This window comes from Sellimonas catena, from assembly GCF_027924685.1.
GTDB lineage: Bacteria > Bacillota > Clostridia > Lachnospirales > Lachnospiraceae > Sellimonas > Sellimonas catena.
The window spans coordinates 1-43,633 of the sequence record NZ_BSBO01000034.1 but is presented as its reverse complement, the minus strand read 5'-3'; the positions used below and the strand labels follow the sequence as shown (position 1 = coordinate 43,633).

At 44.1% G+C, this 43,633-nt stretch carries 41 protein-coding genes and 1 pseudogene; 16 read left to right on the top strand and 26 right to left on the bottom strand.

Translation table 11 applies throughout. The annotated features are described in order from the left end of the window. The first annotated feature begins 317 nt into the window (after positions 1–317). Positions 318–1,244, top strand: coding sequence for an RNA-binding protein (locus Selli1_RS14575; RefSeq protein ID WP_281873652.1), 927 nt, complete (start codon positions 318–320; stop codon positions 1,242–1,244). Between the two features lie 75 nt (positions 1,245–1,319). Here Selli1_RS14575 and Selli1_RS14570 read toward each other — a convergent pair whose 3' ends face one another. From Selli1_RS14570 to Selli1_RS14560, 3 genes are read right to left on the bottom strand one after another with little or no spacing between them, the layout of a single operon-like run. Continuing rightward, positions 1,320–2,027 (bottom strand): hypothetical protein, encoded by a 708-nt coding sequence (locus tag Selli1_RS14570; RefSeq protein ID WP_281873650.1) that lies wholly within the window; start codon positions 2,025–2,027, stop codon positions 1,320–1,322. Positions 2,028–2,037: 10 nt separating this feature from the next. After that, on the bottom strand, positions 2,038–2,478 hold the full coding sequence (locus Selli1_RS14565) for a hypothetical protein (RefSeq protein ID WP_240577825.1): 441 nt from the start codon (positions 2,476–2,478) through the stop codon (positions 2,038–2,040). Position 2,479: 1 nt separating this feature from the next. Next, on the bottom strand, positions 2,480–3,346 hold the full coding sequence (locus Selli1_RS14560; protein ID WP_240577826.1) for an MBL fold metallo-hydrolase: 867 nt from the start codon (positions 3,344–3,346) through the stop codon (positions 2,480–2,482). A 280-nt stretch (positions 3,347–3,626) separates the two neighbouring features. Here Selli1_RS14560 and Selli1_RS14555 point away from each other — a divergent pair, with 280 nt between their 5' ends. Further along, positions 3,627–5,003 carry an AAA family ATPase gene (locus tag Selli1_RS14555; protein WP_281873646.1) on the top strand — a complete coding sequence of 459 codons (1,377 nt, stop codon included), beginning with the start codon at positions 3,627–3,629 and terminating at the stop codon, positions 5,001–5,003. A 215-nt stretch (positions 5,004–5,218) separates the two neighbouring features. Here the strand turns inward: Selli1_RS14555 and Selli1_RS14550 are convergent, their stop codons facing one another. From Selli1_RS14550 to Selli1_RS14535, 4 genes are all read right to left on the bottom strand, one after another. After that, the gene (locus Selli1_RS14550) at positions 5,219–5,926 is read right to left on the bottom strand and encodes a hypothetical protein (RefSeq protein WP_281873644.1); all 708 of its coding nucleotides are present in this window, start codon (positions 5,924–5,926) and stop codon (positions 5,219–5,221) included. Then, positions 5,919–7,307: an AAA family ATPase gene (locus Selli1_RS14545; RefSeq protein WP_281873642.1), complete on the bottom strand. Its 1,389-nt coding sequence runs from the start codon at positions 7,305–7,307 to the stop codon at positions 5,919–5,921. Before Selli1_RS14545 ends, Selli1_RS14550 begins: the two co-directional genes overlap by 8 nt. A gap of 328 nt (positions 7,308–7,635) precedes the next feature. Next, entirely contained in the window at positions 7,636–8,283 is a 648-nt protein-coding gene (locus tag Selli1_RS14540; protein WP_281873641.1) for a flavin reductase family protein, read from the bottom strand. Continuing rightward, complete coding sequence (locus tag Selli1_RS14535; RefSeq protein ID WP_281873639.1) at positions 8,243–8,908, bottom strand: alpha/beta hydrolase; 666 nt, start codon at positions 8,906–8,908, stop codon at positions 8,243–8,245. The genes Selli1_RS14540 and Selli1_RS14535 overlap by 41 nt, the downstream gene beginning before the upstream one ends. Before the next feature lie 306 nt (positions 8,909–9,214). On the opposite strand from Selli1_RS14535, the gene Selli1_RS14530 reads away from it, so the two are divergent. Further along, positions 9,215–10,399, top strand: a complete 1,185-nt coding sequence (locus Selli1_RS14530) for an IS110 family RNA-guided transposase (protein WP_281873599.1) — start codon at positions 9,215–9,217, stop codon at positions 10,397–10,399. Between the two features lie 185 nt (positions 10,400–10,584). Here Selli1_RS14530 and Selli1_RS14525 read toward each other — a convergent pair whose 3' ends face one another. The 6 genes from Selli1_RS14525 to Selli1_RS14500 are packed head-to-tail and all read right to left on the bottom strand — an operon-like array spanning position 10,585 to position 13,861. Next, the gene (locus Selli1_RS14525) at positions 10,585–11,208 is read right to left on the bottom strand and encodes a CatA-like O-acetyltransferase, family 2 (RefSeq protein ID WP_281873637.1); all 624 of its coding nucleotides are present in this window, start codon (positions 11,206–11,208) and stop codon (positions 10,585–10,587) included. 12 nt (positions 11,209–11,220) lie between these two features. Next, on the bottom strand, positions 11,221–11,856 hold the full coding sequence (locus Selli1_RS14520; RefSeq protein WP_281873635.1) for a GyrI-like domain-containing protein: 636 nt from the start codon (positions 11,854–11,856) through the stop codon (positions 11,221–11,223). 32 nt (positions 11,857–11,888) lie between these two features. Beyond that, positions 11,889–12,668 (bottom strand): alpha/beta fold hydrolase, encoded by a 780-nt coding sequence (locus Selli1_RS14515; RefSeq protein WP_281873633.1) that lies wholly within the window; start codon positions 12,666–12,668, stop codon positions 11,889–11,891. Between the two features lie 59 nt (positions 12,669–12,727). Then, a complete protein-coding gene (locus Selli1_RS14510; RefSeq protein WP_281873631.1) occupies positions 12,728–12,982 on the bottom strand; it encodes a YgiT-type zinc finger protein in 255 nt (84 codons plus the stop codon). Between the two features lie 49 nt (positions 12,983–13,031). Then, positions 13,032–13,562, bottom strand: coding sequence for an SMI1/KNR4 family protein (locus Selli1_RS14505; RefSeq protein WP_281873629.1), 531 nt, complete (start codon positions 13,560–13,562; stop codon positions 13,032–13,034). A gap of 41 nt (positions 13,563–13,603) precedes the next feature. Continuing rightward, positions 13,604–13,861: a helix-turn-helix domain-containing protein gene (locus Selli1_RS14500; protein WP_281873627.1), complete on the bottom strand. Its 258-nt coding sequence runs from the start codon at positions 13,859–13,861 to the stop codon at positions 13,604–13,606. Between the two features lie 248 nt (positions 13,862–14,109). On the opposite strand from Selli1_RS14500, the gene Selli1_RS14495 reads away from it, so the two are divergent. Genes Selli1_RS14495 through Selli1_RS14485 form a run of 3 tightly spaced genes read left to right on the top strand, consistent with a single transcriptional unit; the run spans position 14,110 to position 15,655 of the window. Next, complete coding sequence (locus Selli1_RS14495) at positions 14,110–14,475, top strand: helix-turn-helix domain-containing protein (protein WP_087272740.1); 366 nt, start codon at positions 14,110–14,112, stop codon at positions 14,473–14,475. Between the two features lie 29 nt (positions 14,476–14,504). Continuing rightward, positions 14,505–15,386: an ABC transporter ATP-binding protein gene (locus Selli1_RS14490; RefSeq protein WP_281873620.1), complete on the top strand. Its 882-nt coding sequence runs from the start codon at positions 14,505–14,507 to the stop codon at positions 15,384–15,386. Between the two features lie 2 nt (positions 15,387–15,388). After that, positions 15,389–15,655: a hypothetical protein gene (locus Selli1_RS14485; protein ID WP_281873618.1), complete on the top strand. Its 267-nt coding sequence runs from the start codon at positions 15,389–15,391 to the stop codon at positions 15,653–15,655. A 188-nt stretch (positions 15,656–15,843) separates the two neighbouring features. Here Selli1_RS14485 and Selli1_RS14480 read toward each other — a convergent pair whose 3' ends face one another. From Selli1_RS14480 to Selli1_RS14445, 8 genes and pseudogenes are all read right to left on the bottom strand, one after another. Continuing rightward, on the bottom strand, positions 15,844–17,094 hold the full coding sequence (locus Selli1_RS14480) for a site-specific integrase (RefSeq protein ID WP_281873613.1): 1,251 nt from the start codon (positions 17,092–17,094) through the stop codon (positions 15,844–15,846). 174 nt (positions 17,095–17,268) lie between these two features. Next, entirely contained in the window at positions 17,269–17,739 is a 471-nt protein-coding gene (locus tag Selli1_RS14475) for an RNA polymerase sigma factor (protein WP_281873611.1), read from the bottom strand. Positions 17,740–18,215: 476 nt separating this feature from the next. Then, positions 18,216–18,536: a winged helix-turn-helix domain-containing protein gene (locus Selli1_RS18720; RefSeq protein WP_281873609.1), complete on the bottom strand. Its 321-nt coding sequence runs from the start codon at positions 18,534–18,536 to the stop codon at positions 18,216–18,218. Positions 18,537–18,662: 126 nt separating this feature from the next. After that, entirely contained in the window at positions 18,663–21,248 is a 2,586-nt protein-coding gene (locus Selli1_RS14465) for an ABC transporter permease (RefSeq protein WP_281873607.1), read from the bottom strand. Beyond that, the gene (locus Selli1_RS14460) at positions 21,245–21,925 is read right to left on the bottom strand and encodes an ABC transporter ATP-binding protein (protein ID WP_072525250.1); all 681 of its coding nucleotides are present in this window, start codon (positions 21,923–21,925) and stop codon (positions 21,245–21,247) included. Before Selli1_RS14460 ends, Selli1_RS14465 begins: the two co-directional genes overlap by 4 nt. A gap of 71 nt (positions 21,926–21,996) precedes the next feature. Beyond that, positions 21,997–22,992: a sensor histidine kinase gene (locus tag Selli1_RS14455; RefSeq protein WP_281873605.1), complete on the bottom strand. Its 996-nt coding sequence runs from the start codon at positions 22,990–22,992 to the stop codon at positions 21,997–21,999. A 10-nt stretch (positions 22,993–23,002) separates the two neighbouring features. After that, positions 23,003–23,665, bottom strand: coding sequence for a response regulator transcription factor (locus tag Selli1_RS14450; RefSeq protein WP_281873603.1), 663 nt, complete (start codon positions 23,663–23,665; stop codon positions 23,003–23,005). Positions 23,666–23,896: 231 nt separating this feature from the next. Further along, a pseudogene (locus tag Selli1_RS14445) lies at positions 23,897–24,460 on the bottom strand (CHAP domain-containing protein); the annotation flags it as partial. A 286-nt stretch (positions 24,461–24,746) separates the two neighbouring features. Here Selli1_RS14445 and Selli1_RS14440 point away from each other — a divergent pair. Then, positions 24,747–25,931 carry an IS110 family RNA-guided transposase gene (locus Selli1_RS14440; protein WP_281873599.1) on the top strand — a complete coding sequence of 395 codons (1,185 nt, stop codon included), beginning with the start codon at positions 24,747–24,749 and terminating at the stop codon, positions 25,929–25,931. A gap of 132 nt (positions 25,932–26,063) precedes the next feature. Here Selli1_RS14440 and Selli1_RS14435 read toward each other — a convergent pair whose 3' ends face one another. The 5 genes from Selli1_RS14435 to Selli1_RS14415 all read right to left on the bottom strand — a co-directional run bounded on the left by Selli1_RS14435 (position 26,064) and on the right by Selli1_RS14415 (position 30,653). Further along, positions 26,064–27,335: a lysozyme family protein gene (locus Selli1_RS14435; protein ID WP_281873597.1), complete on the bottom strand. Its 1,272-nt coding sequence runs from the start codon at positions 27,333–27,335 to the stop codon at positions 26,064–26,066. A 29-nt stretch (positions 27,336–27,364) separates the two neighbouring features. Further along, complete coding sequence (locus Selli1_RS14430; protein WP_330677607.1) at positions 27,365–27,943, bottom strand: class B sortase; 579 nt, start codon at positions 27,941–27,943, stop codon at positions 27,365–27,367. Next, positions 27,940–28,212, bottom strand: a complete 273-nt coding sequence (locus tag Selli1_RS14425) for a hypothetical protein (protein ID WP_281873595.1) — start codon at positions 28,210–28,212, stop codon at positions 27,940–27,942. Before Selli1_RS14425 ends, Selli1_RS14430 begins: the two co-directional genes overlap by 4 nt. A 47-nt stretch (positions 28,213–28,259) precedes the next feature. Further along, entirely contained in the window at positions 28,260–28,562 is a 303-nt protein-coding gene (locus Selli1_RS14420; protein ID WP_281873593.1) for a hypothetical protein, read from the bottom strand. Between the two features lie 1,386 nt (positions 28,563–29,948). Further along, on the bottom strand, positions 29,949–30,653 hold the full coding sequence (locus Selli1_RS14415; RefSeq protein WP_281873590.1) for a hypothetical protein: 705 nt from the start codon (positions 30,651–30,653) through the stop codon (positions 29,949–29,951). Between the two features lie 132 nt (positions 30,654–30,785). On the opposite strand from Selli1_RS14415, the gene Selli1_RS14410 reads away from it, so the two are divergent. The 9 genes from Selli1_RS14410 (at position 30,786) to Selli1_RS14370 (ending at position 43,509) form a co-directional block, all read left to right on the top strand. Beyond that, complete coding sequence (locus Selli1_RS14410; RefSeq protein ID WP_087202377.1) at positions 30,786–31,127, top strand: helix-turn-helix domain-containing protein; 342 nt, start codon at positions 30,786–30,788, stop codon at positions 31,125–31,127. Positions 31,128–31,281: 154 nt separating this feature from the next. Further along, positions 31,282–31,536 (top strand): helix-turn-helix domain-containing protein, encoded by a 255-nt coding sequence (locus tag Selli1_RS14405; RefSeq protein ID WP_087283865.1) that lies wholly within the window; start codon positions 31,282–31,284, stop codon positions 31,534–31,536. A gap of 360 nt (positions 31,537–31,896) precedes the next feature. Continuing rightward, positions 31,897–32,274, top strand: a complete 378-nt coding sequence (locus Selli1_RS14400) for a hypothetical protein (RefSeq protein WP_015574505.1) — start codon at positions 31,897–31,899, stop codon at positions 32,272–32,274. A 21-nt stretch (positions 32,275–32,295) separates the two neighbouring features. Beyond that, positions 32,296–33,006 carry a hypothetical protein gene (locus Selli1_RS14395; RefSeq protein ID WP_087162270.1) on the top strand — a complete coding sequence of 237 codons (711 nt, stop codon included), beginning with the start codon at positions 32,296–32,298 and terminating at the stop codon, positions 33,004–33,006. A gap of 15 nt (positions 33,007–33,021) precedes the next feature. Beyond that, complete coding sequence (locus Selli1_RS14390; protein ID WP_087162271.1) at positions 33,022–33,939, top strand: hypothetical protein; 918 nt, start codon at positions 33,022–33,024, stop codon at positions 33,937–33,939. Continuing rightward, positions 33,940–35,736, top strand: coding sequence for a lysozyme family protein (locus tag Selli1_RS14385; protein WP_281873588.1), 1,797 nt, complete (start codon positions 33,940–33,942; stop codon positions 35,734–35,736). It begins immediately after the preceding gene. Between the two features lie 10 nt (positions 35,737–35,746). Further along, the gene (locus Selli1_RS14380) at positions 35,747–36,403 is read left to right on the top strand and encodes a DUF5038 domain-containing protein (protein ID WP_281873587.1); all 657 of its coding nucleotides are present in this window, start codon (positions 35,747–35,749) and stop codon (positions 36,401–36,403) included. Next, a complete protein-coding gene (locus tag Selli1_RS14375; protein ID WP_281873586.1) occupies positions 36,400–39,708 on the top strand; it encodes a TraG/VirB4 family ATPase in 3,309 nt (1,102 codons plus the stop codon). The genes Selli1_RS14380 and Selli1_RS14375 overlap by 4 nt, the downstream gene beginning before the upstream one ends. Before the next feature lie 90 nt (positions 39,709–39,798). Further along, on the top strand, positions 39,799–43,509 hold the full coding sequence (locus tag Selli1_RS14370) for a VaFE repeat-containing surface-anchored protein (protein ID WP_281873584.1): 3,711 nt from the start codon (positions 39,799–39,801) through the stop codon (positions 43,507–43,509). Positions 43,510–43,633: the final 124 nt, after the last annotated feature.

Genomic DNA, 43,633 nt, shown 5'->3' with positions numbered 1-43,633 from the left:
CGTGTTTTATTTTGCAACTAACATCATAAAGAAAAACTGTATGATTGGGAAGTAGGGATTTTCTCTGCTTCCCTTTTTATTTAGGAAAAATTCCTATTTTTGCCAATAATAATTATACACTAACGCCGCAGCGGCAGACGCCCTGCCTTTCCCTCGCAGGAGAAACCGCTTCGCCGTGAACCGGACAAGCACGCTTACCCTTCCGGACATCCGGAAGAATTTAGTGACCTGCCGGAAGAATTTCCGGATTTTCCAGAGGAGATTGTTCCGCTGGATAAAGATTCCATTATGTCTTGATTTTTGAAAGGAGGCAGCTTATGCCAAACGAACTGAACCATGTAACTTCTATCCTTACCCTGGACGCCGATGCGCAGCTGGAAACGCCGCAGTCCAAAGCGGATCTCATCTGGCACGAGATCCAGAACGCCTACCGCACCCGGAAAATCCTCACCGGGAAGCTGGGCGGCATTGAGAAAACGGAGGCCGGCAGTCTGATCGCCATTATCTATTACAAGGACTTCCGTACCGTCATCCCCATCTCGGAAATGATGCTGAATCTTGTCCAGGATAACGCCCACGATTACGGGGAGCTTTCCCTGCGGCAGAATAAAATCCTCAATAATATGCTGGGCTGTGAGATTGATTTCCTGGTAAAAGGGCTGGATACGAAGACACGCAGTATTGTGGCCAGCCGCAAAGAAGCCATGTTAAAGAAACGTCAGATTTTTTATCTGGATACAGACGCCTCCGGGAAACCCAAGATCTATGAAGACCGGATCGTACAGGCCAGAGTGATCGCTGTGGCAGAAAAGGTTGTCCGTGCTGAAATTTTTGGCGTGGAGACTTCCATCCTGGCAAGGGATCTGTCCTTTGACTGGCTGGGAGACGCCAGGGAGCGGTTCCGTGTGGGGGATCACATCCTGGTCCGGATCCTGGATGTAAAGGCAGAGTCCCCGGAGCAGATCACCGTCCATGCGGATGTGAAAAGCGTGGAAGGCAATACCAGCAAGGAAAATATGAAGAAATGCAAGGTGCAGGGCAAATATGCCGGTGTGGTGGAAGATATCCATAAGGGAACCGTATTCATCCGGCTCTCCATCGGCGTCAATGCCATCGCCCATTCCTGCTATGATCCCCGCACTGTGGGGAAAAAGGATGAGGTATCCTTTGTGGTTACGCACATAGACGAAGAGCGCAATGTGGCGGTCGGGCTGATCACCCGGATCATCCGGCAGAACCTGTAAGGCAATAAAAATGGCAGCGCTATCAACCGATTAAGTCTGATAGTGCTGCCAAATAATATTATTTGTATTTAGCTCTTATAACTTATTTTCATTAATTCTATCTGGGAGTGTATCCAAGGTTTCCAGTAATGCATATGCATATTTTTCGCATAAAACAGAATGTATTTTTTCGTTAACTCCCAATCTCCAAAATAATAGCACTCCTATATCTACAAAAATTAAAATTATATTTCTTTTCGATTGAACGAACGAGAGAGGTGTTGTGGGAACTGAAGAGATTATCAGAATGAGAATTGCTACAATCGTAAACGCAATTCCGACGGATTTAAGGCTAATCAAATTTTTATAAAATCCACACAGCATATTTTCTTCTTGTACAAGTTTATTATTGCGTGTATTACTTCGTAGCCATTGTATGGCGCTGTAACACGTTTGTCTGAACTCTTCAGAATCTACTGGTTGGTTCATGGCTTCAAAACTTTTATCAATTTCACTTAATTTTCTGTAATAACGTTGCTTGGTTTTTCCGTCAATATGTGCATCATCTATATATAAAAATTCTGCGGCAGTATTTCTACGTTTTCCCCCTCTTTGCTTATATCTCTGCAAAGCGAAAAGATAATTCGAAAATGATGTCATAATAGCTACCAATACAACAGAGAAAGTGAAACTCCGAACAGGTTTATAAACGACATATAGTGTTAAAATGATAGGTGCTATTATAATGATATAAACAGATACCCTTGCACGAATGTTATAAGAATCAAAAATTTTTATATCCATTTGCACCTCCTCATAATGCTTTAAAATTCTCTTTAATCCGTTTCAAAATGTCTGTTTCTTTTGAATTATAGAAATTCAACTCAGATTCTGTTATCTCAAATCCAAAGCCGTAATTATCACCTGCATAACAGTATGATATTTCATTTTTCGAAAAAGACGTAAACCACTTTACTTTATTTTTCTTGTATATTTTTAAGTAATTGGCATAACAGGTAATGAAAACTATCGTTTTTTCCTCTATCTGGTCAGCATTGTGAGCCAAATACTTTGCAATTTGATCATAATGCCCAACCAAAAACAAAATAGATGGTTCCGCTACGCCTAATGGCGTAAGCGGAATGAATCCATCTATTGTGTTTTGAGGGATAAAGAAAAGATGAAATATATCATAAAGATACTCCTGTCGTCCAGGGATTTCATATGCCTGAGTTTCTGCAACCAAGTATTTCAAATCAGAGCCCTCTAAAATACGAACGAACCGGTATGTTTGTTAAGCTTGAATTCCATCCTGTGCAAATCTGATCTCCAGTCTTCGTGTTTTTGATAACATAACCTCGTTTGGGTAAATCTTTAGATCCTCCATTGGTGTTGCCTGTATTATCGGATACATAATATGTAATCCCAAGAGATCCTTTCTGCTCAAAAATACTATCTGCCTGTTCTTTTTTCCCATGGTGTGGTAGCTGTATCAGTGAGTATTCCTCTAATTTATCCTTGATGGCTTCATAACTACTGTCCCCACATAACAATAGATTATTAGTTCCCACCTTAACTTTCACTTGAGTGCTCACGGCATTTACAACCGTTTCTTTATCAATGGTATCGCCTTGTCTATTGTCGATACGTTTTGCAACAGCGTCCAATGCATATTCCTGATCCGGTCCTACTATCGTAACTCCCGGACATACTTGCGTATCAGTAAATATATCTCTCAATTTAACTAATCCGGAAAGAGAATATATGTTTTCAAAAATTTCAGAAATCCTTCTTGTCAAAGAATCTCTAGTTATTCTTTTATCATTTATCCTCTTCAACAACTCATCTTTATATTTGAGCAACAAAAGCGTGTATATGTCTGAAATTTTATCTTGCTCTATTAAATAAGGAATCCCATCAAAATGATCTCCATCGTTGTGTGAAAGAACCAATTTCGCTTTTGAGTAACCGCTTTTCTTCATATAATCGAGTACTCTGTCAGCATGTTCTTCACAACCGCAATCAAAAATCACAAGTTCGCTTCCGGTGTCAATAAGTATACAATCTCCATTATTTGCTCCTGGATCCGTATATCCTTTTGATGATAAAAATTTAACTGTCAATAAATATTGCTCCTTTCAGTTTCAAAAAACTACACTTGTTAATTAGTTACTACGGGTAGCTAGCCCACTTCATCTCCGGAGTAGCACTCATCTCGTGCATCTGCTAGTAACAAGATATCATCACTTCCCAAGAAAGTCAAGTATATTTTTGGAGATTAAACGGTTTTTTCGTTTTTACTCCGCATTATCATCATGTTAACCTCGTTTTATAAAACATTTATATTGATAAATTCGTTTTTATGTGTTACAATAAAGCAACAAAACATGAGGTGCTAAAAATATGCTAATCAAATTTTCGATAACAAATTTCCTTTCCTTTAATGACAAACAATGCTTTTCAATGGAAGCTGGAAAAGCACGCAAAAACTCCAAAAGGATTTATCGGAACAAAAACATAAAGCTGACTAAATGTGAAGTTATTTTCGGAGCCAATGCTTCGGGAAAATCTAACCTGGTAGAAGCATTTCAATTTGTTCAAGATATGGTCGTTGATGGACTGCCGCGAGGCTTCACAAATAAGTATTTCCGACAAATTCCGGCTAATCAATCTATTCCTTCTTCCTTCAAAATAGAACTTTTATTGGATAATAAACATATCGTTTATGAGTTTTCTGTCCTATTAAAGAACGGTTCTATTGAAGAGGAACATCTTTATGAATTAACTACTTCAAATCAGGAAAAGAGTATTTTTTACCGCAATTTGAAAAGTAGTATTTTCGAAGCTGGAGATTATTTCAAGAATAAAAATGCTGTTGAGAAATTAAATATGTATGGCGAAGACAGTATCGCAGATAGCGAGTTACTTTTTCTTTCCATAATTAATCACGGGAAAGAAAAAATGTACGAAGACAATCCAGAGTTAAAAATTCTTCGTAAAGTATATATTTGGTTTAACAATTTACTAACTGTAAGCAATCCAGACAGCATACTAACAGGATATCCTTATTTTTCGAGTTCCAACCTGAATGAAATTGCTAATCTCTTAAATGCATTAGGCACAGGGATAAGTGACTTAAAAATTGTTGAAGTTCCTGTAGACATTATAAAGAGCAAAGTGCCTGAAGAACTTTTTAATAAAGTAGTGGCTGATCTCGAAAAAAAATCAGCCAAAAAAGGAAGGCACCATAGTCCTTCCATCATGCTTCGTTCATATAAAGAATTTTATACTTTTGAATTAAATGATAATGACGACTTAATCATAAAGACTATAGAATTTAGCCATGAGAGTAAATCTGTTTACTTTAATTTGAAGGAAGAATCGGATGGTACTGCACGGCTTTTGGATTTGATAGAGATTCTTTTAAAAGTTTCTGATAATCGGGTGTTTGTTATTGATGAAATAGATCGCTGCTTACACCCTGCAATGACTACACGAATGATAGAATTATTCCTTAAAATGGCAGAGCAACGAAATACTCAACTTATTATTACCAGCCATGAATCAAGATTATTAGCGACAGAGATTCTCCGAAATGATGAGGTTTGCTTTGTGATAAAAAATGAAAAGGGCGAATCTATACTCAATCCTCTAGAAAAATACCAACTTCGTGCAGACAAAAAGGTTTATTCTGCAATGTTTGATGGTACTTTGAGTGACGTACTTCCTAATTATAATGAAGAAAAAATGGAATTTATTCTAAAAAAAGATAGAAGCTAAATCATCCTGTTCCCCATTCTTTATTATAGAAAAAGAACTTCGATAAACGTTTGTTCAAATTAACCGTTATGAAAAGTAACCGTATTCCCGATTCACATTGATCAGGAATACGGTTACTTTTTGCATAATCTATATTCAATCAATATCATAGGCATAATATCGGCAACCAGCCATTCATCGGACTGTTTTACTATGATCTCCTATGTAATTTACAACTATTCCGTTTCTTCCACTGCAATCCCCAGTCTCTCAAAAAATACCGCCATGTTGGAGTATCTTCCCAGAGATTTTCCATCGTCCATAATGAACTCCCAGGTTTCCCCATAGGTTCCCGGCACATGGAAGGCGTCATCATACAAAAACTGAAGAAATTCTTCCGGCTGGTCCTTATACCGCATCGCAATCTCGTATGCCAGATCCTCCTTTGCATCATCATCCAGATCTTCTGAGATATCATGGAGTACGTGCTCCAGGTTCCTGGAAAAGTAATAGATTTCATAGGGGAACCCTGCCACTTCTTCCGATTTCATCAGGTGATAGACAATCCTCCGCTTACTGATATTGCGCCGAATTAGCCGATCCTTATTCTTCGCCGCAATATACGTATCAAAATATTCAGTTTTCCCGGTATCCGACTGACGGATCTGGGAGGTCGGGATAAAAGCGCCGTCAGTATCAATGATCTGGACTACCTTCAGGATATCTTCCTTTACGATATACGGATGCTTTCGCAAATATTCCGCCACTTCCGCCTGGATCCGATCTGCAATGTATTTCACCGTCATGTCCTCCCCGGCGGTAATGTCCGTATGGAGGACATCAAATTCCAGGTCATGCTCCCTGACCAGTTTGGAGTACACAAGAGCCAGCGCATCTTCATCTGTGGGCCCTTCTACCAGAAGCAGGATAATCTTTTTAGTCATGGGCGCCTACCTTTCCGGCCCGGCGCATCGCCAGTTCCATCTCATAGATATTTGTCTCATTATAAAGTTTCTCCTTCTGTCCGCCCAGCTTGATGCTCCGCAAGTAGGAGAGCCTTGTATTCTGCGTATTCTTAATATAGGCAGATTTGATGTAGCGGTTGTTCGGATTGACGGTGGTATAGATTAGGAACTCATTTTGCAGGACTTCCAGCGGGCGCAGGTTGTGGGAAGTAAAAATAAGCTGCCCTTTTGCTTTTTCCTGCATGACCTCCAGGCACTCTCCCAGCAAATATTCATAGATCCCGGAATCCAGTTCATCCACGACCAGGCAGTAGGACTCCCGGTTATAGCAGGCTACCAGATTACTGCATATGGAGATCAGCTTCTTAATGCCCGCCGACTCATACAGCAGCGGTATCCTCGCCTCCCCCCGGATTGTGATAGCTTCAAACTGGATACCGTCTTTTCCCTTCTCCGTCAGCTTCTCAAACGCATTGTAGATCTCAATCCGGATATCCGGAACCAGGGAGCGCATGACAATATTGATCTGTTCAATGGTGCTTTTCACATACGGAAAGATCTCTTTTGGCACCACATTGATGTCCGTGAGCTTGAGCATGATCCCCGTAATCTTCGGCTTCATGGCATCTGGCCAGTCCACATTTACAGGGATAGTATCCAGGTTCAGCGCCAGAAGCCCGTAATGGGCGTTCTCGATCACTGCCAGGTCATACAGGCCATAATTCTGCAATGGTTTTGTCAGAGCATAGATTTTCCCGGCTTCCCCCTGCGCTTTTTCAAACACTTCCTGTGCTTTTTTGGAGAACAGGAAGGATCCGATCTCAGAGACCTGTTTCTCCTCATTGAAATTCTCTGCAGTCTGCTGCGCCACGCCCAGCGCTACCATGCTCTCCATGTCCCGCTCAAAAGCAGAATAGTATTTTAACGGGCGGAAAAGCTCCTTCTCCCCTTTCTGATAATCGAAAACCGGCGTCAGGCGTGTCTTTTCTCCCTCTTTTAATTTCTTCGTGCTGAGTTTTTCTCCGCTCAGGTAGAAGTTGTTCTCCCCGTTTTTGGTCAGTTCCACTTCATATTGTACGAACATGGCATCTTCACCTGTCCGGATCTCAAACTCGTACGTAACATGACCGCTCTTGCTGAGCGCATTGATATAATGATAGAAATGAGAGGGTATCCGCTTTCCGGACAGCAGACACTTCAGGAGTACCATGCAGTCCACAACTACCGTTTTCCCGGAACCGTTCTGTCCGTAAATGCCCAGGATGCTCCCGCTCTTTCCCTGGGAAAACTCCAGCCTGCCATACCCGACATTCTTAATATTCTTTATTTCCATCGCTGTCAGACGAATCATATGGTGCATTACAATGTACCCCCTTTGCTTTTTCTTTTATTATATGTTAGGATTCCCGTTAAGTCAATTCTTATTCTGTTTTTGTTAATTATTTTAACGTAATGAGTTTTACTGTTTGCAAATAATAGAAAAATAGCATCCTCTACCGCCCAAAGTTTAGGATGCTATCTCTGTATTACTTATAAAATTAACTGAGGGCATCAGATCTTGCATCTGATTACCTTTCTGAGTTCATTATACACTGGGGGGATGCGAGAAATCAAGTCCCCCAATTTTATATTTATCTATCACGCCCTTGAAGAACCTGGCAATTTTCTGCTAGACAACTTAGGATTTATCAATCATATTTTTCGATATTTATAGTAGCAATAGCTGATTGATTTGGTTCACCAGTAACAAGGTCTTGCGGTGCAGGTACTAACATCATAAAACCATCTTTTCCATACCGTCTTTCATAGCCTTGTGCGTATTCCTTATCAACAGAAATATGTTGTACCTGTCCGATTACCATAGCCGTAATCCCCGCACCACTTAAATCCTGTATTTCTTTCAGGGTACATTCCATCGTGAGAAACGCATCGCTGATCGCTGGTGCGTGAATGGTTTTGCCTTTGGAAACAGTAAAGCCTCCTGCGGCAAATTCGTCATCGTCCCATTCATTCTGATGAATGGTATTTACCAGCTTATCATAGCAGCTTATCGGGAGAAAGTTAATACAAAAGTATTTTTCCCTTTGGATATTGGCATAGGTGTGGGTATGCTGATACAGGTTGCCCATCACGGCAAAGAAAGCGGTCTTGTCTCCGTGGAAACAACTCCAGGAATGAAAGCACACATTCGGTTTCCCGTTTTCTTTCCAGGTCGTGACAGCAAAGAGAACAGTCGGTATTCCCGCCGTTACTTCAAAGTGGGAGAACAAATCAAATTCTTCCGGATAAGCCGGCTTAAAATACTGGGGGAAATCCTTCCCGATTTCTATTTTCATCGTCACACATCCTTCCAACTTCCAATTGTCTGCTCTTGTTTATCCATTCATCAAGAAATTTCATTTGTTCTTCCGTATGAAACCAATGTTCCCCGTTTCTCATCACAGTAAGTGTTGATTTAGTTTGTTTTGCAAATTCAGATATAGTCGCATAAGAGGTTAAGTTATCTTTCTCGCCAAATAAAACATCTGTGGGTATTTCCCATGTAATCGGATTTTTTCTTACATAACAGAGATATTCCCATGAAAGGGTTTCTCCAAAAGTTGTTTCAATCTCTTTTCTATCCTGGAGTTCATCTTCTGTAACATTCGCCCAAAACATCATATCTACAATCAGTTGTTCCATATTTACAATAGGAGAAATAAAATATGCTTTCTCTATTTGCTTCCCCGATAAGGCGTTCATAGCAAAATAAGCACCTATGCTATTCGCAACTATTTGAACTGATTTGTAATTCTTGCAAATTAGATCGAAAAGCGGTGGAAATTCTTTTTTGGCTTCCCATGGATATTGTGCGGTATAATTAAGTCCGACTACATCACAATCACTAAATAAAGACTTGTAATGTACTGATTCTTCTGCATTACCACCTTTACCATGTATATAAATAACTACTTTATCCATAATAGTTATCCTGGTATATTGTAATTGACTCATCTAACGGTCACTTACAAATATACCTTCTCCTTTCTATCAACCTTTTCATCCGTGGCTGATTACGGTATTCTATATTTGTATGATGTAAATATGTGATGTGGATTTGTATTTTTTATCCTGTGGCTTTGACTACTTTATGGAGGTTCTTACCACACCTTATTTCTAAATAATGATTAGTTAGATGAGTCTTGAATTCCTATCTTGTACCAGGTTTTACGAAGTAAGTGCTGTGGATAACACATTACATATTTTTTACGAAAGGAATGTATTATCATGATTTTAGTCGGAATTGACATTGGCAAACACCAACACATCTTCTCCATCATTGACAAACAAACCGGTGAAATACTTTCAAATCCTTCTGTTTTTCATAACAATCAAGAAGGTTTCTTGTCACTCATCGGAAAACTAAGCAGCTATGACAAATCACAGCTTCTTATTGGCATGGAAGATACCGGGCATTATCACTTTGCCTTACTCAAATATCTTCTTGACAGACACTATACGGTTGCTCTGATCAACCCAACCACTACTGACCTTACCAGAAAACTTCAGGGCGGCATTACCAAAAACGATCCCCTGGATTCTCTTACCATTTGTGATGTCATCGGCTCGAATCAGCGTAAAAAGCCTTATCGCATTACAAAAGTAAACCGTTTCGACCTTTATGAACAAAAGCAGCTGACACGCCATCACCACAACCTGAAAGAGGAATTAAACATCTACAAAAACCGGCTTCAGAAATGCATTGATATCGTATTCCCCGAATTGAATTCCTTATTCCGTTCAAAGTATGGCATTGTTTACATGAATGTTTTAAAAACATTTGCTTCTGCTGAAAAGATTGCAAACTCCGATATCCGGATCATCCGGAAATGTTTTGAATATGAGGGACGCGGAAAACGAATCCAACTGTCTGCCGAACAGCTGAAAACAACAGCCAAGGCTTCTGTCGGCATCTCTTCTGTTGCTGAAGAAATTCAGATCAGACATCTTGTCTGTCAGATTGAAATGATAGAAGAACAACTTTCTGAAATAGACAAAAAGATAGAAGAGTTCTCCCTGCAAAACAACTCTCCTATCCTCTCCATACCAGGAATTTCACACTTCTCTGCTACTTCTATTTTAGCGGAATTGGGAGATATTTGCAACTATACGAAAGCATCTCAAATCATTAAATTTGCCGGTGTCGCCCCATATCACTATGAATCCAGTCAGTTTCTCGCCCGGCATACCGCAATCACCAAGAAAGGTTCCCGGTATCTGAGAAAAACACTGTATCAGATTATCTTGCCGGTTATCAATCACAACAGGGTCTTCACTGCTTATTACAACAAAAAGCTAGCCGAAGGCAAAGGTCACAGATGTGCTCAGGGGCACTGTATCAGAAAACTTTTAAGAATCATCTATCATCTTTTAAGTACCGGACAGACCTTTGATCCTGCGTTACTGATATAGCTATCCTTACAACCCAGCTTATTACAATGAGCCTTCTTTGGAAGGTCTGTTTGTTGTGCCACAAAATCCATAATGATTCACATATTTTCAAAGTACATACTTTTACTAACTAAAATTCAATATTTAAAAAAACTACTTGATTTTTATATAGTTAGCTCCATAAGTGTGCTCCTTTCATCCCGCCGTTATTTCAACAGGTTAATCTCATTCTGCAAGTTTTTCAAAAATGTTCCTGCGTGTGCGCCATCCATCTGCGTGTGATGGAACTGGAACGAGAGCGGCAGATAATACCGGAACCATTTCTTTTTGTACCTGCCCCAGATAATAAAGGGATTATTGAAAATACCGCTGTTCATACCAACAGCTCCATCAATTTCCGTATCTATGATAGCGGACGTGCCGATGACCATACTGTTTTCGGATAAATCCCTGTCCTGACAGCTTGCGGCGACCTGTGCCGTATACTTCAGATACTCCTTGTTGAATTGATTTAACTCGGCTTTATAGGAAAGGTCGCAGGAGCTAACTTCGCCCTCTTTGTTTTTCACGATGGTATTGACTGCTATGGTGTCATACTGTATGAGTTTATCGCCCACTGGAAGAATGTAAAATTCCTTTACCTTTACGGCTGCTCTGCCGATACAGTAATCGAGCAACATATTAAACTTCAGCTTTCTTTTCCTGCTGACCCTGATCAGATTGGTCACATCAAAGGTTTTGAAAAAAGTTACCATTGGATTGGGTGCTTTCATCCAAAGTTCATAGGCCGCAGCCCTTGTCGTATCTTTGGGATCAATTTCTTTTGGCATACTGACCTCCGCTTACTCCGCTTTCCGGATTGGATGGCGCACGACTGTTTTCAGCCGGCTTACATCGCATTTTCTCGGATCGCTCAGATAAATTTCGTGATGGTATCTTGTATCCGTAATATCCAGCTCATATCCGTTTGCTTTCATATAGTCGTGCATGAGATCAACGGTGGTAGGCTCATCATCGTAAGAGCCGATGTGCATACACTGAACGCACAGCCCCTCATCATAAGGGAAGAACTCTACTTTGGAGAAATCCTGTTTCTTCTTTTTCGTTGCTTCCTGAACTGCCCACTCAAAATCTTCCTTCGTTACGAAGTCCGGCAGCCGGATCATAGAAATAAAGTGCATATCTTCTTTTCTTGCATAATCAAGCCCCTGTGTGTTTTCCTGCCACCAGAGTCCTTCAAGGGGCGGCACAACATACTCAAAGAAACCCTCGATCTTATGCGTTCCCTTGTAGCTCATCTTTATGGTAAAGGCAATGCCATACAGCAAGCCGATTGAATTTTTGTATTCTCCGTTTTCCTCATTGGGATTGCATTTTCCCCGGACTGCTATGTAATTCATTTGAGGAATCTCTATAATTCCGGGCTTGTTCTTCGGCATATAAAATTCCTTGTATTCTTTCTTGTAGTCAAAAGCCATTTTATTCGCCTCCCTATCAACCAAATATGTTATCACATACATCTTCCAGCTTGATAACTTAGGATTTGTCTTTGTTCTATTATTTCTAATAGTCTTCTTACATAATCATCTGCATGGTTTATTGAAAACTCTCCATGGTACATATTAGGAAGAACTTGTATAGAACTATTCTGTAGTTTTTTATGAATTAGTTCTGCTGACTTTTTCATTGAGTGATTTTCTTTTTCTCCGACAAAAATATGAACTATTGCTTCGCTCTCTTCAATCCCATCTTTTAAGGAATATAATGAGTTTTCCTGTAAAAAAGCAATCATATCGCCTTTTGTTATTGCACAAGTATCTTTGTAATAATTATCAAACAAATGCTGTTTTATTCGTAATGATTTGAATTGTAATTTTGAAAACCACTTATACTTTATCAAACCATAACAACTCCCAAACGCAGGCTTAATCATAAAATATGTGAATTTTGAAGGTATTACAAGTGCGCTTTCCACTATTGCATACTTACATATATCCTTACGTTGAGATAAAATTTCAAGTAAAATCTGTCCTCCAAGTGATAGTCCTCCAATCAATAAAACGGAACCATCCAGTTTATCATTTATAAATTTTATAATCTCTAAAGCGTTATTTTCTATCGTTGTAAATCGTTTATCACTTCCTGCATGACCGTCTAATATAGGTATAATTATATGATAATTCGTTTGTAGCATTTCAGCAATTTCTTTGTAATTCCACCATGACAAACCACCTCCATGTAGGAGGATAATTACATTACCATTTCCTTTCCCATATTCAACATAGTTCAACCTTTTTCACCTCGCTGTAAAATTCCAATTTCTGTTCTACAACTTAGGATTTATCGTCATCATAAAAGTAAATTCATTACTGACATCACCGTTCCAGCTTCACATTCTGCGTAATCAAGAGTATTATCTGGATATAAATACACTTCTGAAAATTCTTTTGCCTTTTCTTTTACTTCATCGCTAATAATTACCGATTTGCAGGTCTTGCAATGTAATACAGGCGCATTTATGACTTTTATAGTTTTTCCGTTAATGGTCATAGAAAAATCTCCGGTTTCCGTGTGCAGTGTGTTATGACATTTTATACACTTCATTGTAAATCCTCCTTGAAAAATTCCAATCTTCTGCTCTATAACTTAGGATTTATCTGTCTACTTCAACAATAGAAGTGCTTAATAAATTAAGAAATTCCTCAAAGTTATTTGCAATCCAATACATATTTGTTTCATCATTCGATTGCTCATAAACATAAGAATCATCCCAATAATAAACACCTGTGTTCTCTCCACCACATATCAGAACAATAAATCCTTGCTGTATTGTATCAGCAATTAAGATACTTTCTGGAAGCATATCATCAGACAACATATTTATATACGTCATCATATCATTGTTTTTATAATTTCCTTCTAGGTTTATGCCATAAAAACAGTCTAATATAATAGTATCATCTATACCTTTTACATATAAACCTATTTTATCAACAGTACAATTCCCACCATTTATAGCTAATAAAAATCTCCTATAACTATCGGGAAATTTAAAGCCTAATTTATTTTCAATATTTTGTATATTTTCAAGTGTTGTTATTCCAAAAGAAGTTATCTTTTCAATCATGTTAAATATTGCTTCACCTACACTATCGTTCCTTTGTAGATTATTATTTTTACTCATATCAACACCTCTTTTCAACTAAACAAATTCCAATTCCCTTCTCATTCCTCCACAGCCTGTTTCTTCGCTTCCTCCAGCGGAAACTTCGGGATCTCTTCCAGCAGCTTCAGCCCGATCTGTTGTTTCAGGTCCTCATCCACGATCTTTTTCACGCTTCCATCCGGCTGTCCGATTTCCACCGTCGCCAGTTCTTCCATGTAATCCGCATAATACTCCAGCACCTTCCCAAGAGCCCATGTTTCCCCGGCCACTGCCGCTTCGATTGTATGCAGATTCAGCGTACATTCCTGTTCTTTCACAAAATCACGCTCCTTTGCTTCCGATAGTCTTATCATAACATAGCCTAGCTGGTTAGAACAGCGTATTTCGTCATCCCGCTATGTTCAACGCCCGCATTATTATTCAGAGTGGAGAATTTTTTTCGGAACCGGCGTTCTTTTATCAAATGTTATTATCAGTTGACAGATTTCCACCCCTTATTGGTGGAATACTAAAGGTAGCTTTTGTTATAATTAATCCACCATAAAAGCAAAAGGGAGTGCAGAATATGAATTTTAATGAAAAATTGATTTCTTTGAGAAAAAGCAAAGGGTTATCCCAAGAAGAACTGGGAGCAGAATTGAATGTGACAAGGCAGACGATTTCAAAGTGGGAAAGCTGCCAGTCCTATCCTGATTTTCAACGGTTGGTATTGTTGAGTGACTTCTTTGGCTTGACGTTAGATGAACTCGTCAAGGACATTGATGTGCAGGAAGTGCGGGAAAAAAACTTAAATAGCGAAAGGCTAAATTCCATATACAGTGATGTGGAAAACGCCAAGAAAATCATAAAATGGGGAGCTATCATCGGAGGCGGTATTGCCGCTGTTCTTCTGATTGTCGTGGTTGTTTTAATTTTTAGCTTTGTATATTGATAGCCATATTTTAAGAAAGGGTATGAGGCATGGGAAAAGACTATTTGTTACAAGTGCAAAATGTAACGAAAAGGTATGGAGATAAAATCGCCTTGAATGATTTTTCTATGGATATATGTCCGGGCGAAATTGTTGCACTAATTGGAGAGAATGGCGCTGGAAAAACAACGCTATTAAATATCATTTGCGGATATAGTAAACCAAGTGCCGGACAAGTGCAATATAAAGGGAAAAATATCGTTGCAAACCCATTGATAATACGAGAATTTGGCATTTTGATTGAACCGCAATTTTTAGATTACATTTCTGCAGAGGAAAATCTACGTTTGCTTTCACAACTGACTAATTTGAAACAGGACACGCGAATCAAGGAACTGCTGGAAATGACAGAACTTTATAGCAGCCGTAAAAAGAAAGTCAAAGAATTTTCTTTTGGTATGAAGCAGCGGCTCGGTCTATGCCAGTGTTTACTTACAGAAGTCGGTTTTCTGATTTTGGATGAACCCTTTGTTGGCCTTGATCCAATCGGCAAAGAGCTTTTCAAACAGACTATTTTGGATATGGCACATAAACAGAACGTACCAGTATTATTTTCAAGCCATGATTTAGATGATGTAGATGAAATTTGCGATAGAGTGGTCATGATTTCAAAAGGCAACAAGCAGTTAGACCAGCCACTTGAACATAAGCAAACTTATACCGTAAAAATCGAACGCACGATTTCTGCTGATATAAAGCAGTCACTTCTTGAAAAATGTAGCGATTTGCGTTTCTTCGAGGATAAAATCATGTTTCAGGACGAAACACTTATTATAGACATTCAGAAGATATTACTGCAAAAAGGGTATTATATTTGTGGTTTCTCCGTCCAGAAAAATAATCTCAAAAGCCTGTTTGGAATGGAGGGATAAGTATGAACACTCTTGCAATTATCACAAAAGTAGAATTAAAAAAACTATTCCAAAGAAAAGATTCGTGGCTCATGTTTGCAATTTTTCTTGTGCCAATTTTATATTCTGTGGGTTTAGCTTCTAATTCAGATGTTATCACATATACAGGTACAGGAAATATAACAGCCATAGGCTTTGCCAGCGCAATGTTTCAGATGAGTCAGTCTATGTTCATTTTTGCAACTTTCCGGATTACATGCCAGCCTGAAATGCAACTTTCCCTCTCATAAGCTATGTATTTTCCTTTATTTTTCAAGGTTTTTGCCAAGATCTGTTCCTGTCACTCTCCTCCTCTCCCCCAAATTTCCATTTTGGGGGGATCAAAACTCCCATTTTGATAACAACTCCCCTTCTCTGCCCTTAATTGGGGGAATCCGGTTTAGGATTTGGGGGAAGAATCATCCCCCAAAAATCCAGATTAGCAATGGCTCATAGCTGTAATCGTTCTTTTCGGAATATTCAGATCGGCATATGGGTTTGTCTGCTCCGTATTAGCGGAACCAAATTTCTGAATCTCTTCATTCATTTTATTCTCCAGAACGTGGGTATAAATATTCATCGTAATACTGATACTGGAATGCCCCATCAATTTCTGCACCACTTTCGGCTCCATTTTCTTCTCAAAACATCTGGTTGCGAAAGTATGTCGTATTGTATGTGGATGGAAGTCACGGATGATCTTCGGCTCTCTGTGTTCCTGAACCGCAAGTACAGCTTCTTTCTCCCTCATCCGCTTCTTTATCACTTTCTTAATTTCCTTTTCCACGATATATCTGCTGCACGGACTCCCCATACTCGTAGTGAATACTAAGCCCCCCAGTTCCTCTTTCCCCCTCCACCGGTTTCCCAGCTCTTTTTTCAGTCTCGCTTGCTTTTCACGCTGAGATTTTAATATCTCTTCTATTTCTCCCATAAACGGAATCTGCCGGGTGGAATTTACAGTCTTTGGAGTAACTAATATTTCTCGTTTTTCTCCATTATAATAGCTGCAGCTTAATGATCGGTTAATTTCCGTAATCTTTCTTGCAAAGTTTATATCCGGCCACTGAAGTCCACCCAGTTCTCCAACACGCACTCCTGTCAGAAACATAAAATAGAACATTTCTTTATACCAACTATCTTCTACCTCGTTTAAAAATTCATTCTGTTCTTCCTGTGTCAATGCAATTTCCTCTTTCGCTTTTTTATATGTCCACGGTACTTCAACAATCAGGCACGGGTTCACTGAGATCATTTGACTTCCTAAAGCAAAATCCATGCACTCTCTTAGTCTGCCCAGCGCCTCCCTCATAGCGCTGTTGGAAATACCGTCTTTTTCCATTGTATTCAAAGCCTGCTGTACATCCATAGGCTTTATATCTCTTATCTTCTTAGAGCCTATATAAAAGCCAAAAGTTCTTTTAAAATTGTTCTTCATAGGATTGATACTTGTTTCTTTTACCCTATGGGCCTTAACAGTTGAAAACCATTCTTCAAACCATTCGTTCAACGTAATTCTGTTTTTTCTGTAATCCTGGCTGCTTTTCGCCTTTTCCTTCGCTTCTGTGAACTCTTCAATAAGCGCTTTCAGATCTGATCCGTACAAAGTAATTTTGATCCCGTTGATCATTGCCCTTGCTTCATAGGTTCCTTTATTCTCCCTTATTCCTCTTGGTAATTTTTTTGCCATAAGATATGGCGTACCTGCTAACGTGGCTTACGCTCATCACGATAGCAACAGGAATGTACTTGATGAATGGGTATGAACTTTTCAAGGTTCCTGCCCGCTCTTCCCTTACGAAAAAACAGGCGAAAGATTATCTCTTCCACCTGTTTCCTCAGTCTCAAGCGATTTTTCTACCCACTATTCTAAAAATTTTTTCAGTTTCTTCTCTGCTGTTGTCACAGACTTTGCTATGGCCTGGAAAGAACAGTTTTCTATCTCTGCGATCTGCTCATAGGTCAGTCCGACAAAATAGTAAAGGACTAGCCGACGTTTCTGAATTGCCGGCAGCATGGATATGGCAGTATAAAGTTCTTCCAGCGCAATCTTCCAGATTGCCTCATTCTCTGCGGATTCTCCCACCTGTCTGGAGCGCCTGTGTAAAGTGATATCATAGATCTCTGACTGTTCGATATGCCGGTCAGCGATATTGAGATGTCTCAGATCATCCAGCTCAAAACTGTCAAACACCTCATATAGTTCTCTGCTGATTTCCATGCAGTGTTCTTTCCTCTGTCCATCCGCAAACTCTATGTAATATTTTCCTTCTAACTCAAATATACTATAAGGGTTATATTTGTCTTTCCTTCTTTTTGGGTGGTTGCCCTTCATTTTCTTTTCCTCCAATCTGTATTTTTTGAAAGTTCAGATCGAAGCGGCGGCCCCCGCTCCCTGTAAGAAAGGAAAAGACTCTTTAAATCATTACAAAAAAGGCGTACCTGTTTTCTTTCAGATACACCCTCTTGCAGATTTATGTAATCATTTGTATAAAATGGTAAGATTAAGCAGAACTTTGTCGAATAAAAAAACGCCGCAACTCTTATAGGAATTACGACGAACTGACAAGAAAATAATTTACTTTTTGATTGGTATGTATTCTGCCCTACTCTTATGCAGTTCTTCCCCTTTCCAAAAGAGGAAGTAATATGACATATCTATACATTATTCTCCTCTTATTTTGTCAATAGGAGAAGTATAGGGTAGGAAAACGATGTTTTAACTACGATATACCTATATTTCTATTAAAAAAATCGCAAATTATGACAACAAAAAACAGCCTAACCGTCAAGATCAGACTGTTTCTTATTCTACTTAGCCTCGAAGCTATATCCCACTTCACGCACACACCGGATTTCAAATTGCCGATCCGGGCAGGCTTTGTATAATTTTTCTCTTAATTTGCATACATGGGAGCCAATCGTGTTGTTTTCTATATCCTGCACATAATTCCCCCATATCTTTTGATAAATCTGTTCGTATGTAAGAACCCTCCCTTCATTGGCAGCAAGATAACACAATAGGTTAAATTCTTTTGTAGTTAAAAATACTTCCTGTTTCCCGCAATGTACCCTTCTTTGATCTGGAAGTATTTCAAGATCGGAAAAAGAGAGGGTCGGTGTGTAGTCCACCTTATATTTTTGGAAATCGGATATTTACGAAACACTTCCATGATTTCATCAAAAGGATGTGTTTCATTATCCTTGAATTCTGCAATGATCAGTCTCCCCATAAATCTCCTTATTATACTTTCATATTTAGTCATCAGTTCTTCTTAATTCGTCTGTAAGATTTCTATTTTTCAAATATGTTGCACTTGAAAACATAAAACATATTATAAACATAACCACTGATATTATAAAAAGTAACTTCCATGGATATATAAACTTAAAATACAATAATTTACTCTTTATTGCTTTCCCTAAAAGCCATATAACCGGACTGCCTGCTATTAGCGTCGCCAATATAAGAATTACCCAATATCCTATTCCCTCATAGAAAATCATTCTCCACAGTTGGCTTTTGGTCAACCCAAGGCTCTGCATTACAGCAATCTCTTTTCTCCTGACCGATAGTACTGCAGACAGCATATTTCCATAATTCATGATTCCAATAACTAAAATAACCAGGGATAATCCGCCTAAAATAATGTTTGCCGTATCAATCCTGTTCTGTTCGGATTCCAGCAATGTATAATTTGCCTCCAGATAAAATGTGTCCATTATCCCAACTTTTTGATTTTCTTTTTGTATAAGCTGTACTAATTTTTGATTGATCACCGCATCATCTTCGCTCTCCTCAATATCGAAAGAGATGTCAAATGTCTTTTCCGGGAATCCCAGTTTTTCAAACGCTTTTTTCGTCATAATGAAATAGTTGATGTTATTTCCAAACGAAGTAGTCTGCAGTTCAGGAAAGTATTTCTCGGTCATATCCATGTATCCTGCACAAGCAAGACTGCCTTTTCCATAATTTGCTGCATTGCTCTCCTGAGCCCCATAAGCGTCAAGCGAGTAGAATGTTATAGGTTCGCCCAATGTCTTTTCCGCCCGCAATTCCAACTCCTGCGACATTTCATTATGATGCAGTAAAATACATCCTTCCCCTGATGCAAACCGATTCATATCAACAGTCAAATTATTGTCAGCAACATAGCGTTCCAATTCAGTAACATATGACTTGTCCACGATCTGAAGTGTTGCAAACGCCAGTGTCTTCTCCGGATCATCCAACGACTGTCTGCGGGGCTGCAGGGCTTTATCAGCAAGGAAGTCAATAACTGCGTAACTGCCTTTAGCAGTTTTTATCGTAGTCTCATTTATTCCTTCCATCTTGTAAATCGTATCCAGCATTTCCGATGAAAGTACCGGCGTATCATCGTTTATTTGATCAGGCACCATTTCAGGGAACCGGAATATCCCGGTTAGTATCCCAATCCTGAAATCAGGATTTTGTTCGATCTGATTCGTAATATCTGTTCCTATCATAATAACTTCTGCACCTAAAGCAGTAATACATCCGATTAACAGTGATCCCACACTAATAAGCAATCTCTTTTTGGATCTTGTAATATTCCGCCAGGCCATTTCTAATATCAGAAATCTGGTTGCTAAATTTTGTTTCTTTTTTGTTCTATTCCCTGTTTCGATATAACGGATGGAATCAATTGCATTCCATTTTATAACCTGTCGAAGTGCAAGTCCTGTTGCAAAAAATGACGTTACAAACATTAGGATTCCGGCTCCTGCCATAAATACTGGATAGAAACCTGTAACATCGCTCTCACCCAGACCCTGCATGAACAATTTCTGTAAAACGGTCGGAAGAAATAGTTTTATGATAACAATACCCGCCACAGCTCCTATACCGATCCCTTTGAGGATATTCCATATGTTTTGATAATATACGATTCTTTTTAACTGCTGCTCTGTCGTGCCAAGTACTTTCAGCATTCCATACTGACGGATTTCTTTCCCCATTGTAATAGACACTACATTAAAGATCAGCATGAAAGCACAGAGGATTACCACGATTCCGCATCCAACTGCAATAGAGACACTCCCGAATACACCTTCCACACTTTGTTTTACCATTGGATTTTCAGCGAATACCTGCTGTGCGGCATATTCCATTGTCAGATCTGAATACAGTTTTATTTCAATGCCTCTTTCATCCTGTAAGGAACCTGTTACTGCCATGATCTTATCTGCTGGAAAGGCGGAAATTTCCTGTTGATCCAGAAAGGCTTTTGAAACATATGCTTCTGGCTCCGTTACCGAGAAATCAACATAATCTGTGTAATATCCGCTTAATGAAAATAAATCTGTTTCTTCTGCTCCTTCAGACAGTATTGTTCTAAGCTCAATCTCCATTCCAATTACCGGATGATCGATCTCCATTTGCTGCAGGCTGGAAGCCGATAACATGATCTCATCGGCTTTTTGAGGATAACTTCCAATTATATCTGTATATGCCGGCATCATCATTTTTTCATATGCGCTATCATCGAGATAAATAAGTTGGCCTTCCCAATAATCTTGGAATGTGGCTGATCCTACAGTCTTTTGAATCCCGGTATCTATAATATATGGGAGACTTTTCATTTGCTCATATTGTGCCTCACTCCCATTTTCCAATGATACCGTAGCAACTGTTCCCATTCCCCGTATATCAATCAGATAATCAGAACGAATTTTACCATGTGCAATGGAAAAAGCAGAATAGAGTAGAAGCACTGACATAGCAATCGCAATAATTAAAACTTTGTTCTGCCTTTTATTATCTTTATAATAAGCCTGTGCCAGTTCTTTAATAACCAACTGATTATTGTTACGTGTACTCATATGCTTTCTCCCTCTTGGCAGATTTTTCCGTCTTCTATGTGTACGATACGGTCTGCCGTCTGTGCGACTTCTTCATCATGTGTGACAACTACTAATGTCTGGTAAAATTTCTGTGCAAGTATTTTCATTAATCCAATTACCTCCATGCCGGTACGGGAATCAAGATTTCCTGTAGGTTCATCAGCCAGTACGACAGCAGGACGGGTAATCAGCGCTCTGGCTATAGCCACCCGCTGTTGTTCGCCCCCGGACAGAGTATATGGGGTCTGCTCTCTTTTATTCTGCAACCCCAGTGACTTTAGGAGCATCTCAGCGAATTCCCGATCTATTTTACGTCCATCTAATTTCAGCGGCAGGACCATGTTGTCATAGACATTCAAAACAGGAAGTAATTTAAAATCCTGAAAAATAAATCCGATATTGCGACGTCTGAATATTGTCTGCTCATTCTGTGACATCTGCGCCAGTGGTATTCCTCGCACAAATATTTCTCCTTCTGTGGGCGAATCCATCGCCCCAAGTAAATTAAGTAATGTTGATTTTCCGCTGCCTGACGCCCCTACAATGGCAACAAACTCACCTTCTTTTACAGTGAAATCCACTCCATTCAAGGCATAAACATTATTTTCCCCCATACGGTATATCTTCCGTACGTTCTTCGTTATAATAATATTCATCACGTAATTCCTCCTTTACGCACAGAATAACAGATAAATCTCTCAAATTAGTAACAAAGCGGGAACCATTTTCAAGTTCCCGCTTTTGGCAATATAATCGACATAATTAAACCAGAGTCCTTTCGTTTTACTTTCATAAATCCATCATGTTTCTGCACAATTTCTCTTGTTATAAACAGCCCCATGCCATAACCTTCTTCATTAGAAATATTCTTTCCCCGATAGTAAAGCTGAAATATTTTATTTTCCTCTCCCTTTTCAATCCCTGTTCCGCTGTCTTCAATACGAATTTCCGAAAACATCTCATTGGAAATCAACGTCACTACAATATCGGTGGATACCGGGGAGTATTTTATGCTGTTGTCCAGCAAATTGTATATCGCTTCACAGAGCCAATTTCTATCATGTATTACTTTTTTATCCACATCTTCCCCTTGTACAATGATGTTGATGTTTTTCTCTTCTGCCTTTTTCCGCACCTGAAATACAGCCTGTGCTACCGTTTCTTTCAGATTGCTGTCACATTTGTGAATCTGGATGATCTGATTTTCCAATCGTGCCGCTACAATTAATTTTTCAATCAGAAAATGAAGCTTATTCTCTGATTTCTCCACAGCTTTAATATATGTCTCTTTTTCTGACTCTTCAATTCTGTTATCTTCAAGCAGTGTCAGATATGTTTCCATATTGGATAACGGCGTTCGTAATTGATGAGCAATTTCCGCCAATAATTTCTTAATGCCATCACGTTCACTCTCCACAAGTGCAGTGATCCCTCCATACATTTTCTGCACTCTCTGAATCTGCGAAAAGATCTTGGATGTAAGAGTATCATTCTGAACAGAATAATAAGAAATATCTTTTTTCTGCAGCAAATCATCCAGATAACCCGATATTTCTCCCAACTCACTCTGATATTCTTTCTGCCGGTCAATCCATAAAAAGTATAATCCCGCCAATAGTAATGCTAATAAAAATAATAGTATCCAATTCTTTTGACAGACCAAAATTATCGTAAAACATACAATTATAACTGCATTAATTCCCACTATGCTTCTTTTCATCATTACCTGCCTCTTATTCTCCGAATGTATATCCAACCCCAAAAACATTTTTAACGTAAACCGGACTGGATGGAGCAGATTCTATTTTTTTTCTCAATCTATTGATAACTACCGTCAGAGCATGGTCATCTACAAAATTATTGTCAGCATCCCATATTTTCTCCAGCAACATTTCTTTGGTTACAATATTTCCCCGACTTGCTGCTAAAATAGCCAAAACTTTCCATTCCTTTATCGTAAGTTTAATTTCCTTGTCACAGTTCCATACTTTTCGCTTATCAAAATCAATCCGCAAATCCTTATACTCCATGATATTACCTGATCTGTTGCGTTTTAAGATCACTTCAACCTTCTTTAATAAAACTTTCGGTGAAACAGGCTTGGTTACATATTCCTGGCATCCGGCTTCATATCCGTCCAATATATCTTCCTCGTCATCTTTCGCTGTCAGAAAGATTACAGGTATTGATTTATATTTCAAAAATTTCTTGCATAAATCAATTCCTGAGGTTCCTGGCAGTCCGATATCTGCAATTATGACATCCGGATTTTTATTCAAACACCTCTCTGCCTCTGTTGCGTTATACGCCTGCAGTACTGTATATCCTGCTTTACAGAAAAATATTTTTAGTGCTTCATTCATCTGAGCATCGTCTTCGACTAGCAAAATTCTCATTCTCAGTCTCCTTTAAAGCATATTTTCATTTTTAATATTTAAAATTTAACGTCACCCACAATGTTCTCAAAAGCAACATAATAATAAAAGTTTACATACATGAAAAGCATTAGCATTTTCATCATACTCTACCAAAATCACTTTTTCAACTCTACTTTCAAATCTATCTAATTATATAATTTTCAGGCAAAAGCACAGCATTTAATTCAGCTATGCCTTTACCTGATCTTATTAATATGCCGGAACTCCATATCCCACGATCTGTCCATAACCAATCGGGTAACTCCGTCTGGCCACTTTATCTCCGCTGTTTCCTTCCACTGTATAGATGTTTCCATCTACCACGCTTTCTACAATTCCCACATGGTCAATACTGCCGTCATTTTCCCAATCAAAGAAAACAAGATCCCCAGTAGCAGGAACATAACTTCCATCCATGAACTGCCCCTGGCTCTCAAACCATTCCATACCCGCAGAACATAAGGAGAACTTTGGTATCACTCCTGCCTCAATATACCCGCACTGATCAGCACACCAACTTACAAAGCAGGCGCACCATTCCTCCCGTTGTGCAAATCCGTACCAGCTCCAGTAGGTGTCTCCTCCGTTGCCTTCCTGCGTCAACGCCACCTGCACAATCGCCTGACTTCCGGTTCCCGTAGGAATACGCCCAAACACATAGTATCGCAGCACATGGGATACATACTCCTTATCCCCGTAACTGCTCCAACCGTTCCGCTCCGCCATCATTTCAGAGAATTCCACTGCATTGGCATAGGTATATCCTGGTATATTGTAATTGACTCATCTAACGGTCACTTACAAATATACCTTCTCCTTTCTATCAACCTTTTCATCCGTGGCTGATTACGGTATTCTATATTTGTATGATGTAAATATGTGATGTGGATTTGTATTTTTTATCCTGTGGCTTTGACTACTTTATGGAGGTTCTTACCACACCTTATTTCTAAATAATGATTAGTTAGATGAGTCTTGAATTCCTATCTTGTACCAGGTTTTACGAAGTAAGTGCTGTGGATAACACATTACATATTTTTTACGAAAGGAATGTATTATCATGATTTTAGTCGGAATTGACATTGGCAAACACCAACACATCTTCTCCATCATTGACAAACAAACCGGTGAAATACTTTCAAATCCTTCTGTTTTTCATAACAATCAAGAAGGTTTCTTGTCACTCATCGGAAAACTAAGCAGCTATGACAAATCACAGCTTCTTATTGGCATGGAAGATACCGGGCATTATCACTTTGCCTTACTCAAATATCTTCTTGACAGACACTATACGGTTGCTCTGATCAACCCAACCACTACTGACCTTACCAGAAAACTTCAGGGCGGCATTACCAAAAACGATCCCCTGGATTCTCTTACCATTTGTGATGTCATCGGCTCGAATCAGCGTAAAAAGCCTTATCGCATTACAAAAGTAAACCGTTTCGACCTTTATGAACAAAAGCAGCTGACACGCCATCACCACAACCTGAAAGAGGAATTAAACATCTACAAAAACCGGCTTCAGAAATGCATTGATATCGTATTCCCCGAATTGAATTCCTTATTCCGTTCAAAGTATGGCATTGTTTACATGAATGTTTTAAAAACATTTGCTTCTGCTGAAAAGATTGCAAACTCCGATATCCGGATCATCCGGAAATGTTTTGAATATGAGGGACGCGGAAAACGAATCCAACTGTCTGCCGAACAGCTGAAAACAACAGCCAAGGCTTCTGTCGGCATCTCTTCTGTTGCTGAAGAAATTCAGATCAGACATCTTGTCTGTCAGATTGAAATGATAGAAGAACAACTTTCTGAAATAGACAAAAAGATAGAAGAGTTCTCCCTGCAAAACAACTCTCCTATCCTCTCCATACCAGGAATTTCACACTTCTCTGCTACTTCTATTTTAGCGGAATTGGGAGATATTTGCAACTATACGAAAGCATCTCAAATCATTAAATTTGCCGGTGTCGCCCCATATCACTATGAATCCAGTCAGTTTCTCGCCCGGCATACCGCAATCACCAAGAAAGGTTCCCGGTATCTGAGAAAAACACTGTATCAGATTATCTTGCCGGTTATCAATCACAACAGGGTCTTCACTGCTTATTACAACAAAAAGCTAGCCGAAGGCAAAGGTCACAGATGTGCTCAGGGGCACTGTATCAGAAAACTTTTAAGAATCATCTATCATCTTTTAAGTACCGGACAGACCTTTGATCCTGCGTTACTGATATAGCTATCCTTACAACCCAGCTTATTACAATGAGCCTTCTTTGGAAGGTCTGTTTGTTGTGCCACAAAATCCATAATGATTCACATATTTTCAAAGTACATACTTTTACTAACTAAAATTCAATATTTAAAAAAACTACTTGATTTTTATATAGTTAGCTCCATAATTCTCTTTCGCCCAGGAAATATACCCGTTCCCATAATTGTATCCCTGCAGTGCCAGTTTTACATGATTCATATCCACCGGGTTTTCCACGCCCGCCTCCCGCAGACAAGCCGCAAGGTTCTGGATACCTACATCAATGGAATACTCCGGATCTGTGATCCCGTTTGGCGTATTGGGATAACGGGTATTATACCCGCACTCGGACGCCTGCATGGGATCGGTTCCCTGTCCGCCGCTCTCCTGCATCATGACCGCTTTAATCAGTTCCACATATTCCTCAATCCCGTGCTGTCTGGCATACTGCCGGATCAATGGCTCATACGCCTCTACCTCTGCGCTGACAGGAGCAACGGTACTGGAGTTACTTCCTCCCACCATGCTGAACAGCGCTCCAAATAGAATGACAATTACAAGGATCAACACCACGATCCAGCCGCCCGCGAGGATAGCGGAGACAAGAGCCTTTGTAGCCGCAATAACAGCCTTTACTGCAGCAGCTACTGCCTTTGCAGTCACTTTTGCAGCCTTCGCCGCCGCAATCGCCGCCTGTCTTGCGGCAACAGCAGTCCGCTGCGTGGTCAACACCGCAGTCCTTGCTCCCTGTCCTGCAGTTCTGGCAGCCATTTCCGTAGTCCGGACTGCGCTGCGCCCGGTCCGTTCCGCTGTTTTGATTGTCCTCCCTGTGCCTTTCACTGCCGCTTTCCCGAAAGTTTTTATAGAAGCATGGGCTGTTTTGATTGTTTTCTCTCCCCGATCAAACGCCTTGACTGTCTGCTTTGGAAGTTCCCGGATCTGCGTTCCTTTCTTTCCAGTCTCCCTTCCTCCGGCGGCCTGCCTTCTGGCGGTCCGACCGGCCTGCGCTCCTGTCCGGTTTTTCATCTGCTCTTTCGGCTGGTAAGTCTTTTCTGTACCGGACGAAAAAGAAGAGGCGGAAGGCTCTCCGTTCTTCTCCCGGAAAGCCTCTGCCTCATTTTTCGCTCTGCCCCTCTCCCGGACAGCATGGATTACTTTTTCCCCCTGTTTTCCTGCCTGCTGAACTGTTCCACGGGCGGCTCTCTCCCCTTTCTCCATAACCTGGTCTTCGGCATAACCTACCGGGGTTCCCTGTTCTCTTCCCTGTGTCTGCTCTGCGCTGTCTCTTGTCCGGATATAGGCCCCTTTCATATGCTCCGCCGCTGTCACGGTTTTATCCAATACTTTGATATCCTTCTGGACGTGGCGGGTTTTGATCGTTCTTCCCATCGCCTGCCCTCCTTTCGGATATGGGATTTTCAGATCTTCTTAGCCACAACCACAAGCCTTCCATTGGTATTGGAATATTCGCAGGTGGACAGGGTAAGCAGCTTGTCTCCATATTCTGCGGTCACTCCCGTATCATAAAGGGCAAGTTCCCTGCACTGCTCCACATAGTCCGTAAACTCTTTTTCCGTCTCTGCATGAGAAAAGAGATAGAACTTGAATCCGGTATCGTCATAGACCGTGGTCTTGAATACTGCGATCACTTCATATTCAGCGGTTTCCGTCAGCGTATCAAAACGGACCGTTTTATGCCGCTCATAGAAATCCCGGTCCTCATAGTTCATCAGTCCGGCGAATATGGAACCGTTGTTCATGTGGTGTCCGTAGATGATCACATTGTCGCTGGGTTCCATCGGATCACAATGCTCTGCGATATAGGGAACACCATAAGCACTGGATTCCTTGTAAAAATTGTGTTTCAGATAATAATCCGGGTTGTCCGGCGTATACATGACCGGATAGTTGATCGGTGTGTCCTCAATCTGAATCCATCCGGCCATATCATTGTTCATGGAAAACAGTTCGGCATACCGCTCTAAGGGAGAAATCACTTCCTGCTCCTCTCCCGCCGGTTCTTTCTCCGGGTGGACAAGTAGATCCCGATCCCCAGTCCATACGCCAGTAAAAAAAGAAGGACAGTTTTTGCGCTGTCCTTACAGAGTTCCATAGAAAACGGATGGTCCATCGCCTCCGGCAGTCCTTTCACGATACCGATCAGGCCGCCGGACAGATAAGGCGCTGTCAGCAGGGCAAACCAGATAACGGGGAAAATGCCGAGAATGGCAAAAATCCATGTGCTTTTCCTGCTACCGCTCTTCATGGCGTCTGTGCCCCCTTCGTGGTTTCTCCGGCGGCACCTCCATCTTTTCAATAACCTTTAAGAGAACATCGTCCACGGCGTCCGTGGGCCGCTCCTCTTTTAAGCGTCAACTGTGCGATCTCCTGCGAGTATTCTATACCCCCAATTCCAAACAATCCTCTTATCATATGGAACGCCTCGCTGATTCTGTCTGTATCCACCAATGCAGTTATGGAGAAATAAATATCCTCCATGTCCTCAATCCTCTGGCTGTTGGGAAAAAGTTTGTTGATCAAGGGTAATGTATAGGCCCCGGAAATCAGATTTACAGTGTTTCTTACATCTTTGATCTTGTTGTCGTCATTTTTCATTGACATTTCCTCTCTTTCTTTAAATCTGGCAAAAGCCACATATTTATAGAACGCAAAAAAGCCGCTTGCTCTCTACTATAAAGAACAAACGACCTTTTGCAAAATCTATCCATATTCACTTATTCATAAACAGAGTTTGCCTGTTTCTTCTGCTGATAACTTATGATAATTTGGGGGAAGATACACTCACTCACGTTCAAATTTGGGGGATAGTGTTATCCCCCAAAAAGAAACGGTACGCAAACTTCTCCTGTTCATTTCAGAAGAAAGAGGCGAAGTTTCACATGGCATTTGGGGGATAGCCTTCCCCCAACTCTTCCCCCAAAAATCCCCCAAATTTACCCGTAAAATACGATAATTTATGATACTTTACGGATTCGCTCCAGAACGCAAAAAAGCCCTTGAAAACGCCCGTTTTACGGGATTTTCAAGGGCTTCAAGCACCTTTGGTTTTAGGAAATTACATTCCCATCTGTTTCAATGTGATTTTATCTGCAATCATTGGAAGAAGTTTGGCATCAGAAATTGAGAATAAGAGTATTCGCTTATACATAAATCGAATCGGTATCCGAAAATTGATATATGGAGGCAAAGAATTAGCACTGTTAATTTTTTCGGTATTCATAGATATTTTATTAGTTCTAACGAGTATCGTATTTTATTATGCTGTGCTTGTTCACAATCCAAATGTTGCAAGCGGCATATTCTATGATAGTAATGTGAGTATGGAAGTCGCTCAAATCATTTGTAATTGTATGTTTTGGCTGATAACGATTTTTCTCGTAATGCTAATGGCAACAAGGTTGAAGACACTTGTATGTGTAGGCGTGTACATGATTCTCTATATCATAATGAATTTAATGTCTTATATAGACGGGATAAAATATCTCTCGCCATTACATTACATAGTTGTAACTTCTTCAAACAGCTCACAAATCGCACTCTCTACAATGCTTTTTCTCCTTTATTCTATTTGTGCGGGAATATTATTTACCCATATTGGTATTCGCAAGATTGAGAAAATGGATTTGTAAAAAAAGTGGCAAAGGCAGCCGAGCCAGGCAACGATCAAGATGAACGCGCATTGGCATTGACATTCTTGTTAGCCTTTACAGATAGTCAAGCACGGGGGGACAGCACAAAGTGCTGCCGCCCCGCATTATTAATCAGAATGAAATAGCTTTTCGTGATTGGCTTTGAAACATTTCTTTGACTGTTCTGATGCAGCATATCCCCCGTCTGCCCTTTGAAGTTTTGCAGAGGCCGATTGTTTCAGAATCATCATATCCACACTTTCATTTCTTTGCTTCACTTCAAAAAATATCAGAAAAAAATATGAGAAGCCATAAAGACATGGAATTTTCAAAATGTATCTGCAGGTTCCCGCTACTTTCTTTCCGGTGCATAGACCGCTTCCACCTCCATCCCGTCATCCGTCTGATCCAGCCGTACATAATAATCCCGGATGTAGTAGCTGGCATGCTGCTCCTGCAGGGAATACAGCTCCAGCGTCTGAAAATCCACCAGACAAAGATCCCTGGGCTTTGGTTCCTCCCCTTCCGGTCCGTAGGTTTCCATGACAGCGAGCAGCTTATCCAGGCAGTCCTGGCAGAGAATGGTTTTTGCCTTCTCCACATCCAGGATGCTATCTTCCCCATAACTGACTTTCACCGTGGAAATCCCACGGGAGGGTGTCTGTGTGCTGGAAAAGAAATCTCCGCCTTCCCCGGTGCCTGTCATGGCAGTCCTGGTGCCACTGGTATCTGCTCCGTCCTCCTCATGAGGCAGGATGCCGAAATCCAGCACATACCACTGGTTTACACTGATAATCCCCAGATCATCAAACTGCCGGAAATATCCCATCAGGCTTTCCTTTGCTGTACCACACAGATAACAGCCCTCCGAATCCGACAATTCCGACTGGACTGCTGGCAATTCTTTATACTCCATAGAAGTGAACTCCTCCTGTTGCGGCATATCTGCCGTATCTTTCATTTTCCCAAAAGCTGTGAAAAAAAGAAGCAGGGCAGCCAGGATGCCCGCTCCCCATACCAGTTCTTTCCTCATCCGATAATACTTTCCCTTCTGCATCGTCCTTCCTCCCGCTTTATTTATGTCTTTAACAAGCATTATTTGTGTCTGTTATGAGCATAAATAGTGTGTGGTTCAGACACTATTTATGTCTTACCATAAAGGCAAACATGGAAAGGGGGTGTAAAGAACATGGAACAATCTGAAATCAGGCGGATCGGCAGGATCCTGAAGGAACGACGGCTCCAGCTCGGATACACCCAGGAATATGCTGCAGAAAAAGCAGGCATTTCCTATTCATACTATACCAAGATTGAACGTGGACAACAACTTCCATCTCTGGAAGTTGCCATGGTCCTTTCCAAAACCTTCAGCCTGTCTATGGATCGCTGGCTTTTATGCCAGGCGCATGATTACAGGATGTCACCGGCTGCCTTAAACCTCATCCAATATGTCAGCTCCCTGGATAACAAAACCATCGAAACGATCCAGGAGCTGCTCTCCAAAGCCTCCCTGGTAGAGAAACAGAACTGACCGCAGGGCCTAAGCCCCTGCGGTTTTGCAATGAATACATTGCAATTATACTCGGAATATCCAGTAGAATCAAGGAAACTGCAATGAATACATTGCAAATTCACGAGATCAGTTTCGGCATACTCCCGGAAACACGAAAAAGGAGGCTTCTTTCATGGAACAAAAACTGAAACAGGATATTCAGATTGGCGAAACCATCCGCTCCCTCCGTATGGAGCGGAAACTGACGCAGGACCAGGTGGTTTCCAAACTGCAGCTTATGGATCTCGACATCACCCGGAGCATCTACTCTCAGATCGAAGGCGGTACCTACAGCATCCGCATCTCGGTCCTTGCTGGTCTGTCCCAGATCTTTCAGGTGGACTATAACACCTTCTTTCGGGATGTCCATCTCCCAGGTTCGGAATAATTTATCTCCCCAAACATTTTCACTTTCTCTTCGTTCTGAACGTGGCACACATTCTTCCCGGTTTCGCACGAAACTGGCACGGTTTTGCGATTGTGCCGTAAATTTCCCCGTGTTACAATAGGTACTGTCAAAATTATATGCAGCGAAAACGCAGCGCATCCAAAGGCGGCAGCCTCCCGCCCGGATTGGCTGCGTTTTTTCGTGCAGGGAAAGGAGGTTTCCCTTCAACAACTTCATATGGCTTTGCAGAAGTAGTCCGCATTGACCGGGCTGCTTTTGCTTTTTGAGGCAGGAAATTATAAGCACGGGCGGGAAAAGCAATCCCGTCCGTTTTTTCAAGATCAATGAAGGAGGTCATACATGAAACAGTTACCTGCAAACTCTTCACCGGAGAAAAAGCGGACGGTCTGCTACGGGAAATACCTCTACGCAGCCTTCCTGCTCTTTACGCTTATCGCAGCGAATGTCCAGCCGGTGCTTGCTTCCAATATGTGGGACAAGGCCAATGAGATCATGAAGGATGTTTATAACCAGATCGTCCTCATATCCACCATTGCCGCCGTAGTGACCGCATCCGTGGCGCTGCTTTTGATGAATTTCTCGAAATCCGGCAAGACCGTGGATGAGAGCCGTGCCTGGCTGAAGCGGATCATCATTACCTGGGCGATTCTGAACGGCCTTGGTTTTATTATGGCATACATTACCCCGTTCTTTGCCGGAGGCACATACAGCGGATAAGCCCGGAAAGGAGGAAACCACATGGGAATACTGGACGGAATCGTGGAATGGATCGCAGAACAGGTCATGAACATCCTGGATCTGATCACCACTTCAGTCCTGGGCGCCCTCGGCTGCTCCATGGACACGTTCCTGCGCTATTTTCCTGCAGCTGAAACCATGTACGATGTGTTTCTGGCACTGGCTCTTGGCCTCATCCTCTTAAACTGGGTGTGGCAGCTTTTCAAGAACTACTTCATGGGTGCCGGAATCGAAGCGGAGGATCCCCTGAAACTTTCCATCCGTTCTTTTATTTTTATCTTCCTGGCCTTTTATGCGGAAGACATCGTGAACCTGCTCCTTGGCATCGCCGGGACGCCTTATGACTGGATCTTAACGGAGGAGCTTCCCTCCCTGGATTTTGCCAGCTTCAATTCAGTCATCACCGTCATCCTGGGTGTATGCGCCAATGGAGCCGTGGCGATTATCGCCCTGATTTTAGTTTTGATTTTGGCGTGGAATTACATCAAGCTGCTCTTTGAGGCAGCGGAACGCTACATCCTTTTGGGTGTGCTGGTCTATACGGCGCCGGTTGCCTTTGCCACAGGTGCCTCCCAGTCCACCGGGAACATCTTCCATTCCTGGTGCCGGATGCTGGGCGGGCAGTTCTTCCTATTATTGATGAACGCCTGGTGCCTGCGGCTGTTTACCAGCATGGTCGGCACTTTCCTCGCAAACCCGTTATCACTCTGATGAAAGGAGGAGTCCATGAAATACAAAAAACCAATCCTCACTGCCCTGGTACTGGTTTCCTGCCTGGTTTTGTTCTGCTCCATGCCGGTCTTTGCGGCAGAGCTGACAGAAGCCCAGGTGGAGGAAGCCGTAGCAGAACAGGGAAAGGAAGCCGTGACCGGAAATGTGTTCATCTGGTTCCTCTGTGCCATTGCTTTCCTCAAGGTTTCCCAGAAGATCGACAGCTTTATGGCATCCCTAGGGATTAATGTAGGAAACACCGGCGGGAACATGATGGCGGAGCTGCTCATTGCAGGCCGGGGCCTTGCCGGAGCCTTCCATGGGCATGGTGGTGGCGGCGGATACCGCAGGGCATCCTCTCCCGGAAGCGCAGCCGTTGGCGGCAGCTTTCTCTCCGGAGGGCTTGCCGGTGCAGTGGGACGCCAGGTACAGCGGGAAGCCGTCAATGCTGCTACCCACTATTCGGAAGGGCCCAGCGTCGGGAATATGCTCTATCAGTCCTCGCTCAAGAAAGGCGGAGACTTTGCCAATCACGTGATCAGCAATATCGCCCAGGGCAATTACGGGCAGGTCGGCTCTATCAAAGGGGAGGATGCGGCAAAAGCCTATGCCTCCTACATGGGAATCGACACCTCTGCTCCGGATGCTGCCACCTACTCGAACATGGAGATTGGCGGTGGACGGATGACCGGCGTGGAAAAAACGGATGCCGGCAGCCGGGAATTTGCCCTTTACAGTGCTGACCAATATGCGGCGCCTACCCATGGCAGCTTTGAGACTGTCCAATCTGTGGACGGCGCTGCCTGGTATAAGCAGTATGCGCAGGATACGGTGGAGAAAACACCGTATGACGCTGGCAATGGAAAAGTCGCCTACAACGAATCCATTGTCCAGAAGCTGCCGCCGGCACCCCAGCGAAAGGACCGGATGTAAATGGCGGAGCAAAGCTCCGGCCTTGGGGAAGCTGTCGATGTAGGCACCAGTGCAGCCTCCCACTTACAGGCCATGAAGACCGCCGCCCATCTGTCCAAGACCGTGGCGGGTGCGGCAGCCGGTCCCTTTACGGCAGCCATCAGTGCTGCCATCGCAAACCGGCATACTCTTTTGAAAGCCGGAGCCGTTATCCTGGGGTTTTTACTGCTTCCTGTCCTTTTCATCCTGATGCTGCCGGGGCTGATCTTCGGATCCCTGACAGAAAACACCGGGGCTTTAAACAGCAATGCCCTGATCAATGAAAATATCCAGAACGCCAGGCAGGCGATTGTGGAAGTCCTGGAAGAAAGCCATGCGGATCTTTTAGTAGAGATCAACAGTGCCATTGCCGCTCTTCCGGAGGGGTCCACCGTACAGATCGTAGATCCCTATGAGACGACCATAGCGGTCAATGCCCATCTTTTAATCTCCCAGTTCTGTGCGAGCCAGGATGATTATGAAAATATCAATATTGACAAACTCCAAAGCCTGATCCGGGAAAACAAGGACGGGCTTTTTTCTTATGATGTAGCGGAAGAAACCGTTTCTGTGGAAGTGGAGACGGAAACCGCAGAAGGGGAAACTCCTCAGACGGAAACCGTTACATTTACCCGCTATACCTATACCGTTTCCTTTGCCGGTGACGCCTATTTTGCTGACCATGTATTTTACTTGAGCGAGGAACAAAAGGAACTGGCGGAAAACTACGCCAGTAACCTGACCCTCTTCTTTGGCGCTGCCTCCGGCACGGCTATGGCGATCAACTTAAGTGATGAGGTGCTTGCCTACCGACCACTGGTATCCGAGATTGCCGCCCGGTATGGGATGAGCGATTATGTGGAGCTGATCCTGGCCGTCATGATGCAGGAATCCGGCGGACGGGGAAGCGATCCCATGCAGGCATCGGAAAGCGGATACAATACCCGGTTCCCCAGAGGCCCCGGCACGATCACCGATCCGGAATACTCCATTGAGTGCGGCATCCAGGCGCTGCGGGATGTACTGACAAAAGCCGGATGCACCGGGCCGACGGACCTGGACCGGATCAAGCTGGCCCTCCAGGGCTATAATTACGGTTCCGCTTACATCGACTGGGCCATGGAACGGGACGGCGGCTACACAAAGGAAAACGCCATTGCCTACTCCGACATGATGTGCGCCCGGCCCGGCTGGAACTATTCCATCTACGGGGACAAGGAGTACGTGGATCATGTCCTGCGCTATTACCAGGTACTGAATACCGGCGGCACTTACCCGGCAGGCGGGATGCAGATCCCCCTCTACATCCAGACGGAATACGGAAACATCCCTTATGGCACCGGTTCGATTGCGGACTGCGGCTGCGGCCCTACTGCCTTTGCCATGGTAGCAAGCTACCTGACCGGAAGCACCATAACTCCGGTGGATGCAGTCGCCTGGTGCGGCAATTCCTACTATAAGCCGGGGGCTGGCACCTACTGGTCCTATTTCCAGGCGGCGGCTTCTCATTTCGGATGCGGGAGCGTCACCCAGACCATGGACGCCAATGCGGTCCTGCAGGCCCTTTCCGAAGGGCGCCCGGTGATCTCCTCCCAGGGGCCGGGGTTATTTACCTCAGCCGGACACTTTATTGTCCTGCGCGGGCTGACCGCAGACGGGAAGGTGCTGGTCAATGATCCCAATGACAGCGAGTCCAAGAACTATGTGAACCGTGCATTTGACATGATGACGGAAATCCATGCGACATCCTCGCAGTATTGGATTTTCGAGAAGAAATAAAGGAGCGTTTATGAGCAGAATAAAACTGATTTTGTCCATCCTCCTGATGCTCTTTCTCCTGCTGGTCGCCATCTTTCTTCCTTCCAGGCTCCGGGAACGAAATGAAACACCGGATACAAAGTCTCAAGAAGAGACCGCTTCCCAGGAAGAAAGCAACCAGCCGGAGAAGCTGACGGAGATGGACTTTTTATCCTTTGAAGAGCTGAGCCAGTTCTTCTCTTCCGCCCAGACTGTATCCTTAAGGGAGCAGTTTCCGGTATATCTTACCCGTACCGGGCAGACAGACATTACATCGGCAGAATATCTGCCGGATGAAACCGGGTATCCGGATACCACCACAGTTGAACTGCATTTTCTCCTGTCCGATGACAGCACCCTTCCAGTGTTCTATGACACCATGACGGGTGCTTTTTCTTTTGGAGAGGAGCGGACGGTGCTGGGGACATCCGGGCAGACCTATGAAAAACCGGTGCTGGATACCCTGCCCCCTGTCTCCAGCAGTGAAGTGGAGCAGCGCCAGGAAGGCGGCTATGCGGATGTGACCGCACCAGAAGAGCCTGCACCGGATACCGGGACAGAAGAAACGGGAACTACGCAAAGCGGAGCTTCCGCAAATGCTGCGGATCCCGCACAGAACACCCAGGACGGAGAGGAGGTGCTGCCATGAGCAATCCGGATGAGCAGCGGACCTCCTTTATCCCGCCAAACTTCATCGAAAAGGGCAAGATCTTAAACGGCACCTTTGACATCCGCAATGCCATTGAAGCCATTATTTTCGCCCTGCTGATCGGGGTGCCGGTGGTCCACCTGCCGTTTTCCCTGACCACCCGCATCATCATCCTGTGCATGACCGCACTGCCGGCAGCTATGGTATCCCTCATCGGGATCGGCGGGGAAAGCATCACCGCTTTCCTTATGAACGCCCTGCGTTTTTTGAAGAACCGGCGGGTGATTTACCGCTCTGACGCAATGCCGGAGCCAAAGAAGAAACGGCAGAAGCTGCCTGGCACGAAAGAAGCCAAAAAACCCGCCAAACGGGAACGCCGGAAGAAAAAGGCGAAAAAGGGCTCTTTGGAGGATTCTCCCCCTTTTGAGGGGGCCGGTCAGCAGGACGATGCACCTCCCACGAAAGAGGCGCCCCAGCAGGATCTGTCCGGCTCCCCTTCCCCCACTCCTTCTGGGAAAACGAAACGGAAAAAGAAACGGGAGCCAAAGGTTCGTGAGCATAAATCCTTCGATACCTCCACCCGGCGGGGCATCCGCAGGCAGGCCAGAGAAGATATCCGGCAGTTAGCCTATGAGCAGAAATGCGCAAAGATAGCAAAGCGCCGGGAAGAGCGGGCGGAGAAGGAAAAGCTCCGTGCCAAAAAGAAACAGGCTGCGCAGGACGCCCGCCTTGCTGCACGGCAGACGAAAGCGGCCCGCAAGGCAGAGGCTCGCAAGGCAAAGACGAAGGATGCGGAGGCACCGCAAAAGGCTGCTTCCAAATCGAGCCGCATGGCTTCCCAATCTTCCGGCAGGAAAAAGAAACGGAAGTTTCAGACCATAGAGGACTATCTTCCGATTGAAAAGATTGCCCACGGTGTCATCTACACAACGGATGGCCGGTATGTAAAAATCCTGGAAGTCGAGCCCATCAACTTCCTGCTCCGAAGTGCCAGGGAGCAGATGGGGATCATCTACAGCTTTATCAGCTACCTGAAAATCAGCCCGGTAAAGCTGCAGATCAAGATGATCTCCAAACGGGCGGACATCAACCAGCATCTGGAGAAATCCAGACAGGAGCTGGAAAATGAAACGGATCCCCGGTGCCGGGAGCTGCAGGAGGATTACCTGAAGTTTGTCCGGAACCTAAGTTCCAGGGAGGCCGTTTCCCGGCGGTTCTTCCTTGTTATGGAATATGAACCTTTTAACGCCAACCGGAAGGTGACGGAACGGGAGATCTTAGAATCCCTGGAGACGACGGCGCAGACAGCCAAGACCTTTCTGTACCAGTGCGGCAATGAGGTGACAGAACATGAAAATCCGGATGAGTTTACCACGGATGTGTTGTACACCCTCTTAAACCGCTCCCTTTGCACCACCCATCCCTTGCAGGAGCGCATTGCTTCCGTATTGGCACGGTACGCAAAGGAGAACCGTGCCGATGAGGATATCCGCATCAGTGAATTTCTCTCTCCGGAAACCCTGGATTTCCGGCACTCCAGCTATGTGCTGATCAACGGGGTCTACCACTCCTATCTGTACGTACCGTCATCCGGCTACAAAAGCCGGGTGGTGCCGGGGTGGCTGTCTCTTTTGGTAAACGCCGGGGAAGGCATTGACGTGGATTTTTATCTCCACCGGCAGCCAAAGGATAAGATCCAGCAGCGGCTGGGACAACAGATCCGGATCAACCGTTCCAAGATCAAGGACGCCTCGGATACCAATACCGACTATGACGACCTGGATTCCGCCATCCGCTCCGGTTATTTCTTAAAACAGGGGCTGGCGAATAATGAAGACTTCTATTACATGAGCCTTCTCATTACCGTCACAGCCTCTACTTTAGAGGAGCTGCAGTGGCGGGTACAGGAGATGAAAAAGCTCCTGATCTCCCAGGACATGGACCTGAGAACCTGCTACTTTCTGCAGGAGCAGGGCTTTTTATCCACGCTGCCCCTGGCATCTCTGGATAAGAAGCTGTATCAGCTTTCCAGGCGGAACGTTTTAACCAGCGGGGCGGCAAGCTGCTATCCTTTTGTCAGCTACTCCATCTGTGATGACAACGGGATTTTATTTGGTGTCAACAAGCACAACAACAGCCTTGTCATTGCGGATATCTTTGATTCCAGGCAGTACAAAAATGCCAACGTGGCGATCCTGGGCTGCTCCGGTGCAGGGAAAACCTTTACCATGCAGCTTTTTGCCACCCGGATGCGGCGCAAGAACATCAAAGTCTTCATCATAGCGCCGCTGAAAGGGCATGAGTTCTACCGGGCCTGCAAGAATATCGGCGGGGAGTTCATCCAGATTTCCCCCGCCAGCCGGAACTGCATCAACATCATGGAGATCCGGAAAACGGATAACTCCGTCAATGAGCTGCTGGACGGTCCTTCCATGGACAACTCGGCACTGGCCGGGAAGATCCAGAAGCTGCATATCTTCTTCAGCCTGCTCATCCCGGACATGACCCATGAGGAGCGGCAGCTTCTCGATGAGGCGCTGATCAAGACCTATGCCAAAAAGGGGATCACCCACAAAAACGAGTCCCTGATCGATCCGGCTCATCCGGACCGGTATAAACCCATGCCGATCCTGGAAGATGTCTACGATATCCTGATGGAAAGCGATGACACGAAACGCATGGCCCACATCTTAAACCGGCTGGTCCACGGCTCTGCTTCCTCTTTTAACCAGGAAACCAACGTGGATCTGACCAATAAGTATACGGTTCTCGATATCTCCGAGCTGACCGGGGATCTATTGACAGTGGGCATGTTTACCGTCTTGGATTATGTCTGGGATATCGCAAAGGAGAACCGAACGGAGGAAAAAGCCATCTTCGTGGATGAGGTCTGGCAGCTCATCGGTGCGTCCAGCAACCGCCTGGCTGCAGAATTTGTCCTGGAGATCGCCAAGATCATCCGAGGATACGGCGGTTCTGCCGTCTTTGCGACGCAGGATTTAAATGACTTTTTTGCCCTGGATGACGGCAAGTACGGAAAGGGAATCATAAACAATTGCAAGTCTAAAATTGTCCTCAACATGGAAGAGGAAGAGGCGCAGCGCGTCAAACAAATCCTACATCTTTCCGAAACGGAGCTTCTTAACATTACGCACTTCCAGCGGGGCAATGGTCTGATATCCACGAATAACAATAACATTACTGTGGAATTTAAGGCATCCGCTCTGGAAAAAGAGCTGATCACTACGGACCGGCAGGAACTTCTGGAGATCCTGGAACGGCACAGACAAAAAGCAGCCGGGTAACGATGCCAAAGCAACCCATGGGGAGTGTCTGATGCAGGGCAGGCACTTCCTTTTTTCATTCCCCTGTACCTTTTGAAAAGGAGGAGACTTATGAAACGAATCAAAACCCACATCCTCCGCCGCTGTTTCGCTTTCCTGATGGCAGCCATCGTCCTTGCGGGGACAGCCATCACAAGCCCCTTGACAGCCCATGCGGCGGATGGAACCCTTAATTTCCAGACCGGTGAATTAATCTCTTATGGCGATTACTACACCACAAAGATGTCTGTGGATAACAACGGCACGGCCTACTGTGTCCAGCCCATGAAGAGAACGCCGGCGGCGGGCAGCTATCAGTACGACCTGCTGGGAAAAGACTCTGCGCTCCGCAAAGCGCTCTACTACCTGCCCGGCGGTTACGGCTATGAAGAGCAGAACATCGCCGGCACCTATTTAAGCGGCTGGTCTGAAAATGACCGCTACGTAATCGGTCATCTGGTGGCTTCCTATGTGTACAGCAATTACGACGCCGGAAGCGGAGCCTTTTATGGCGCGCCCCAAAGCTACATTGATAAGGCGGTGGAGATCGCCAATGCGATCCAGGGACTGCCTGCGCCGCCGGACTCCTTCCGTGCCTTTATCATTCCGTCTGACAGCAACCAGACCGTAGCGGGATGCTGGTACGAAAAGCCCTACGGCTGGATCGAGATCCAGAAATCCACGGCAAACAGCTCCGTTTCTGACGGGAACGGCAATTACAGCTTAAAAGGCGCCCAGTACGGCATTTATCAGGGCAGCAACCTGGTAGAGACACTGACCACCGATGAGAATGGCTATGCCAAATCCGGAGATCTTGAGGTCGGCAGCTACACGATCAAAGAGCTTTCTCCATCTCCGGGATACGCCCTGGATATCAATGCCTATGATGTGACCGTTTCTTCCAATGAAACAGCAAAAGCAGAGGTCAAGGAAATCCCCCAGAATAATCCCCTCTCCCTGGTGCTTCAGAAGCTGGATGCAGACTTAAAGGATGCCATTCCCCAGGGCGCTGCCAGCCTGAAGGATGCGGAGTTTACCGTGAAGTTCTACACCGCCATCTCCGATACGGATCCGGCTGCAGGCGGCAGTGAGCCTGCCCGCACCTGGGTATTCCGTACAGGAGAAGACGGGGAGATTTCCTTTACGGAGGAATACAAGGTCAGCGGAGATGCGTTCTACTACGCAAGCGACGGCAAAACGCTGTGCGTGCCTCTTGGAACCGTGACCATCCAGGAAACCAAAGCGCCAGCAGGCTACCAGCTCAATGAAACGGTGTTCGTTCTGCCGATTTCCAGCAGCGGTACGGAAGAAACTGTCTCTGCTTACCAGGCGCCGGATGTACCGGATGCTGTCATCCGGGGAGGTGTCAAAGTACAGAAACGAGATTTGGAAACCGGCGGCACCACGCCCCAGGGCGGCGCTACACTGGAAGGCGCTGAGTTTGCCATCACCTCATTAAATGAGAACCCGGTAGTCGTCGATGGAACGACCTATCAGAAGGATGAAGTCGTCCTGACCATCAAGACCGATGCCTCTGGACTGGCATCCACTGCTGCGGACGCTCTGCCTTACGGCAGTTACCGTGTAGATGAAGTGACGCCTCCCACCGGTTATTTAGGGGAAGGCACCCTCTCCGCTGAGTTTACCATCTCTAAGAACGGGGAAATGGTGGACCTGACTGGAGAAGACAGTTCCATCTCAAACCAGATCATCCGGGGCGGTGTCAAAGTGCAGAAACGTGACATCGAAACCGGGAAAGCTGCCGCTCAGGGCGGTGCTACCTTGGAGGGCGCAGAATTTACCATCACCAGCTTAAATGCCAATCCGGTGATCGTGGACGGGGAAACCTACGAAAACGGGGAAATCGTCCTGACGCTTGTAACGGATGAGAAGGGGCTGGCTTCCACGGCGAAAGATGCCCTGCCTTACGGCCATTACCGGGTGGATGAGACAAAAGCGCCGGAAGGGTATCTGAACGAGGGCCGTATCTCCCTGGAATTTGACATCACGGAAGACGGCAAGATCGTGGAACTGACCGAAACCGGCTCATCCATTGAAAACCAGGTCATCCGTGGGGATCTGGAGCTTGTTAAAGTCAGTGACGGGGATCTGTCCCGTCTCGCAGGTGTACCGTTTACTATTACTTCTAAAACAACCGGCGAGAGCCATACCATCGTAACAGATAAAAACGGTTATGCCAGCACATCCGCAGAGTGGAACAAACATACCTCCAATACCAACCGGGGTGAGACTGCAGAAGACGGCATCTGGTTTGGCACCTCCAAGCCGGATGACTCCAAAGGCGCCCTGATCTATGATACCTATACCATTGAAGAGCAGCGCTGTGAAGCCAATGAAGGCCGAAACCTTCTTACCTTTGATGTAGAAGTGTACCGGGATTCCGTTACCATCGACCTGGGGACGCTGACTAATGACAAGGTGGAGATTGCCACCACTGCACTGGATAAAGAAAGCGGCTCCCATATGGCAAAGCCCGATGACAAGGTAACGATTGTTGACACGGTTGAGTATGAAGGGCTGAAAAAAGGTGTGGAGTACCGGGTAGTCGGCACGCTCATGAACAAAGAAACCGGGGAACCTTTTGAGATTGATGGAAAACCGGTCACGGCAGAGACGACCTTTACGGCGAAAAAATCTACCGGCAGCGTGGAAGTAGAATTTACCTTTGACGCTACGGGCCTTGGCGGAACCACCGTGGTCTGCTTCGAGGAACTGTGGCAGGATGACCTGAAAATGGCTGTTCACGCCGATATCGAGGATCAGGACCAGTCCATCTTCTTCCCGGAGATCGGTACTCAGGTGAAAGATTCCGAAACCGGCCTTCAGATGGCTCACGCAGATGAAGAGGTAACACTCATTGATACGGTGTCCTATTCCAACGTACCCGCCGGAGAAGAGCTTACCCTGCAGGGAATCCTGATGGATAAAGAAACCGGGGAAGCATTGGAGATTGGCGGGGAAACCGTGACTTCCGAACTGACCTTTACACCGGAAAACTCGGAAGGGACTGTAGATGTGGAATTTACCTTTAACGCTACAGAAGCGGCAGGCAAGACACTGGTTGTCTTTGAATCCCTATATTATGGGGAGGAAGAAATCGCTTCCCACCAGGATCTTAGTTCACCGGAGCAGACGCTGGTTCTGCCTTCTGTCAGCACCACTGCAGCAAATCCGGAGCTTGGAAACCAGACCGGGCTCGCAAAGGCGGAAGCATCCATTACGGATGTGGCGGAATATACGAACCTTATTGCCGGGGAAACCTTCACGATCCGCGGCACGCTGATGGATCAGGAAACCGGCGAAGAGCTGCTGATCGATGAAAAGCCTGTGACGGCTGAAGCAGAATTTACCCCGGAGGAGACTTCCGGAACCACCGAGCTGACCTTTACCTTTAATGCAGAGGCACTGGCCGGAAAAACCCTGGTGGTCTTCGAGGAAATCCTTTATAAAGATCAGGTGGTTGCGTCCCACAGGGACATTTCTTCCGATCCGCAAAGTATCTACTTCCCGCAGATCGGCACCTCTGCCACAGACGGGGAGGACGGGGATCAGGAGATCCTGGCCGACAGCGAGGTAACCATCAAGGATACGGTTTCCTATGAAAACCTGATTCCCGGGGCATCCTATCTCTTAAAGGGCGTGCTGATGGATCAGGAAACCGGGGAAGAACTGCTTCTTGACGGAAATCCGGTCACGGCTGAAACCGCATTTACACCGGAAGAGCGCAGCGGCTCCGTAGAGGTTGTATTTACCTTAGAGTAGTGGTAGTATAAAAATAGTACAAAGTAAAGATGCCATGCAGACCTAAATCATGTATGATAAGAGAGATGATAAAAAGGAGGCAGTACAGGCATGGCAAAGGGTAGCAGATACGATCAACAGTTTA

What these genes read in the sequence shown, in the direction of transcription:
- Selli1_RS14485 (WP_281873618.1), top strand. Translation starts at nt 15,389, where the DNA reads ATGAACACTCTTGCAATTATCACAAAAGTAGAATTAAAAAAACTATTC.
- Selli1_RS14510 (WP_281873631.1), bottom strand. Translation starts at nt 12,982, where the DNA reads ATGAAGTGTATAAAATGTCATAACACACTGCACACGGAAACCGGAGAT.
- Selli1_RS14570 (WP_281873650.1), bottom strand. Translation starts at nt 2,027, where the DNA reads ATGGATATAAAAATTTTTGATTCTTATAACATTCGTGCAAGGGTATCT.
- Selli1_RS14525 (WP_281873637.1), bottom strand. Translation starts at nt 11,208, where the DNA reads ATGCCAAAAGAAATTGATCCCAAAGATACGACAAGGGCTGCGGCCTAT.
- Selli1_RS14545 (WP_281873642.1), bottom strand. Translation starts at nt 7,307, where the DNA reads ATGCACCATATGATTCGTCTGACAGCGATGGAAATAAAGAATATTAAG.
- Selli1_RS14495 (WP_087272740.1), top strand. Translation starts at nt 14,110, where the DNA reads ATGAATTTTAATGAAAAATTGATTTCTTTGAGAAAAAGCAAAGGGTTA.
- Selli1_RS14455 (WP_281873605.1), bottom strand. Translation starts at nt 22,992, where the DNA reads ATGATGAAAAGAAGCATAGTGGGAATTAATGCAGTTATAATTGTATGT.
- Selli1_RS14465 (WP_281873607.1), bottom strand. Translation starts at nt 21,248, where the DNA reads ATGAGTACACGTAACAATAATCAGTTGGTTATTAAAGAACTGGCACAG.
- Selli1_RS14440 (WP_281873599.1), top strand. Translation starts at nt 24,747, where the DNA reads ATGATTTTAGTCGGAATTGACATTGGCAAACACCAACACATCTTCTCC.
- Selli1_RS14370 (WP_281873584.1), top strand. Translation starts at nt 39,799, where the DNA reads ATGAAACGAATCAAAACCCACATCCTCCGCCGCTGTTTCGCTTTCCTG.
- Selli1_RS14420 (WP_281873593.1), bottom strand. Translation starts at nt 28,562, where the DNA reads ATGAAAAATGACGACAACAAGATCAAAGATGTAAGAAACACTGTAAAT.
- Selli1_RS14480 (WP_281873613.1), bottom strand. Translation starts at nt 17,094, where the DNA reads ATGGCAAAAAAATTACCAAGAGGAATAAGGGAGAATAAAGGAACCTAT.
- Selli1_RS14450 (WP_281873603.1), bottom strand. Translation starts at nt 23,665, where the DNA reads ATGAGAATTTTGCTAGTCGAAGACGATGCTCAGATGAATGAAGCACTA.
- Selli1_RS14415 (WP_281873590.1), bottom strand. Translation starts at nt 30,653, where the DNA reads ATGCAGAAGGGAAAGTATTATCGGATGAGGAAAGAACTGGTATGGGGA.
- Selli1_RS14540 (WP_281873641.1), bottom strand. Translation starts at nt 8,283, where the DNA reads ATGAAAATAGAAATCGGGAAGGATTTCCCCCAGTATTTTAAGCCGGCT.
- Selli1_RS14425 (WP_281873595.1), bottom strand. Translation starts at nt 28,212, where the DNA reads ATGAAGAGCGGTAGCAGGAAAAGCACATGGATTTTTGCCATTCTCGGC.
- Selli1_RS14390 (WP_087162271.1), top strand. Translation starts at nt 33,022, where the DNA reads ATGAAATACAAAAAACCAATCCTCACTGCCCTGGTACTGGTTTCCTGC.
- Selli1_RS14535 (WP_281873639.1), bottom strand. Translation starts at nt 8,908, where the DNA reads ATGGATAAAGTAGTTATTTATATACATGGTAAAGGTGGTAATGCAGAA.
- Selli1_RS14435 (WP_281873597.1), bottom strand. Translation starts at nt 27,335, where the DNA reads ATGGGAAGAACGATCAAAACCCGCCACGTCCAGAAGGATATCAAAGTA.
- Selli1_RS14395 (WP_087162270.1), top strand. Translation starts at nt 32,296, where the DNA reads ATGGGAATACTGGACGGAATCGTGGAATGGATCGCAGAACAGGTCATG.
- Selli1_RS14550 (WP_281873644.1), bottom strand. Translation starts at nt 5,926, where the DNA reads ATGACTAAAAAGATTATCCTGCTTCTGGTAGAAGGGCCCACAGATGAA.
- Selli1_RS14405 (WP_087283865.1), top strand. Translation starts at nt 31,282, where the DNA reads ATGGAACAAAAACTGAAACAGGATATTCAGATTGGCGAAACCATCCGC.
- Selli1_RS14490 (WP_281873620.1), top strand. Translation starts at nt 14,505, where the DNA reads ATGGGAAAAGACTATTTGTTACAAGTGCAAAATGTAACGAAAAGGTAT.
- Selli1_RS14375 (WP_281873586.1), top strand. Translation starts at nt 36,400, where the DNA reads ATGAGCAATCCGGATGAGCAGCGGACCTCCTTTATCCCGCCAAACTTC.
- Selli1_RS14385 (WP_281873588.1), top strand. Translation starts at nt 33,940, where the DNA reads ATGGCGGAGCAAAGCTCCGGCCTTGGGGAAGCTGTCGATGTAGGCACC.
- Selli1_RS14575 (WP_281873652.1), top strand. Translation starts at nt 318, where the DNA reads ATGCCAAACGAACTGAACCATGTAACTTCTATCCTTACCCTGGACGCC.
- Selli1_RS14530 (WP_281873599.1), top strand. Translation starts at nt 9,215, where the DNA reads ATGATTTTAGTCGGAATTGACATTGGCAAACACCAACACATCTTCTCC.
- Selli1_RS14460 (WP_072525250.1), bottom strand. Translation starts at nt 21,925, where the DNA reads ATGAATATTATTATAACGAAGAACGTACGGAAGATATACCGTATGGGG.
- Selli1_RS14555 (WP_281873646.1), top strand. Translation starts at nt 3,627, where the DNA reads ATGCTAATCAAATTTTCGATAACAAATTTCCTTTCCTTTAATGACAAA.
- Selli1_RS14380 (WP_281873587.1), top strand. Translation starts at nt 35,747, where the DNA reads ATGAGCAGAATAAAACTGATTTTGTCCATCCTCCTGATGCTCTTTCTC.
- Selli1_RS14410 (WP_087202377.1), top strand. Translation starts at nt 30,786, where the DNA reads ATGGAACAATCTGAAATCAGGCGGATCGGCAGGATCCTGAAGGAACGA.
- Selli1_RS14400 (WP_015574505.1), top strand. Translation starts at nt 31,897, where the DNA reads ATGAAACAGTTACCTGCAAACTCTTCACCGGAGAAAAAGCGGACGGTC.
- Selli1_RS14475 (WP_281873611.1), bottom strand. Translation starts at nt 17,739, where the DNA reads ATGAAGGGCAACCACCCAAAAAGAAGGAAAGACAAATATAACCCTTAT.
- Selli1_RS14520 (WP_281873635.1), bottom strand. Translation starts at nt 11,856, where the DNA reads ATGGCTTTTGACTACAAGAAAGAATACAAGGAATTTTATATGCCGAAG.
- Selli1_RS14505 (WP_281873629.1), bottom strand. Translation starts at nt 13,562, where the DNA reads ATGAGTAAAAATAATAATCTACAAAGGAACGATAGTGTAGGTGAAGCA.